The organism is Desulfobacter curvatus DSM 3379, from assembly GCF_000373985.1.
Taxonomy (GTDB): Bacteria; Desulfobacterota; Desulfobacteria; order Desulfobacterales; family Desulfobacteraceae; genus Desulfobacter; species Desulfobacter curvatus.
The window spans coordinates 57,672-108,795 of the sequence record NZ_KB893101.1 but is presented as its reverse complement, the minus strand read 5'-3'; the positions used below and the strand labels follow the sequence as shown (position 1 = coordinate 108,795).

62 protein-coding genes and 6 tRNA genes (1 of these 68 running past the window's edge) are annotated in these 51,124 nt (G+C 45.7%); 48 read left to right on the top strand and 20 right to left on the bottom strand.

The annotated features are described in order from the left end of the window. Positions 1-267: 267 nt before the first annotated feature. From B147_RS0122845 to B147_RS0122810, 8 genes are all read right to left on the bottom strand, one after another. Positions 268-1,944, bottom strand: a complete 1,677-nt coding sequence (locus B147_RS0122845; RefSeq protein ID WP_020589528.1) for a HEAT repeat domain-containing protein — start codon at positions 1,942-1,944, stop codon at positions 268-270. A 12-nt stretch (positions 1,945-1,956) separates the two neighbouring features. Next, the gene (locus B147_RS0122840; protein WP_020589527.1) at positions 1,957-2,799 is read right to left on the bottom strand and encodes a CheR family methyltransferase; all 843 of its coding nucleotides are present in this window, start codon (positions 2,797-2,799) and stop codon (positions 1,957-1,959) included. A gap of 32 nt (positions 2,800-2,831) precedes the next feature. Further along, the gene (locus B147_RS0122835; protein WP_020589526.1) at positions 2,832-3,929 is read right to left on the bottom strand and encodes a protein-glutamate methylesterase/protein-glutamine glutaminase; all 1,098 of its coding nucleotides are present in this window, start codon (positions 3,927-3,929) and stop codon (positions 2,832-2,834) included. Continuing rightward, positions 3,929-4,378: a chemotaxis protein CheW gene (locus tag B147_RS0122830; RefSeq protein ID WP_020589525.1), complete on the bottom strand. Its 450-nt coding sequence runs from the start codon at positions 4,376-4,378 to the stop codon at positions 3,929-3,931. The genes B147_RS0122835 and B147_RS0122830 overlap by 1 nt, the downstream gene beginning before the upstream one ends. Positions 4,379-4,415: 37 nt before the next feature. Continuing rightward, positions 4,416-7,628, bottom strand: coding sequence for a hybrid sensor histidine kinase/response regulator (locus tag B147_RS0122825; RefSeq protein ID WP_020589524.1), 3,213 nt, complete (start codon positions 7,626-7,628; stop codon positions 4,416-4,418). A 207-nt stretch (positions 7,629-7,835) separates the two neighbouring features. Further along, on the bottom strand, positions 7,836-9,065 hold the full coding sequence (locus B147_RS0122820) for a peptidase U32 family protein (RefSeq protein ID WP_020589523.1): 1,230 nt from the start codon (positions 9,063-9,065) through the stop codon (positions 7,836-7,838). Positions 9,066-9,133: 68 nt separating this feature from the next. Further along, positions 9,134-9,208 (bottom strand) — tRNA-Arg (locus B147_RS0122815). Between the two features lie 251 nt (positions 9,209-9,459). Beyond that, positions 9,460-11,178 carry a lytic transglycosylase gene (locus B147_RS0122810; RefSeq protein WP_020589522.1) on the bottom strand — a complete coding sequence of 573 codons (1,719 nt, stop codon included), beginning with the start codon at positions 11,176-11,178 and terminating at the stop codon, positions 9,460-9,462. Between the two features lie 500 nt (positions 11,179-11,678). Here B147_RS0122810 and B147_RS0122805 point away from each other — a divergent pair. The 46 genes from B147_RS0122805 (at position 11,679) to rplQ (ending at position 40,526) form a co-directional block, all read left to right on the top strand. Then, positions 11,679-11,754: transfer RNA gene (locus B147_RS0122805), tRNA-Thr, on the top strand. 10 nt (positions 11,755-11,764) lie between these two features. Beyond that, positions 11,765-11,849: transfer RNA gene (locus B147_RS0122800), tRNA-Tyr, on the top strand. An 84-nt stretch (positions 11,850-11,933) separates the two neighbouring features. Beyond that, positions 11,934-12,009, top strand: a tRNA-Gly gene (locus B147_RS0122795). 44 nt (positions 12,010-12,053) lie between these two features. Next, positions 12,054-12,130 (top strand) — tRNA-Thr (locus B147_RS0122790). Between the two features lie 104 nt (positions 12,131-12,234). Continuing rightward, on the top strand, positions 12,235-12,393 hold the full coding sequence (rpmG, locus tag B147_RS0122785; RefSeq protein ID WP_020589521.1) for a 50S ribosomal protein L33: 159 nt from the start codon (positions 12,235-12,237) through the stop codon (positions 12,391-12,393). Between the two features lie 10 nt (positions 12,394-12,403). Continuing rightward, a tRNA-Trp gene (locus B147_RS0122780) sits at positions 12,404-12,480 on the top strand. Positions 12,481-12,541: 61 nt separating this feature from the next. Next, the gene (gene secE / locus B147_RS0122775; RefSeq protein WP_020589520.1) at positions 12,542-12,898 is read left to right on the top strand and encodes a preprotein translocase subunit SecE; all 357 of its coding nucleotides are present in this window, start codon (positions 12,542-12,544) and stop codon (positions 12,896-12,898) included. Between the two features lie 16 nt (positions 12,899-12,914). Beyond that, complete coding sequence (gene nusG / locus B147_RS0122770) at positions 12,915-13,445, top strand: transcription termination/antitermination protein NusG (RefSeq protein WP_020589519.1); 531 nt, start codon at positions 12,915-12,917, stop codon at positions 13,443-13,445. A gap of 35 nt (positions 13,446-13,480) precedes the next feature. Next, the gene (rplK, locus tag B147_RS0122765; protein ID WP_020589518.1) at positions 13,481-13,903 is read left to right on the top strand and encodes a 50S ribosomal protein L11; all 423 of its coding nucleotides are present in this window, start codon (positions 13,481-13,483) and stop codon (positions 13,901-13,903) included. A 24-nt stretch (positions 13,904-13,927) separates the two neighbouring features. Further along, positions 13,928-14,620, top strand: a complete 693-nt coding sequence (rplA, locus tag B147_RS0122760) for a 50S ribosomal protein L1 (RefSeq protein WP_020589517.1) — start codon at positions 13,928-13,930, stop codon at positions 14,618-14,620. Between the two features lie 179 nt (positions 14,621-14,799). Continuing rightward, entirely contained in the window at positions 14,800-15,324 is a 525-nt protein-coding gene (rplJ, locus tag B147_RS0122755) for a 50S ribosomal protein L10 (RefSeq protein WP_020589516.1), read from the top strand. 66 nt (positions 15,325-15,390) lie between these two features. Next, complete coding sequence (gene rplL / locus B147_RS0122750; RefSeq protein WP_020589515.1) at positions 15,391-15,783, top strand: 50S ribosomal protein L7/L12; 393 nt, start codon at positions 15,391-15,393, stop codon at positions 15,781-15,783. Positions 15,784-15,895: 112 nt separating this feature from the next. Beyond that, entirely contained in the window at positions 15,896-20,026 is a 4,131-nt protein-coding gene (gene rpoB, locus B147_RS0122745; RefSeq protein ID WP_020589514.1) for a DNA-directed RNA polymerase subunit beta, read from the top strand. A gap of 10 nt (positions 20,027-20,036) precedes the next feature. Further along, complete coding sequence (gene rpoC, locus B147_RS0122740) at positions 20,037-24,419, top strand: DNA-directed RNA polymerase subunit beta' (RefSeq protein WP_020589513.1); 4,383 nt, start codon at positions 20,037-20,039, stop codon at positions 24,417-24,419. A 102-nt stretch (positions 24,420-24,521) separates the two neighbouring features. Continuing rightward, on the top strand, positions 24,522-24,893 hold the full coding sequence (rpsL, locus tag B147_RS0122735; RefSeq protein ID WP_020589512.1) for a 30S ribosomal protein S12: 372 nt from the start codon (positions 24,522-24,524) through the stop codon (positions 24,891-24,893). 59 nt (positions 24,894-24,952) lie between these two features. Next, positions 24,953-25,420 (top strand): 30S ribosomal protein S7, encoded by a 468-nt coding sequence (gene rpsG / locus B147_RS0122730; protein WP_020589511.1) that lies wholly within the window; start codon positions 24,953-24,955, stop codon positions 25,418-25,420. 47 nt (positions 25,421-25,467) lie between these two features. After that, positions 25,468-26,661, top strand: coding sequence for an elongation factor Tu (gene tuf, locus B147_RS0122725; protein ID WP_020589510.1), 1,194 nt, complete (start codon positions 25,468-25,470; stop codon positions 26,659-26,661). 23 nt (positions 26,662-26,684) lie between these two features. Further along, entirely contained in the window at positions 26,685-26,993 is a 309-nt protein-coding gene (gene rpsJ, locus B147_RS0122720) for a 30S ribosomal protein S10 (protein ID WP_004073804.1), read from the top strand. A gap of 24 nt (positions 26,994-27,017) precedes the next feature. Beyond that, positions 27,018-27,650, top strand: a complete 633-nt coding sequence (rplC, locus tag B147_RS0122715; protein WP_020589509.1) for a 50S ribosomal protein L3 — start codon at positions 27,018-27,020, stop codon at positions 27,648-27,650. A gap of 144 nt (positions 27,651-27,794) precedes the next feature. Then, on the top strand, positions 27,795-28,415 hold the full coding sequence (rplD, locus tag B147_RS0122710) for a 50S ribosomal protein L4 (protein WP_020589508.1): 621 nt from the start codon (positions 27,795-27,797) through the stop codon (positions 28,413-28,415). Position 28,416: 1 nt separating this feature from the next. Then, complete coding sequence (gene rplW, locus B147_RS0122705) at positions 28,417-28,704, top strand: 50S ribosomal protein L23 (protein WP_020589507.1); 288 nt, start codon at positions 28,417-28,419, stop codon at positions 28,702-28,704. 12 nt (positions 28,705-28,716) lie between these two features. After that, on the top strand, positions 28,717-29,550 hold the full coding sequence (gene rplB / locus B147_RS0122700) for a 50S ribosomal protein L2 (RefSeq protein WP_020589506.1): 834 nt from the start codon (positions 28,717-28,719) through the stop codon (positions 29,548-29,550). A gap of 10 nt (positions 29,551-29,560) precedes the next feature. After that, positions 29,561-29,836, top strand: a complete 276-nt coding sequence (gene rpsS / locus B147_RS0122695) for a 30S ribosomal protein S19 (RefSeq protein ID WP_020589505.1) — start codon at positions 29,561-29,563, stop codon at positions 29,834-29,836. 29 nt (positions 29,837-29,865) lie between these two features. Then, positions 29,866-30,201 (top strand): 50S ribosomal protein L22, encoded by a 336-nt coding sequence (rplV, locus tag B147_RS0122690; protein WP_020589504.1) that lies wholly within the window; start codon positions 29,866-29,868, stop codon positions 30,199-30,201. A gap of 16 nt (positions 30,202-30,217) precedes the next feature. Beyond that, complete coding sequence (rpsC, locus tag B147_RS0122685; protein WP_020589503.1) at positions 30,218-30,871, top strand: 30S ribosomal protein S3; 654 nt, start codon at positions 30,218-30,220, stop codon at positions 30,869-30,871. Positions 30,872-30,894: 23 nt separating this feature from the next. After that, the gene (gene rplP / locus B147_RS0122680) at positions 30,895-31,305 is read left to right on the top strand and encodes a 50S ribosomal protein L16 (RefSeq protein ID WP_020589502.1); all 411 of its coding nucleotides are present in this window, start codon (positions 30,895-30,897) and stop codon (positions 31,303-31,305) included. Continuing rightward, positions 31,305-31,505 (top strand): 50S ribosomal protein L29, encoded by a 201-nt coding sequence (gene rpmC / locus B147_RS0122675; protein WP_020589501.1) that lies wholly within the window; start codon positions 31,305-31,307, stop codon positions 31,503-31,505. Before rplP ends, rpmC begins: the two co-directional genes overlap by 1 nt. Positions 31,506-31,520: 15 nt before the next feature. Continuing rightward, entirely contained in the window at positions 31,521-31,781 is a 261-nt protein-coding gene (gene rpsQ, locus B147_RS0122670) for a 30S ribosomal protein S17 (protein WP_020589500.1), read from the top strand. A gap of 18 nt (positions 31,782-31,799) precedes the next feature. Next, positions 31,800-32,168, top strand: coding sequence for a 50S ribosomal protein L14 (gene rplN / locus B147_RS0122665; protein ID WP_020589499.1), 369 nt, complete (start codon positions 31,800-31,802; stop codon positions 32,166-32,168). A 27-nt stretch (positions 32,169-32,195) separates the two neighbouring features. After that, complete coding sequence (gene rplX / locus B147_RS0122660; RefSeq protein WP_020589498.1) at positions 32,196-32,516, top strand: 50S ribosomal protein L24; 321 nt, start codon at positions 32,196-32,198, stop codon at positions 32,514-32,516. Between the two features lie 21 nt (positions 32,517-32,537). Next, complete coding sequence (gene rplE, locus B147_RS0122655; RefSeq protein WP_020589497.1) at positions 32,538-33,077, top strand: 50S ribosomal protein L5; 540 nt, start codon at positions 32,538-32,540, stop codon at positions 33,075-33,077. A gap of 21 nt (positions 33,078-33,098) precedes the next feature. After that, a complete protein-coding gene (locus B147_RS31390) occupies positions 33,099-33,284 on the top strand; it encodes a type Z 30S ribosomal protein S14 (protein WP_083927967.1) in 186 nt (61 codons plus the stop codon). Positions 33,285-33,339: 55 nt separating this feature from the next. After that, positions 33,340-33,738, top strand: coding sequence for a 30S ribosomal protein S8 (rpsH, locus tag B147_RS0122650; protein ID WP_020589496.1), 399 nt, complete (start codon positions 33,340-33,342; stop codon positions 33,736-33,738). A gap of 15 nt (positions 33,739-33,753) precedes the next feature. After that, positions 33,754-34,296, top strand: a complete 543-nt coding sequence (gene rplF / locus B147_RS0122645; protein WP_020589495.1) for a 50S ribosomal protein L6 — start codon at positions 33,754-33,756, stop codon at positions 34,294-34,296. Between the two features lie 19 nt (positions 34,297-34,315). Further along, complete coding sequence (gene rplR, locus B147_RS0122640) at positions 34,316-34,684, top strand: 50S ribosomal protein L18 (RefSeq protein ID WP_020589494.1); 369 nt, start codon at positions 34,316-34,318, stop codon at positions 34,682-34,684. Between the two features lie 16 nt (positions 34,685-34,700). Continuing rightward, on the top strand, positions 34,701-35,201 hold the full coding sequence (gene rpsE, locus B147_RS0122635; RefSeq protein ID WP_020589493.1) for a 30S ribosomal protein S5: 501 nt from the start codon (positions 34,701-34,703) through the stop codon (positions 35,199-35,201). Positions 35,202-35,212: 11 nt separating this feature from the next. Continuing rightward, positions 35,213-35,395: a 50S ribosomal protein L30 gene (gene rpmD / locus B147_RS0122630; protein WP_020589492.1), complete on the top strand. Its 183-nt coding sequence runs from the start codon at positions 35,213-35,215 to the stop codon at positions 35,393-35,395. Between the two features lies 1 nt (position 35,396). Further along, positions 35,397-35,834, top strand: a complete 438-nt coding sequence (rplO, locus tag B147_RS0122625; RefSeq protein WP_020589491.1) for a 50S ribosomal protein L15 — start codon at positions 35,397-35,399, stop codon at positions 35,832-35,834. 26 nt (positions 35,835-35,860) lie between these two features. Continuing rightward, complete coding sequence (gene secY, locus B147_RS0122620) at positions 35,861-37,180, top strand: preprotein translocase subunit SecY (RefSeq protein WP_020589490.1); 1,320 nt, start codon at positions 35,861-35,863, stop codon at positions 37,178-37,180. 30 nt (positions 37,181-37,210) lie between these two features. Beyond that, positions 37,211-37,429: a translation initiation factor IF-1 gene (gene infA, locus B147_RS0122615; RefSeq protein WP_020589489.1), complete on the top strand. Its 219-nt coding sequence runs from the start codon at positions 37,211-37,213 to the stop codon at positions 37,427-37,429. A gap of 62 nt (positions 37,430-37,491) precedes the next feature. Continuing rightward, on the top strand, positions 37,492-37,605 hold the full coding sequence (rpmJ, locus tag B147_RS31385) for a 50S ribosomal protein L36 (protein WP_004073839.1): 114 nt from the start codon (positions 37,492-37,494) through the stop codon (positions 37,603-37,605). A gap of 14 nt (positions 37,606-37,619) precedes the next feature. Further along, complete coding sequence (gene rpsM, locus B147_RS0122610) at positions 37,620-37,988, top strand: 30S ribosomal protein S13 (RefSeq protein ID WP_020589488.1); 369 nt, start codon at positions 37,620-37,622, stop codon at positions 37,986-37,988. Positions 37,989-38,013: 25 nt separating this feature from the next. Beyond that, positions 38,014-38,409, top strand: a complete 396-nt coding sequence (rpsK, locus tag B147_RS0122605; RefSeq protein WP_020589487.1) for a 30S ribosomal protein S11 — start codon at positions 38,014-38,016, stop codon at positions 38,407-38,409. Positions 38,410-38,467: 58 nt separating this feature from the next. Next, positions 38,468-39,094: a 30S ribosomal protein S4 gene (gene rpsD / locus B147_RS0122600; protein WP_020589486.1), complete on the top strand. Its 627-nt coding sequence runs from the start codon at positions 38,468-38,470 to the stop codon at positions 39,092-39,094. Between the two features lie 47 nt (positions 39,095-39,141). Beyond that, on the top strand, positions 39,142-40,164 hold the full coding sequence (locus B147_RS0122595; RefSeq protein ID WP_020589485.1) for a DNA-directed RNA polymerase subunit alpha: 1,023 nt from the start codon (positions 39,142-39,144) through the stop codon (positions 40,162-40,164). A gap of 5 nt (positions 40,165-40,169) precedes the next feature. After that, positions 40,170-40,526, top strand: coding sequence for a 50S ribosomal protein L17 (gene rplQ, locus B147_RS0122590; RefSeq protein WP_020589484.1), 357 nt, complete (start codon positions 40,170-40,172; stop codon positions 40,524-40,526). 203 nt (positions 40,527-40,729) lie between these two features. On the opposite strand, the gene B147_RS29300 is transcribed toward rplQ, so the two are convergent. Then, positions 40,730-42,148 carry a response regulator gene (locus B147_RS29300; protein ID WP_169400728.1) on the bottom strand — a complete coding sequence of 473 codons (1,419 nt, stop codon included), beginning with the start codon at positions 42,146-42,148 and terminating at the stop codon, positions 40,730-40,732. Between the two features lie 496 nt (positions 42,149-42,644). On the opposite strand from B147_RS29300, the gene B147_RS0122580 reads away from it, so the two are divergent. Continuing rightward, the gene (locus B147_RS0122580; RefSeq protein WP_157238001.1) at positions 42,645-42,881 is read left to right on the top strand and encodes a hypothetical protein; all 237 of its coding nucleotides are present in this window, start codon (positions 42,645-42,647) and stop codon (positions 42,879-42,881) included. Positions 42,882-42,976: 95 nt separating this feature from the next. On the opposite strand, the gene B147_RS0122575 is transcribed toward B147_RS0122580, so the two are convergent. The 8 genes from B147_RS0122575 to B147_RS0122545 all read right to left on the bottom strand — a co-directional run bounded on the left by B147_RS0122575 (position 42,977) and on the right by B147_RS0122545 (position 48,653). Next, complete coding sequence (locus B147_RS0122575) at positions 42,977-43,165, bottom strand: hypothetical protein (protein WP_020589481.1); 189 nt, start codon at positions 43,163-43,165, stop codon at positions 42,977-42,979. Positions 43,166-43,209: 44 nt separating this feature from the next. Next, positions 43,210-43,296, bottom strand: a complete 87-nt coding sequence (locus B147_RS33590) for a hypothetical protein (protein WP_425387039.1) — start codon at positions 43,294-43,296, stop codon at positions 43,210-43,212. After that, the gene (locus tag B147_RS31955) at positions 43,292-43,480 is read right to left on the bottom strand and encodes a hypothetical protein (RefSeq protein ID WP_157238000.1); all 189 of its coding nucleotides are present in this window, start codon (positions 43,478-43,480) and stop codon (positions 43,292-43,294) included. The genes B147_RS33590 and B147_RS31955 overlap by 5 nt, the downstream gene beginning before the upstream one ends. 118 nt (positions 43,481-43,598) lie before the next feature. Beyond that, the gene (gene moaA, locus B147_RS0122565; RefSeq protein WP_020589479.1) at positions 43,599-44,582 is read right to left on the bottom strand and encodes a GTP 3',8-cyclase MoaA; all 984 of its coding nucleotides are present in this window, start codon (positions 44,580-44,582) and stop codon (positions 43,599-43,601) included. Between the two features lie 6 nt (positions 44,583-44,588). After that, positions 44,589-46,139, bottom strand: a complete 1,551-nt coding sequence (gene cobA / locus B147_RS0122560; RefSeq protein WP_020589478.1) for a uroporphyrinogen-III C-methyltransferase — start codon at positions 46,137-46,139, stop codon at positions 44,589-44,591. Then, on the bottom strand, positions 46,136-47,062 hold the full coding sequence (gene hemC, locus B147_RS0122555) for a hydroxymethylbilane synthase (RefSeq protein WP_020589477.1): 927 nt from the start codon (positions 47,060-47,062) through the stop codon (positions 46,136-46,138). Before hemC ends, cobA begins: the two co-directional genes overlap by 4 nt. Before the next feature lie 2 nt (positions 47,063-47,064). Then, entirely contained in the window at positions 47,065-47,328 is a 264-nt protein-coding gene (locus tag B147_RS0122550; RefSeq protein WP_020589476.1) for an FmdB family zinc ribbon protein, read from the bottom strand. Between the two features lie 128 nt (positions 47,329-47,456). Next, positions 47,457-48,653, bottom strand: a complete 1,197-nt coding sequence (locus B147_RS0122545; protein ID WP_020589475.1) for a M20 family metallopeptidase — start codon at positions 48,651-48,653, stop codon at positions 47,457-47,459. Between the two features lie 189 nt (positions 48,654-48,842). On the opposite strand from B147_RS0122545, the gene B147_RS0122540 reads away from it, so the two are divergent. Then, a complete protein-coding gene (locus B147_RS0122540) occupies positions 48,843-49,289 on the top strand; it encodes a DMT family transporter (protein ID WP_026259785.1) in 447 nt (148 codons plus the stop codon). Here the strand turns inward: B147_RS0122540 and B147_RS0122535 are convergent. The 3 genes from B147_RS0122535 to B147_RS0122525 form a co-directional block, all read right to left on the bottom strand. Next, the gene (locus B147_RS0122535) at positions 49,286-50,263 is read right to left on the bottom strand and encodes a GSU2086 family protein (RefSeq protein ID WP_020589473.1); all 978 of its coding nucleotides are present in this window, start codon (positions 50,261-50,263) and stop codon (positions 49,286-49,288) included. The genes B147_RS0122540 and B147_RS0122535 overlap by 4 nt on opposite strands. Next, entirely contained in the window at positions 50,253-50,825 is a 573-nt protein-coding gene (locus tag B147_RS0122530; protein ID WP_020589472.1) for a D-sedoheptulose-7-phosphate isomerase, read from the bottom strand. Before B147_RS0122530 ends, B147_RS0122535 begins: the two co-directional genes overlap by 11 nt. 149 nt (positions 50,826-50,974) lie before the next feature. Next, positions 50,975-51,124: the final stretch of a tetratricopeptide repeat protein gene (locus tag B147_RS0122525; protein ID WP_020589471.1), read on the bottom strand. It continues 1,080 nt past the right edge of the window; only the last 150 of its 1,230 coding nucleotides appear in the window; its start codon lies beyond the right edge, outside the window; it ends in the stop codon at positions 50,975-50,977.

Genomic DNA, 51,124 nt, shown 5'->3' with positions numbered 1-51,124 from the left:
CGAAAATGTCTTTACCGTCTCGCGAATCTGTTCAAGTTCTGCGTTTTTAATCTGCCGACCACACTGGCTTATCACAGCGTTTTCTCCTCAAATGTAACGTTTCGATTGGTGGGTGAACTCACACACATCCACGTTACATTATCAAAAGACCTGCAGAGTGTCTATTATAATTTTGCGACAAAATAATTTTAGATGTCGCTCCGCCCCCCTGATATCATTGATAATAAATTTTGATGCGTCAGCGCTGTTCCATACTGGTGCATTACGTCAGGTGGGCAGCAGTTTAAAGACGGACTCTTTGAAATCATCGTCACTAAACGGTTTGTGAAGGATTCTATTGATGCCGGTTTTTTTCAAAAGGGACGCGTTGACATTCACCTCTCCTTCTTGTTCTCCTATAAAATCGCTTTGGGTGGTGATCATCAGAATCGGCAGATCTGTCCGGGTGAATTTGCGCCTTATTTCCATAGTAAGTTCCAAACCACTGATGTTGGGCATGTTCAAATCCGTAATGACGAGGTTTGTTTTCCCGGACAGTATCCGTTTCACCGCTTCTTCCGGGCGGTGATAGATTTCACAGGTAAGTCCTAGAACAGACAACTTGTTCTGGTAGAGTTTGAGCATCATTTTTGAATCATCCACCACAACAATTTTCATTGAAGACGACGTTTCTGCCTTATTCTTTCCGGTGATTTTGGCTGCAATTTCTTTGGCAAACTTAATTTGGCCAATAGCAGCCATATTTTTTAAGAAGGCTTTGCGGGTAGCAGGAGATGCCTTTTCGGCAATATGTGTACCTGCAAGTTCCCTGAAGGATTCTTCACCCATTAGAAAATTGAAAATATTGGTTGCATCCGTATCTATGAGTGCACTTACTGTTGACACTGCTTCGGGGGATTTGTCCCGAACAATATTTTTCAGTCCGGCCACTAATGGTTTTGACAGGTTTTTATCAATGGCCCGGGCAGCACTCATGCGCACGGATTCTTCCGGATCCTGGAGACCCTGGACCAGACAGATGGCTGTGCGGGGCGAAGGGATACGTTCCATGGCTTCGTAGGCGGCCTGGCGGATGTTGGCATCCTTGGGTTGGGTATTGATAATGTCAATGATGGCGGGAATGGCAGCCTGATCCTCTATGTACCCAAGGGTGGTGATCAGGTGCACCATATAGTCGGCTTCTGCATTCTGGAATGCCTTGGTCAGAAGCGGTGTGGCCTTTTTGCCCATGTTGATAAGTTCATCAATGGCCGTGTCCCTGATAATGGTCACAGGAGACGATAAAAGAAGGGTTATTTTTTCCAGATCGTAAAGATCCTGCTTCTCTGTCAGGGCCTGGACAACCAGTTTGTTTATGATTTCATTTTCGCATAAAAAGCTTATCAGGGTATCTGCTGCCTGGGGATTGGACAATGCACCAATAGCGAAAATAGCCGCTTTGATGATGTCGGGGTCTGGATGCGTAGTAAACGAAGAAAAAATTTCAATATGTTCGGGTTTGCGGAATACTGCCAGGGAATTCATGGCCGGGATAACTAGTTCCGGGTCTGTTTCGCTCTGCACAACCTGGATCAGAACCGGGATGGTGTCTTCGAGAAACAGATCGCCGGCTGCCCGAATAAACTGAATCCGGGTTTTTTTTTCGTTGTTGGCAATATATTCTGTTACCAGATTGGTATTACCGTATGCTTTGTCCAGAATTAATTCATACAGGCTCTCCTGGACCTCAGTGTTGGAAATTTCTATTTTGGTGAGGTATTCAAGCAGCGGAAAAACCACGTTTTCAGGGCCTTTTGCCAATTCTGCAAGAGCCATTTTCTGCACCTTGACATCAACGTTGGCGTCCGATGCAAATTGAAGCAGGGCTTTGGCTTTAACCGTATCTTTTTCGTTGAGACAGAAGATTAGTTCATTGATAAAATCTTGTGCGTTAATACCACCCATAACTTTACTCCGCTAACTTTTAAACTGGTAAAATACCGAGTTTAAATACCTGAAAGATGCAAAAAGGTCCGTATCATTTACCAGGGATTCTGTGGAACCGATCAAAAGGTACCCGTCAGGTTCCATGACCTTTGAAATATTTGAATAAATTTTTCGGCGGTCCTCTGTGGTAAAATAGATCATTACATTCCGGCAGAGGACAATATCATATTTTCCAATACCGATGAACGGTTTCATCAGGTTCATTTTTTTAAATTGAACCATGGCGCGAAGCTCGTCTTTAACCTTATATTTATCTTCCCTGGGCTCAAAGAATCTGTTGAGCCGGGCAGGCTCAAGTCCGCGGGCTACTTCAAATTTGTTGTAAACGCCGTAACTGGCCTTGGCAATGGCTGCATCAGAGATATCCGTACCAAACAGTTTGATGTTGTATTTGTTAAGTGTTACGCCCATTTCGATCATGGTCATGGCAAGACTGTATATTTCCTGTCCCGTAGAATTGGCCGCGCTCCATATTTTTATGCTGGGTTTGCCGAAACTTTTTTTCGAACGTTTATCAATCAGGTCCGGCAGTATTTTATGCTGGAGAAGTTTAAACGGCGATTTGTCCCTGAAAAAATAGGTTTCATTGGTGGAAATGGCATCAATAATTTCGCCTTCCAGCTTTTTGTCAAAACCGAGTTTAGATTTTTTCATCAACTCCGAAAATGAATTGCACTGGTGTTTGGAAAGCAGCGGATTGAGTCTGGTTTCCAGAAGGTATTCTTTCCCCACATCCAGAGCAATCCCTGATATATCCAGGATATACTTGGCAAATGCTTTAAATTCTTCGGGCGTTACTTTAATTTTGCTCATGAGTATCGTGTCGGTACCGGCTAAGTTTCTAGTTAAATGGTCTTTACGATTTCATCTGCGATTTTTTCCAATGGTGCGATGACATCGACTATCCCGGATTCAGTAGGTTCTTTGGGCATGCCGTAAACGGTGCATGTTTTTTCATCCTGGGCAATAATGAAACTACCGTTGTTTTTCATCTGAACGAGCCCTTTTGATCCGTCAGAGCCCATACCGGTCATGATGACGCCCGTGGCTCTTCCAACATAGTGCTGAGCAATGGAGCGAAACAGATAATCTACCGAGGGTTTGCACGAATTTTCCGGTGGATCATCCGTAATTTTTATTTTTCGGGTCAAACCGTCTGCACCTGCAACAATTTTCATCTGTTTCCCCCCGGGCGCAATGAATACTTTTCCTGGTTCAATAGTCTCTCCATCCCTGGCCTCTTTAACTTCAACGGCTGATTTTTTATTCAGACTATTGGCAAGGGATGCCGTAAATACAGGCGGCATATGCTGTACAATGAGAACCGGTACCTTGAGATCCTTGGGGAGCATGGGTATCATTTTGGTCAACGCATTTGGACCTCCGGTAGATATACCGATACCTATAATTTCGGATTTGGACCTAATACCGGCTGGCCTGGACTGTGCCGGTCTTACGGCCGCTTTTGATTCCGCAGCTCTTGCCGTAACCTGCACTGCAGATTTGGGCCTGACCGGCGGATCAATTATTCCGAATTTATGGCGTTTAACATGCTTTACAATCGGCTCAAGGGTTGTTTTGACTTTGAGCATGTTTTCTGCCATCTTGCCCTCTTCAGGCTTTGGCAGAACGTCAAAAGCCCCAAGTTCCATCGCCCGCAGGGTCAACTCCCCTCCCTGGCGGGTCAAAGTAGAGACCATGATCACCAAAGGCGGGTTGTCCATATGCTGAAGTTCCTGAAGGAGTTCAATGCCGTTCATTTCCGGCATTTCAATATCCAGGGTCATCAGGTCCGGTTTAAGGGTTTTAATTTTAGAAAGGGCAATTTTTCCGTTGTTGGCAGTACCTACCACCTCAATGCCCGGCATCTGCTTGAGTGCGTCTCCAACAATTTTTCGATAAACAATTGTATCATCAACAACAAGGGCTTTGATGGTGTTCATTATTCTTTGAGCACCTCATCAATATCAAGAATGCCGATCAACTGATTTTTTGTCTTTAAAACACCCTGGAAATATTTACCTTTGACGCCGCCAATATTTGAAGGTGCAGACTCTATATTTTCTTTCTGGGTGATGACTACATCGGAAATGGCATCCACCAGAAGACCGATATGCTCATCTTCAGAATTGACAATGATGTTGCGGTTGTCTTTGCTTGGGGCCACCGGGGACAGACCTAATTTTTTGCCCAGGTCAATGATGGTCACAATTCTGCCCCGAAGATTCAATATGCCTTTGACATATTCAGCTGACTGGGGCACCTGTGTAATTTCAAAATGCTTATTGATTTCTTGAATATTTAATATGTCAATTCCACAAACTGCGCCACCAACATAGAATGTGGAAAATTCTATGTCATTGGATGTGGTTTCTTTAGACTCTTTTTTCATGTATCTCTCCTTAACGGGTATCTGCTTTGTGGATGTTTTACAAATTCACATATTGTCTGATAACAGCCATAAGTCTTTCCCTGTCAAGTTTTATCTCATATTCGTCAATACCCACGGATCTTCCTTTTTCAATATGCGCTTCACTGGCAAGCGATGTCAGAGCAATAACCCCAAGATGTGAATATTTGGGGTCACTTTTAATCCGTTTGGTGAATTCAAATCCGTCCATATTGGGCATTTCCAGGTCCGTTACTACCAAGTCAATCTCTTCAGCACGATCTTTTAGCAGTTCCCAAGCGATCAGTCCGTCTTCCGCTTCAATGACCTTGAAGCCGTCCTCTATCATGAACTGTTTGACCTGGTTTCTGAAAAAGGCTGAATCTTCGGCAAACAGGATGATTTTTTCACCGTCCTCAGCCATGGTTGCTGCGGCCTTGGCCTCGGCTTCAAACCAGTCCGGGTTCAACGTTTTAACCAGCTCAAAAATATCCACCAGTAACGTGGTGTGGTTGTTTATAATCATGGAGCCGCTGACGGCAGGTTGCTTCAGGGTCGAGTCGTCAATGTTGAGCACAACTTCCTGGGCATCCACCGGCGGAGTAACCATAAGCCCTAATTCCCGGTCTTTAACTTTGAAAACAATAACTTCCTGCTGCTCCCTTTCCGGCAGCTGTTCGACGTTTGCCACCTGGGACAGTTCATACAGGGGCAGGGAACCGCCTCTGTACTGAACAACCTTGCGATCGCCAACCTGTTCAATGTCAGATGTTTTGATACGTTCAATTCGTTCCACAATGTTTAACGGCGCAGCAAAATATTCTTTTTCATTATTTTTGAAGGTCAGTAATGCAACCTTATCCGCTCTGGCCGCCTCTTCTTCCTCTGCGGCCTTGGCCGCATTCTGGCTGGCTTCGGCAACGGCGGAAAGTTCGGCCATTTGGGCAAGATTTGAAATATCGAGGATTAAAGCAACTTTACCGTCACCCATAATCGTGGCCCCGGCATAAGCAGTGCATTTTTTTAAATGTCTGCCCACTGGTTTCACAACAATTTCCTCGGAATCATGTAGCTGGTCTACAACAAGGCCATATTTGAATGCCCCGGCAGATACAACCGCGATATTGATCGCAGATGCGGCATGATAACGGCGGTCGCTTTCCGCTCTTTTAATTTCCTTTTCAGTTTTATTTTCAGAATCAGAACCCTCTTCGGGCAGGAGAACCTTTGACCTGCGGTCAGAAAGGCTGGTTCTGCGGTCTTCGTGTTCTTCTCCGGTTTCAGGATCAACGAAAGTGCGGTGTATGCCGAGCATGTCCGCCAGGTTCAAAAGGGGAAGAAGCTCTCCTCTGAGCCGGACGACATCAGCATCTCCGACTTTCTCAATTTTTTCTTTGATCTGGCTTGCCGGAATCCTAAGCAGTTCGTTGAGGTTGACTTGGGGAACTGCATATCGCTCGTTGCCGACGGAGGTGATCTGGCTGGGAATAATCGCCAGAGTTAAAGGCAGCTTGATCTGAATATCCGTTCCCTGTCCGGGTGTTGAATCAAGTTCTATGATTCCGCCTAAAGCTTCAATGTTTGTGACCACCACATCCATGCCCACGCCCCGGCCGGATACATCCGTAACTTCCTTAGCAGTTGAAAATCCCGGTAGAAAAATCAGTTCTGTTTTTTGTTTGTCCGACATTTCCTCAACCCTTGATTCGGAGATCAGGCCCTTTTCAATGGCAGATGAGGCTATTTTGGCAGGATCTAATCCCCGGCCGTCATCGGAAATTACAATGTTCACCTGACCTGCATCGTGGAATGCCTTTAAGATAATTTTCCCCGTCCCATCTTTGCCCATCTGCTCCCTTTCCATGGGCGTTTCAATACCGTGGTCAACGGAGTTTCTTACAAGGTGGGTCAACGGGTCGTTGATGGATTCCAGGATGGTTTTATCCAGCTCAACATCTTTGCCTTCGATTTCCAGATCTATGGATTTTCCCAATTGGTGGGACAGATCTCGAACCACCCGGGTATATTTGTTCAGGATATTGGCAATGGGCTGCATCCGTGTGCGCATGATCGCCTCCTGTAGTTCTGATGTGATCATGTCAATTCGTTGGCTGGACAGCTCTGTCGCCTTTACGTTAGACGAATTGACCCCTTGGAGAAGTTGGTTTCTGCTAAGTACAAGTTCTCCGGCAAGGTTCATCAATGTGTCAAGGAGCCCGACATTTACACGCAAAGAATTCTGGGGTTTTCCTCCAATGCCCAACTCTTTTTCCTGGGATTTGGCCACAGGTGCCTCCTGGACCGCCGGGTTGTTCTGCTGTTTTGCAACTGCCGGTGCCGGTGTGGCGACAGCAGCGGGCTGGGCCACCACCTCAGGCTGGGGCGCTGCCTTTACTGTTTCAATTGCTTGGGGCAGAGGCGGCGGGATTTCTCCGGTGCTGTCTTTTGCGAAGTTGATCATATCGTCTGTAATGATATGGATGCGCCGATTTGAGATGCCAAATAGTGTCTCGGCCATATCATGCTCAATAATAGAGGCGAATAGTATCTGGAAGGGAATTGTTTCGGGCATGCCGGCGTCACTGAGTGTGCCGACGCCGGCGATATCAATCCTGGCCTCGATGATCGTACCGGTTTTAGACAGATTGTTTAAAAGCTCCATGGGGTTTTTAGATTGCTGTTGAATATCGCTGATCAGATCATATTCAACGAGGAACAGATTTTTGCCTTCCGTTTTGCAGGTTTCAATCCCCTTGAGCGACACCTGCTGGAAGTTTCTGCCGTCCTGGAGTACAATATCTGCAAACGTTTCAGGAAGGCCCACTTCCAGGACTTCTTGTTGTTCTGCGTTTTGGGCGGGCTCCGGTGTCGATGCGCTGGTTATATTTTCCAAGGCCTGGATATGGGCGGAAACATCGACATCATTGCTGGTTTGAATGTTGTTCAACAGATTTTCAAGTTCGTCAAACCCTTTGAGCAATATGCTGATTTTTTCAGAGTCAGGGATCAGTTCTCTGTTTCTGATCATTCCTAGTACATTCTCAAGATTATGTGCAAGATTTTTAATGGTTGTCAATCCCATAAATCCCGCACCGCCTTTGACGGAATGGGCCGCTCTGAAAACGTTGTTTACCAGATCAAGATCAATGTTTGCGCCACCCTCTTCAATCGTCAATAAATCACTTTCAATATCTGCCAAGTGATCCAGCGATTCTTCGATATACATTTGTAGGGTTTCGTCGTCTTCAAACATATTAAAAACTCCTGAAAGAATGTCATAGAAATGATTTAAAGTCGTGATACAAAGATAATCTACAGAAGATATAATGTAAAGTCAAATTAAAGATGTCGCCGGGTTTTTATATAAAAGCTTGAATAACTTATTGAATTACTTTCATGTTTTGTTGTGGGGTGAGCCTGGGTGTTGATAGGCCAGGTCGGCCATGTCCGTTATTTATTATTATATTTTGCGAACAATATCGTTCTGACAGATGTCCAGGGGTATGCCGATCATCAGGCTTGTATTGGGTTTCGCATTCTCCACGGGTTCGCCTTTCTCATTGGTCAGCGACAATACCTTGGTTTGCCGTGCAGGGCCCTGGGGGCTGAGGATTTCTATTTCATCACCAGGTATCAGCTTGTTTCTGATATCAATTAAATATAAATGGTTTCCACGGTTTTCAATGATTTTGCCTATAAAACTATGAATTTTGCCTTTGTGCATGTTGCCGGGATTCAAGGTGTTTTTTGATTCGCCATCCGGATGGCCAAAATAGAACCCGGTGCAGTAGGCCCGGTGATATATCCGGTATAGTTCTGAATGCCATTCAGGGAGGACGGAATAAGAATCCGGTTCTGCGATATATGCGTCAATGGCATTACGATATGTTTTAACCACAGAACTCAGATAATTTATTCCTTTCATCCTGCCTTCTATTTTAAGAGAGGAAATTCCGGCATGGATTAATTCGGGGATGTGGTCTATGAGGCACATATCCTTGGAGTTAAAGATATATGTGCCGCGGCTGTCTTCCTGGACAGGATAATATTCATTGGGCCGAAGCTCTTCCATAACGGCGTAATTCCAGCGGCAGGGATGGCTGCACAGTCCTCTGTTGCTGTCCCGGCCACTTAAAAAACTGCTCAAAAGGCACCTGCCGGAGTAGGACATGCACATGGCGCCGTGAACAAAGGTCTCTGTCTGGATTTTGGCGCGCGATGTAATGGTTTTTATCTCTTCAATGGATAATTCCCTTGCCAGATTTATCCGTTTAACGCCCTGCTGTTCCCAGAAACGAACGGCATTGAAATTCGTGGTGTTAGCCTGGGTGCTTAAGTGGATATCAATATGGGGGATAATTTCTTTGGCTTTTAGAATAATGCCTGGGTCTGAAATGATAATGGCATGGGGGGAGATATTCCCTATCCTTTCCAGAAAGGTTTGGATGCTGTCCTGCTCATGGTTGCGGGAGTAAATGTTGCAGGTAAGATATACTTTGACCTGGTGCTTTTCGGCAAATTTTATCGCATCTTCAAGTTCGCCGTCCGTAAAATTGCCTGAAAAATTTCTCAGACTGAAATCCTTGCCGCCCAGATACACCGCATCGGCCCCGTAATGGACTGCAATTTCAAGTTTTTCAAAGTTGCCGGCCGGTGCAAGCAATTCAGGTTTTTTTAAAACGTTTGGCATTATATCCCAGTTGCGGCAAAGATGCCAACACAGCCAAGGTCCGTTAAGATTAAGGTCCGTTAAAATAATGGTGCCCCCGGCAGGAATCGAACCTGCGCTCAAGGATTAGGAATCCTATGCTCTATCCACTGAGCTACGGGGGCACGTGTCTATCAATTCGGGCTATAAGTATCATAAATTGGCCTTTTAGACAATACTCAAGCTTCCAAATCAATGGGACATCTGGATATATTCCAAAATTATTATGAAAGCAAGTGATAAATTGATCCGGAGACGACAATAACAATGCCTCCCTGAATTGACTGTAGCCGCAGGCATGGATGCGCTTTACCATTCCTTTGAAGGGTATGTATCAAGCGCGGCGTCTCACTTGGCGGAAATGGCGGCTCTCTCCTTACTCCACAAGCAGGTTTTGGCCGGGATAAATTTTGCTTCTTTTACTCAAGTGATTTAACGACAGTAGACGGTCAAGACTCATATTGTGTCTTCTTGCAATGCCCACAGGACTGTCTCCGGATTTTACTTTGTATTTTGAGAATTTTTCACTGTTCCCTTTATCGCCGGAGACAATTGTCAAGCGCTGACCAATGCTTAGCCTGGTTCCTGATAATTTGTTGAGCGCTTTAATTCGCTTAGTGGTCGTAGAAAATTTTTTGGCAATCAGCCATAGGTTGTCGCCTCTGCGCACAGTATAAGTTATTTCTTTCGATTTGTTGTAGGCGCTTGAGGCTGTGGCTGTCTTTGCGCTGGCCTTGCCTGATCCTGGAATTTTCAATACCTTGCCAATAGCAATGCAGCTTTTTTTTGAAATTTTATTGCACCTGGCAATGGCATTTACGGAGGTTCTAAATTTACCGGCTATGCCTGATAAGGTATCTCCCTTTCGCACGCGGTAATAAGTATACTGGGGGGGCTGGCGGTAAGTTGTTTTAATGGCATCTATTCTGGCCATAAACTGCGCTGCATGATCCACCGGGACCTTAATTGTATAGGCTTCAGGAGGCAGAACTTCATGACGCAGCTCCGGATTAAGCGAAACGAGCGTGTCTGTATCTACATTGATTGCTTTTGCAATTTCACTTAAACGGACCTGTTTTTTTACGTCAAAGGGTTTATATTCAAGCGGCTCCAGGGGCTTGTCTATAACAATATTATATTTTTCCAGGTTTTTGACAATATGAACCGTGGCCAGAAATCTTGGTACATACCTCGCTGTTTCCCTGGGGAGGTTCTGATATAGATCCCAGAAATTATCCAGGTAATTGAGTTTTTGTCTGCGAATTGTTTTGAGTACACGGTATTCACCACAATTGTAAGCTGCTATGGCAGTGGTCCAGTCCCCGAACAGATTGTGCAGTTCCTTGAGATAATCAATGGCGGCCCGGGTGGCTTTTTCAGGATCCATGCGTTCATCTATATAATGATTGCGGCTTAACCCAAATTTATTGCCGGTTGACGGTATGAACTGCCACAGGCCAAGCGCCCTTGCAGGAGATAACGCCCTAGCATTAAATCCGCTTTCAATTAGAGGAAGCCAGGAAATCTCTTCGGGTAATCCGGATTTTTTAAGCTCCTGAACAATAAACGGACGGTAACGGCAGGAGCGGTTAAGTGACCGGGTAAAAAATTTACGTTCGGGGCCGGTCAAGCGTTTAATTTCAGCATTAACATGATCGTTCAAAGTGATTGGGATGGCGTCATGATGACCGGTTACAACAATCTGGCGGGAGGCATAAATTTCGAGAATACGTTTGGAAATAAGATAACGAATATCCTCTTTTTGTTGATCCACCTCGGAATTGTCAGCCGTATCAATTTCGAGCATCAGGGCATAGGCTTCATCAAGGCTTGATAACGCGTCTTCAAGGTTACCTTCTTCCCAGTAGCTTTGTGCCACACCGCAAAGTTCAAGGGCTTGGTCTATTTTTCCTTGATCAGAACCCGGGTTTTTGTCCCGGTTTTTTGTTTCGGGCTGAAGAATACATTGGCCCTGGGGATCAGGCGCCTTAATCGTCTGATCTGTTAATGGTCTATTGGCCGACAAATGGGATTGCCGGCAGCCGGTAATCAGAAATAAGGCAAAAATAAATGCGGCCAGTTTGCGAGTATCCACGTTGTCTCCTTACCACTAACTGTTCTCTAATTAAGAAAGAAAGTCTATATAACTAAACACAGATCTTTCAGCTTTAGTTGTTGAGCCACGGTGAAAAACCAGGTCAGTCCGCGGCTGCTACTATATGAAAATTTTAAAAAATTAATTTGCTAAATTACTAAATAATTATCATGGTTAGTTGTGAATAGAACCTTATGTATCGATAGACCAAGTCAGCGTATAGCTGTTATTGGAACATTTAGTCTGTGTAATGAAGATCGCGTGGAATGTCAATGAAAAAATATCGTGGAACGGTTGTTTTTATTGAGGTTCAATAATGTTTTTATAAATTTTAGAGACAGTTGTATCGCGCAAAAGTTATAATTTTCCATTTTTTAAGTGCTTGTTTTTTTATGTCGGAAAAAAAATATGTTTTTTATGAAAAAGTGCTTGCCATATCAAAAATGTTCTGCTATCTTTACCCGGTCTTTTTGCTACGGAAGTTGTGTAGCTTAAAGTAAGCCGATATAGCTCAGTTGGTAGAGCATCTCACTTGTAATGAGAATGTCCTCCGTTCGATTCGGGGTATCGGCTCCAGAATAGCTTAGGTGGGGTTCCCGAGTGGTCAAAGGGATCAGACTGTAAATCTGACGGCTCAGCCTTCGGAGGTTCAAATCCTCCCCCCACCACCAAAGCAAGTGTAGGAGATCTGCATATTGGATTGTTGGGACTACATGGTCGGTTTGGTTGATTGACTTAATTTGGTCTTATCATAAGCGGGAGTAGCTCAGTTGGTAGAGCTTCAGCCTTCCAAGCTGAATGTCGCGAGTTCGAGCCTCGTCTCCCGCTCCATTCGTAGTCTCCTGTATGCTGGCTTAGATTGTATAGTGCTTCAAGCCCATGTAGCTCAGTCGGTAGAGCGCTTCCTTGGTAAGGAAGAGGTTCACCAGTTCGATTCTGGTCATGGGCTCCAAGTTGTGCTATAAAGATTTAAGCCGGTATTAATGAGAAGTCATTTGTCGGTATAAATAGCTGGCGATGTAAGCAATATTAAAAATAAACGTCAAGGGGTTAAAAGTGGACAGAGTGCTCATTGCTCTTGCCTGTACTGAATGCAAGAGAAAAAATTATACAACGACCAAAAATAAACGCAAAACTCCGGACAAGATTGAATTTAAAAAATATTGCAAATTCTGTAATAAACATCTCGTCCACAAAGAAACAAAAATAAAATAGTTTACCATGCAGGTCAGTAGCTCCAATTGGCAGAGCTCCGGACTCCAAATCCGGCTGTTGGGGGTTCGACTCCCTCCTGACCTGCCACTTTTTTATAGCCTCCTGGCCGATATTTAATGTCGGCCAGGGGGTAAATTATCGGTGGGATATGTCGAGATTACAGAAAAAAAAGCCTCAAAGCGAAAAACGAAAACGGGTTGCCGAAACTGATAGTGGGTCTGGTGCCGCTGTGAAATCGACTGTTGCGGGTAAGCCGCTGCAATCATCACCTGTTTCTAAATCTGAAAAATCGGTAGCGCAGCCTGGGGTTGGTAATAATTTTTTTACAAGGACAACAGAGTTCTTTCGGGAAGTAAAAGTCGAGTTGAAAAAAGTTGTCTGGCCGACCCGGAAACAAACGACCGGAACTACAGTCGTGGTCATTGTTTTTGTATTCATTGTTGCTGTTTTTCTGGGGATTTTTGATTACAGTCTGTCCAAGCTAGTTCAGGTTGTCCTTACTTGAGGCTAAGGGAAATAAAATGTCTTTAAAATGGTATGTCGTCCACGTTTATTCCGGTCATGAGCAAAAGGTGAAGCTTGCCCTGGAAGAAAAAATCCAGGGATCGAAACATCCGGAAAAATTCGGAGACATTCTGATTCCGTCCGAAAATGTTGTTGAGCTGGTGGATGGGAAAAAAAGGCAGTCTTCTCGAAAGTTTTATCCTGGATACATTCTTGTGCGCATGCATTTGGATAATGAGACGTGGCATATTGTAAGTTCCACTGCTAAGGTTACCGGTTTTCTTGGTGGGAAAAATAAACCTGCTCCCATAACCGACAGGGAAGCCCAAAGCATTATTGAAAAGATGGAGCAGGGTAAGGAGAAGCCCCAGCCCAAATATTATTTTGAACCGGGCGATGATGTGCGGGTCGTTGATGGGCCTTTTTCCAATTTCAACGGAACCATTGAAGAGGTGTCTCCAGATAAGGAAAAGGTGAAAGTGCTGGTCAGCATTTTCGGGCGAGCTACTCCAGTCGAATTGAATTTTATACAGGTAACCAAGATTTAGTCGGGTTGTAAATAAAGAGTTTCAGGAGTAATAAAATGGCAAAAAAAGTAATGACACAAATTAAGCTTCAAGTTGAAGCCGGTAAGGCAAATCCGTCCCCACCCATTGGTCCGGCTCTGGGGCAACACGGTGTCAACATCATGGACTTCTGTAAAGCGTTTAACGCTAAAACAGCTAATGATGCAGGGCAGATTATTCCAGTTGTTATCACTGTGTATCAGGATAGGTCTTTCAGTTTCATAACCAAGACCCCGCCTGCTTCAAGACTGCTTTTGGCTGCCGCCAAGCTTTCTAAGGGGTCTGGAGAACCGAATCGTGATAAGGTCGGCAAGGTGACAAGAGATCAGGTCGTTGCGATCGCAGAAACCAAAAAACCGGATTTGAACGCCTCGGATATTGATGCTGCCGTGAGAATTATTGAAGGCACAGCCAGAAGTATGGGAATAGAAGTCGTTTAACTTTCAAGTATAAGAGTGATTAAAATGCCTAAGCGGAGTAAAAAACATAACGAAGCACTGAGCAAAGTGGACAGAATGGTTCAGTATGGACCCAAAGATGCCCTGGAAATTGCTGTATCTTCCAGTTATGCAAAATTTGACGAAACGGTTGATGTCGCCGTAAGGCTGGGGGTAGACCCGCGGCATGCAGACCAGATGGTTCGTGGAACCGTTGTTCTGCCCAATGGACTGGGTAAAGAAGTGAAAGTCCTGGTATTTGCCAAAGGGGAAAAAGAACAAGAAGCCCTTGATGCAGGTGCAGACTTCATTGCCACAGACGAGATCGTTGAAAAAATCAAAGACGGTTGGTTCGGTTTTGATAAAGCGATTGCTACGCCGGATATGATGGGTACGGTCGGTAAGCTTGGACGCGTTCTTGGCCCCAGAGGGCTTATGCCCAATGCAAAAACCGGTACCGTAACCTTCGAACTTGCTAAAGCCATCAACGAAGTAAAAGCTGGTAAAATCGACTTTAGGGTTGAAAAAGCCGGTATTGTTCATGTTCCTGTTGGTAAAATATCCTTTGGCGCTGAAAAATTGTTGGAAAATATAACTGTCTTTCTCGATAAAATTGTTTCTCTCAAACCTGCAGCGAGCAAAGGAACCTATCTGAAATCCATCAGCGTATCCTCAACGATGGGGCCTGGTATTAAAGTGGACCCTTTGTTGATCAAATAAGAAATAATGAGCGTGTTTCGTTATAATTAAACGAAACACGTTTTAAACCTGTCCTAGACAGTAGGTGCATAGTATATGCATAATCGGATTTGCCGGCCTGCCGAGACAGAAAATGAATTTTGTTTTGGTTTCGTTGGCACCTTCGACACTAATTTATTTATGGAAGGAGGTGTAAAAAAATGCTGAATATTTCCCAGAAAAAAGAACTGGTAGAAAAACTTGCAAAGGATCTCGGCGATGCAGAGATTTCTTTTCTGGTTGACTACAAGGGACTGACTGTGTCCCAGGTGACTGAACTTCGTGCAAAACTACGGGAAGCTGGCGCTCAAATGGCAGTCGTAAAAAATACCTTGATGAGATTGGCCGCTAAAGGAACCGGCTCGGAGGTATTGATTGATCTTTTTAAAGGACCGAATGCGATTATCCTTTCCAAGGATGATCCTGTGGCACCTGCCAAGGTCTTATCAGAATTTCTGAAAACCAATGAGAAAATGCAGCTCAAGGGAGCGTCCCTTGACGGAAAATTTTTAAGCGAAGAAGATGTCAAGCAGCTTGCCAAGATGCCATCTAAAGAAGAGTTGTTGGCTAAGCTGGTATGTACACTTAATGCCGTTCCCACGAATCTTGTCAACGTGCTGGCCGGTGTTCCAAGATCTTTTCTCAATGTGCTTAATGCTGTTAAAGATCAAAAAGACGCAGCGTAACTTAAAATAAACCAAAACTTTAAATTTATAAGTACGATTCAGGTATTCGTATTTCAGGAGATTAAAATGGCTGATATTACAAAAGATGATGTAATTGAATTTATTTCAAATATGAGTGTTCTGGAGCTTTCCGAACTGATTAAGGAACTTGAAGACAAATTTGGTGTATCCGCAGCTGCACCTGTTGCCTTTGCTGCAGGCGCCATGCCTGCAGGTGGTGATGCCGGGGGTGCTGCAGCAGAAGAAAAGACAGAATTTGACGTTATCCTTGAAGCTGCCGGTGACAAGAAAATTAATGTAATCAAGGAAGTTCGTGCGATCACCGGTCTTGGGCTGAAAGAAGCCAAGGCACTTGTTGAAGAAGCTCCCAAAGCTGTAAAAGAAGGTATTGCCAAAGACGAGGCAGACAAAATCAAAGAACAGCTCGAGGGTGCCGGTGCTCAGGTGTCTGTAAAGTAGTTTAGCATAGCTGATAAGCACAAGTAGTTTGTGCATAAACTATACGCGGGGGCAAGGCCAGTGGGTCGTGTCTCCGCTTTTACAGTTGGAAAAACTCACATCGGGAGATATCATGGCCGGAAGTCTTTTGACGAACAAGCGTGTTAGAAAAGAGTTTGGCGGTAAACGTAAAATAATAGACATCCCGGATCTCATCGGGATGCAAAGAGAATCCTTTGAAGGTTTTCTTCAAAGGGATGTTTCACCCCAGGATAGAGAAGAAAAGGGGTTGCATTCGGTTTTTAAATCCGTATTTCCCATCAAGGATTTTACCGATACGTCTTCCCTTGAATATGTTTCTTATTCCTTTGGGGAGACCAAGCACTCTATGCAGGAGTGTATCAGTCGCGGGATGACCTATGACATCCCGGTCAATATCAGGGTTCGGCTTGTCGTCTATGACCATGACAAAGATACCGGTGTGTCAACTATCCGTGATATAAAAGAACAGGAAATCTATTTTGGTACCATTCCTTTGATGACACCAAGGGGAACCTTTATCATCAACGGTACTGAACGTGCAGTTGTCTCCCAGCTTCACCGGTCGTCAGGTGTATTCTTTGATCATGACAAAGGAAAAAATTATTCTTCGGGTAAGATTATCTATAATGCCCGGATCATTCCGGTGCGTGGTTCCTGGATTGATATGGAAATTGACGCCAAGGATATTGTCTATATCCGTATTGACCGCCGACGTAAATTTCCTGTTTCCATTCTTTTTAAAGCATTTGGTTACACCGGGGAGGATATTCTTGATTTTTTTTACACCAAAGAAAAAATTGTACGTAAAAACGGTTCTTATTTCAGAGAATTCATTCCTGAAAATTTGGTCCGCCAACGGGCTGGTTATGATATAAAATCTCCTGAAACCGGCGATGTCGTGGTCAAGGCCGGGCGGATTTTTACCAAACGCGCCTTAAAACAACTTGCCGATGAAAAGTTAGACTTTATCCCCATTTCTGAAGATGAACTCATTGGTAAAGCGTTTGCTGGCAATTTTTTTCTGGCAAGCGATGATCCGGCTCCTTTGTTTAAAGCCGGAGATGCCATTGCAGAGGATACGTTTGAATTGCTTGAGGAAAAGGATATTGATACCTTTGAAATTCTTTATGTAGATCCCCGCAGTTCAGATTGCATGCGTAAGACCCTGATTTCAGACAAGATTGAAACCAAGGAAGAAGCCTTAATGGATATTTATCGCAGGCTTCGCCCCGGCAATCCCGCCACCATTGAGGTGGCCCAGGATTTTATTGACCATCTGTTTTTTCGCCAGGCATATTACGACTTGTCCAAGGTGGGCCGTCTTAAAATGAACCATCGCCTTGGGGTAAATACTAAAATTGATGTGAAAACCCTGAGAAAAGAGGATGTTCTGCTTACCGCAGCCACCTTGATTGAACTCAAAGACACCCAGGGTCAGGTGGACGATATCGACCACCTGGGAAACCGGCGGGTCAGAGCGGTGGGGGAACTGTTGGAAAACCACTACCGCATCGGTCTTGTCCGCATGGAGCGGGCGATCAAGGAAAAGATGAGCATGCAGGAAGTGGATGCCATGATGCCCCACGATCTTATCAATCCCAAGCCCGTGTCTGCGGTTGTACGTGAATTTTTCGGTACGTCACAGTTGTCCCAGTTCATGGACCAGACCAATCCTTTATCGGAAACCACCCATAAGCGGCGTCTTTCTGCTTTGGGACCTGGCGGGTTGACCCGGGAGCGTGCAGGTTTTGAAGTGCGTGACGTTCATCCCTCTCATTATGGCCGTATCTGCCCTATTGAGACCCCTGAAGGGCCTAACATCGGTTTGATTGTTTCTCTATGCACCTATGCACGGGTAAATGATTTTGGGTTTATTGAAACCCCCTTCAGAATAGTAAACGAAGGAAATGCCAGCAAAACAATTCAGCATTTAAGTGCATTTGAAGAAAAGGAACACCCCATTGCCCAGGCCAATGCCGTTCTAGATGCTGACGGAAATTTTGTCAATTCTACCGTATCTGCACGGGTTGCAGGGGAATTTGAGATGGTGGCCCCTGAAGAAATAAAGTTTATGGACGTGTCGCCAAATCAGTTGGTATCCGTATCCGCATCACTGATCCCTTTTCTCGAAAACGATGACGCCAACAGGGCACTCATGGGCTCCAACATGCAGCGCCAGGCCGTGCCGTTGATTCGCAGTGAGGCGCCTTTGGTGGGTACTGGGATGGAAGCCGTTGTCGCTAGGGATTCCGGGGTTACCATTGTTGCTGAGTGCGACGGGGTTGTGGTTGATGTGGATTCAAAACGTATTGTTGTCAAAAATGACGACAGTGATGATCCAAAGTTTAATAAGGCCGTATCCATTTATAATTGTACTAAGTTTGTCCGATCCAACCAGAATACCTGCTTTAACCATAGACCCATTATGAAAAAAGGCGAGCGGGTTAAAAAAGGGCAGGTCATTGCGGATGGTCCGTCCACGGAACTGGGGGAACTTGCCCTTGGTAAAAACGTGACTGTAGCCTTCATGCCTTGGGATGGGTACAACTATGAGGATTCCATACTGGTCTCCGAGCGCCTGGTTAAGGATGGAGTGTATACCTCTGTTCATGTTGAGGAGTTTGAGGTCCTGGCCAGGGACACCAAGCTTGGAAAGGAAGAGATCACCAGGGACATTCCCAATGTGGGTGAAGATGCCTTGAAGAATCTGGATGACAGCGGCATTATCCGGCTGGGTGCTGAGGTCAAACCCGGTGATATTCTGGTGGGTAAAATTACACCTAAGGGCGAAACCCAGCTCTCTCCTGAAGAAAAGCTGCTGCGTGCCATCTTCGGTGAAAAAGCCGGTGATGTCAAAGATACGTCTCTTTGTGTGCCTCCGGGTGTTCATGGGAAGGTGATTGACGCTAAGGTCTTTTCACGTCGCGGTCTGCCTAAGGATGATAGAACAAGGCAGATCGAAGATGAAGAGATTGAGCGTTTTGAAAAAGACCGTGATGATGAGATAAAAATTATTTCCGATGTCGGCAGGGAAAAAGTTGAATCCGTACTTGACGGCCACGCACTGTTCAATGATCTGGAACGGAACGGAAAGGTTCTGGTCAAGGCCGGAACCAAAGTGGTTCCCGGTATTTTTGAAAAAATACCGGTGTCCGTACTGGTAAATGTTACAGTTGAGGATGCCGTATTGACCGAAAAGGTTCAGGTTATCCTTGAACAGGCCCAGGGGCAGATAAAAAAGGCCCGGGAGCATTTCAACCGCCAGGTCTCCAGGTTTGAAAAGGGGGATGACCTTCCTCCGGGGGTTCTCAAGCTTATTAAAATTTCTGTTGCTATGTTGCGGGTGCTTTCCGTGGGCGATAAAATGGCTGGCCGCCATGGGAACAAGGGTGTTGTTTCAAGGATTCTTCGGGTTGAGGATCTGCCTTATTTTGCAGACGGTCGGCCTGTTGACATGGTGCTTAACCCCTTGGGTGTACCTTCACGTATGAATGTTGGGCAGATTCTTGAAATTCATTTAGGCCGGGCTGCCTATGCCCTGGGCCAGCAGATTGAAGATATGCTTGAGGAAAAACGGCTGGGCGAACTTCGGGACAAGGCCAAACAGATATTCTCCTTGACCCGTAAACAAAAGGAAGGGCTGGTGGACGATGCCATTGTCCGGGACATTGATGCCATGGATGATGAGCAATTCATGGAGTTCGTCTCCCTTTACAAAAACGGGGTGCATACCGCAACACCGGTATTTGACGGTGCTACAGAGGAAGAGATCAAGGAATTGATCAGCATGTCCGGAAGTGACCCCTCGGGCCAGTCCATCCTCTATGACGGGCGTACCGGCAGGCCCTTTGATAAACCGGTTACTGTGGGCACCATGTATATGCTTAAGCTTCACCATCTGGTGGATGACAAGTTGCATGCGCGGTCCATCGGGCCGTACTCCCTTGTTACCCAGCAGCCCCTTGGCGGTAAGGCCCAGTTCGGCGGTCAGCGTCTTGGGGAGATGGAGGTCTGGGCCATGGAGGCCTACGGTGCTGCCCATGCACTACAGGAATTTCTTACGGTGAAATCCGATGACATGACCGGCCGGACCCGTATGTATGAAAAAATTGTTAAAGGCCAGAATGTCCTGGAACCTGGAATGCCTGAATCTTTCAGGGTTCTGATAAAAGAGCTCAATGCTCTGGGGCTGGATATGAATCTTATAGAAGGCAGCAAATAAGGAGAAGACATTGGACAATATATATGATTTCTTCGCAAAACCCAAGGATCCCCAAAGTTACCAGGGCGTTCAGATCAGCCTTGCATCATCGGACCAGATTCGGGAATGGTCCTACGGTGAAATAAAAAAACCCGAGACCATTAACTATAGAACCTTTAAGCCCGAACGTGACGGACTTTTCTGTGCCAAGGTATTTGGACCGACCAAAGATTACGAGTGTAATTGCGGTAAATATAAACGCATGAAGCACCGCGGGGTGGTTTGTGAAAAATGCGGGGTTGAGGTTATTCAGTCCAAAGTCAGACGCGAGCGTATGGCGCATATTGAACTTGCTGCCCCTGTCTCCCACATCTGGTTTTTGAAAAGCCTGCCTTCCAAGATCGGTAATGTCCTGGATATGACGTTGAAGAATCTGGAAAAGGTTCTTTACTTTGACTCATATATTGTTATCGACCCTAAAGACACGGGGTTGAAAAAAATGCAGTTGCTCTCCGATGACCAGTATTACGAGGCCATAGAGACATTCGGTGAGGAAGGCTTTGTCGCAGGACTCGGTGCAGAGGCCATTTTAACCCTGCTCAATGAGATTGATCTTCAAGCAGTTCATGATGAGCTTACCGAAGAGATCGGCCTGACCAAATCCATGGCCAAGCAACAGAAAATGTCCAAGCGCATGAAGGTCATTGACGCCTTTTTGACCTCGGGTATAGAGCCTTCTCGGATGATCTTGACGGCCTGCCCCATTTTGCCTCCGGATCTGCGTCCCCTTGTTCCCCTTGAAGGCGGCCGGTTTGCGACCTCGGATCTCAATGATCTGTATCGCAGGGTGCTTAACCGCAATAACCGTCTTAAACGCTTGGTTGATCTCAATGCACCTGATATTATTGTCCGAAACGAGAAGCGGATGCTTCAGGAAGCTGTGGATGTGCTTTTTGACAATGGTCGCCATGGCCGGGTGGTCACAGGTACCAACAAACGTCCGTTGAAATCCTTGTCTGATACGCTTAAAGGCAAACAAGGTCGTTTCCGCCAAAACCTTTTAGGTAAACGTGTGGATTATTCCGGCCGTACCGTTATTACCGTGGGGTCTGAGCTTCGGCTGCACCAGTGCGGCATTCCCAAGAAAATGGCTCTGGAGCTGTTCAAACCGTTTATTTACAATTACCTTGAGCAAAAAAGCCTGGTCTCTACGGTTAAAAGTGCGAAGAAAATGGTTGAGCGTGAGGAGACCGAAGTTTGGGATGCCCTTGAAGCCGTGGTCAAGGAATATCCCGTTATGCTGAACCGTGCGCCCACCTTGCATCGTCTCGGATTTCAGGCATTTGAGCCGGTATTGATTGAAGGCAAGGCCATTCAACTTCATCCCTTGGTGTGCCCGGCGTTTAACGCGGATTTTGATGGTGACCAGATGGCAGTTCATGTACCGCTGTCCCTGGAATCCCAGCTCGAAGCCAGGGTTATGATGCTGTCCACCAATAATATTTTGTCCCCGGCAAACGGCCAACCCATTATTGTTCCCACCCAGGATATTGTATTGGGTATCTATTATATGACCCGTGCAATGTCTGGTCAGCAGGGAGAGGGTGCCACCTTTTCGAGTATAGATGAGGTTCGCTTCGCCTTTGATGCCGGGGAGTTGGATATTCACGCCAAAATCAAGGTCCGCATTGACGATGTGATTTATGAAACCACGACCGGCCGGATTCTCCTGTGGGAAACCATTCCCGGCGATGTGCTGCTAAACATGAGCCGTATTCGGACCGAAAGTCTGGAGGATGCCGAAGCTGCACTTGATGAACTAAAGGCCGGTGAGGATTTTGATGTTGTCCTTGATAAATACGCAGATGAGGAAATTAAAAAGACCCGGGGCACAACTGGGGTTTTAACCCGTAAGGAATTTAAAAATATTTTTCAGGTCTCCGACGTGGTGGTGGAGCAGCTTTATGGACTGAAACAAGGTCAGTTCACAGATGTCCGGATGGTGGGCGATAAGTATACCATTTTCAAAGTGGATGAAAGAACCTCTACGCTGCCGTTTAGTCTGGTGAATAAGCTGATGGATAAAAAATCCATTGTAAAGCTCATTGACTATGCCTACAGAAATATCGGTTTAAAGGAAACCGTTATTCTTTCCGATCGCCTTAAGGACATCGGATATAAGAACTCAACACTTGGCGGCCTATCCATCTGCATTGATGACATGATTATTCCGGCAAATAAATGGGATCTCATCGGTAAGGCAGAAAAAAATATCGAAGATATCAAAAACCAGTATTCCGAAGGCCTGATTACCCAGGGTGAGAAATACAATAAGGTGGTTGATATCTGGGCCCAGGCCACAGATGATATTGCCAACGCCATGATGGAGGTTATGAAGAATCCGCCCCAAAAAGAGGGCGCAGATAATTCAGAGGAACTTAATGCCGTTTATGTTATGGCGGATTCCGGTGCCCGTGGTTCCAAGGATCAGATGCGCCAGTTGGCTGGCATGCGTGGTTTGATGGCTAAACCTTCCGGTGAGATTATTGAAAATCCCATCACTGCATGTTTCCGTGAGGGGCTGTCAGTACTTCAGTACTTTATCTCCACCCATGGTGCCCGTAAGGGGCTGGCCGATACTGCGCTGAAAACAGCCAATTCCGGATACCTTACCCGTCGTCTGGCTGATGTCGGTCAGGACTGTACCATCGTGGAGCCTGATTGTGGTACGATCAACGGCATTGAGGTTGAGGCATTGTATGAGGGCGGTGAAATTATTCAGACCCTTGGGGAGAGAATTCTTGGGCGTGTTACCCAGGAAGATATCCGTGATCCCTATTCCGATGAATTCATTGTGGCATCTGATACCGAACTTAATGAAGCACATGTGGCTAAAATCGAAGCTGCGGGCGTTCAACGGGTAAAAATCAGATCCGTATTGACATGCAACTCAAAACACGGTGTCTGCTCAAGGTGCTACGGCCGAGACCTAGCCCATGGTGTTACCGTAGAAATCGGCCAGGCCATTGGTATTGTGGCGGCCCAGTCCATTGGTGAGCCGGGTACCCAGTTAACAATGCGTACTTTTCACATTGGAGGCACAGCATCCAGAAAGGTAGAGGTCGCAGAAGTCAAAGCCCGTGTCGGTGGGATTTTAAAGTTTAACGACGATATTCAGACCGTAACTTCAGCCCAGGGTGACGTCATTGTCATGAACCGTAAAGGTGGCGGTGTGACCATTGTCGGGGAGGAGGGGCGTGAGCGTGCCAAGGATAGCGTCATTTATGGTGCTACCCTCCATGCCAAGAATGGTCAGCAGATCGAGCCGGGTGATATTATAGCCTCCTGGGACCCCTTTACCACACCGATCATCACCGAAGTATCCGGTCGGATAAGATTTGCCGATATTATTGTGGGTAATACGGTTCAAGAACAGATTGACCCGGTTACCGGCAAGGTATCAAGGACGATAATTGAAAGCAAGGATGTTGAGGTTCGGCCCAGGATTACGGTTAAGGATAAAGAAGGTAAGGCTGTTAAGCTGCCCAACTCTAAAACCCCTGCCAGATATTACCTGCCGGTAAATGCAATTCTCACTGTTGAAGAGGATGACAACATCATGGCAGGTGATGTTATTGCCAAGTTGCCGCGTGCCACTACAAAGACCAAAGATATTACAGGTGGTTTGCCTAGGGTTGCTGAGCTTTTTGAGGTCAGGAAACCGAAGGATCCGGCTGTGCTGACTGAAATTGACGGCTATGTCACAGTGTCAAAGGGGACTAAAGGCCGCCAGAAAGTCACGATTAAGCCGGGCGATGTCGGAGAGGCAAAAGAGTACGCCATTCCCAAGGGTCAACATGTGTCCGTATATGACGGTGACTATGTAAAATCGGGTGATCCGCTGATCGCAGGTTCTGCCAATCCTCAGGATATAATGAATATCAAGGGTGAAGTCGCACTGGCCAAATACCTGGTTGACGAGGTGCAGGAAGTATACAGGCTTCAGGGTGTACGAATCAATGACAAGCATATTGAAGTTGTTATCCGTCAGATGATGCGCCGGGTTAAAGTGATTTCTACCGGAGATACCAATTTTATCCCCGATGAACAGGTTGATCGTATCCTTTTTGAAGAAACCAACCGCAAGGTTGCCATGGAGGGCGGTGAACCGGCCAAGGGCGAGCCCCTTATTCTTGGTATTACCAAGGCCTCTTTGTCCACAGACAGCTTTTTGTCTGCGGCGTCATTTCAGGAGACCACCAAGGTGCTGACCCTTGCAGCCATTGAGGGTAAATATGATAGCCTTAAGGGATTGAAAGAGAACGTCGTCATGGGCAGACTTATCCCTGCAGGCACAGGTTTCCCGGGATATCGTAATATAGAAGTCGGGTACGGTGAATTCGCTGAGGTATAGAAAAAATAAAATATTGTTGACATTTTGGAAAAGTATAAGTAGAATTAAATATTTTGTCGTGTATGGCGACTTATTAAGTTTGATGAAGGAGCGTGTGGAGTTATGCCGACCATAAATCAATTGGTACGAAAAGGTAGGAAGAGAGCTGAAAAAAAGGTTAGTACGCCGGCATTGAAAGGCGGGCCTCAGAAACGCGGGGTTTGCACCAGGGTGTATACTTCTACTCCTAAAAAACCGAACTCGGCCTTAAGGAAGGTTGCAAGGGTTCGTTTGACAACCGGTATGGAGGTTGCGGCTTATATCCCGGGCATGGGGCATAATCTCCAGGAGCACTCTGTCGTCCTGGTCAGGGGCGGAAGGGTAAAAGACCTTCCTGGTGTGCGCTATCATATTGTCAGGGGTGCCCTTGATACACTCGGTGTGGACGATCGACGCCAAGGGCGTTCAAAATATGGTGCCAAACGTCCCAAGTAGTCACAATGGGTTTTTAAGCATTCATATTAATAAAATATAAATTTGGTGGACTTTTTAAGATGGCAGAAAAATTAGTATTTAAAGAAGGCTTCATGCAGGATGCCACGCAAGAGGAGAAGCTTGCAGCCAAGTTTGTCAATTGTGTCATGAAAGACGGCAAAAAGAATGCTGCCCGAAAAGTTGTGGCTAATGCGTTGATGATTGCTGAAGATAAGATTGGCGAACCTGCTCTGGCTGTGTTTAAAAAAGCGATTGATAATATCAGGCCTTCTGTTGAAGTGAAGTCAAGAAGGATCGGCGGGTCTACCTATCAGGTGCCCACTGATATAAAACCCGGTCGCCAGACGGCCCTGGCTTTCAGGTGGCTTATTAATTTCAGCAGAAGCCGTTCTGAAAAAGGCTTTGCGAATAAGCTTGCTGCTGAGTTGATGGACGCTTATAACGAGCGTGGCGGGGCAATTAAGAAAAGAGAAGATACACATAGAATGGCAGAAGCCAACAAGGCATTCGCGCATTTTAGGTGGTAGAGATTTAAAAATATCTTTGTAAACATTCCACAGGAGGAATACAGAAGATGGCTAAGGAGAAATTTGAGCGGAACAAACCGCATGTAAACATCGGGACAATCGGGCATATCGATCACGGGAAAACCACTCTGACTGCGGCGATTACTAAGCTTGCCGGCCTGAAGGGGCATGGAGAATATGTTCCCTTTGATGAAATTGATAAGGCTCCGGAAGAAAGAGAGCGTGGTATTACCATCGCTACCGCCCATGTTGAATACGAGACCGACAAGCGCCATTACGCGCATGTTGATTGCCCGGGCCATGCTGACTATATCAAAAATATGATCACTGGCGCTGCTCAGATGGACGGTGCGATTCTTGTTGTATCTGCCGACGACGGTCCCATGCCCCAGACCCGTGAGCATATTCTGCTTGCGCGTCAGGTTGGTGTGCCTAAGATCGTTGTTTTTCTGAATAAATGTGATATGGTTGATGATGAAGAGTTGATTGAGCTGGTTGAAATGGAGCTCCAGGAGCTTCTTGATACCTACGAATTCCCGGGTGATGAAACCCCGATTATTCGCGGCTCTGCGCTTAAGGCCTTGGAATGTGATGACGTAGACGCAGAAGAAGCTAAACCTATTTTTGAACTTCTTGATACCCTTGACTCCTATGTTCCCGAGCCTGAAAGGGACACTGCTAAGCCATTCCTGATGCCCATTGAAGACGTATTCTCAATTTCCGGTCGTGGTACGGTTGTTACCGGTCGTATCGAGCGTGGTGTGATCAAGACAGGCGAAGAAATTGAAATCGTAGGTATTAGAGATACTGCAAAGACGGTATGTACTGGTGTTGAAATGTTCAGAAAGCTTCTGGACGAAGGTCAGGCCGGTGACAATGTTGGATTGTTGCTGCGCGGCACAAAACGTGATCAGGTTGAGCGTGGTCAGGTAGTTTGTAAGCCTGGCACCATTACCCCGCATACCAAGTTCAAAGCAGAAATGTACGCACTGAGTAAGGAAGAAGGTGGCCGTCATACACCTTTCTTTACCGGCTACAGACCCCAGTTCTTTTTCAGAACTACCGATATCACAGGCGTTCTGACGCTGGACGAAGGCGTTGAGATGATTATGCCTGGTGATAATGCTACCATTAACGTCGAATTGATCAACCCCATCGCCATGGAAAAAGAACTTCGTTTCGCTATTCGTGAGGGCGGCCGTACAGTTGGTGCAGGTGTTGTTGGCGAAATTATAGAATAGTAGATTAAGAAAGAACAAAAACAATGTTGAAGACTAAAATTAGAATTAGGCTCAAAGCTTATGACCATAAGCTGCTTGATCAGTCTTCAGTAGATATTGTTGATACGGCAAGGAAAACCGGTGCCAGGATTGTGGGACCGGTTCCCTTACCCACCCGTATCAACAAGTTTACTGTGTTGCGTTCCCCTCACGTGAATAAAAAGTCCCGTGAGCAGTTTGAAATCAGAACGCATAAAAGAATGATGGATATTTTAGAGCCGACACAGCAGACAGTGGACGCGTTAATGAAGCTTGACCTGTCCCCCGGCGTCGATGTTGAAATTAAATTATAGTGCATTAACAGGAACATATTTGTTATGATGAGTGGATTGTTAGGAAAAAAAATCGGGATGACCAATGTGTTTGCCTCCGATGGACAGCTCGTTCCTGTTACAGTGCTGCAGGTTGGGCCCTGTGTTGTAACCCAGATAAAAACGGAAGAGACTGACGGGTATACAGCTTTGCAGCTCGGGTTTGATGAAAAGTCGGTTGAACGCCTGAACAAACCCATTGCAGGACATTTAAAAAAAGCATCGGATAAAGGCTTTCGCGTTTTAAGAGAATTTAGAGAAAATTCCGTTGAAGAAATTGAACCCGGTGCTACCATCGGCGTTGATATGTTTTCAATTGGTGATAAAGTAACTGTGACCGGCACGTCAAAGGGTCGTGGTTTCCAGGGAACCATCAAACGTCATGGTTTTTCCAGGGGGCCGGAAACCCACGGTAACCGAAACCATCGGAAACCTGGTTCAATCGGTAACTCAGCCTGGCCGGCAAAGGTAATCAAGGGAAAAAGGTTGCCGGGTCATAAAGGTGTAGATAAAGTTACGGTTAAAAATTTAACGATTGTAGATATTAAGCATGAAGACAATCTTATTCTTGTAAAAGGCGCGGTGCCTGGTTGCAAGACTGGCGTTGTCGAAGTGCGCAAAGCTGATGTAAAAAAATAAAACAGTTTTAGATGCCGTGTTTAAAAATAGATTTTAAAAAACGCGGCAAAGCATCAGTCTAAATTAAATAGACGAATAGCGGCTATGGGTATTGCAATTATTTCGCAGTGATGCATAGTCGATCAAAATTGAAGAGGAAGAATAATGGCTGCTGTAGAGGTATTAAACAGTACAGGTGCTAAAGTGTCTGAAGTCGAGCTACCTGACGAAATTTTCAGCATACCGGTTAAAACAAGTGTTCTTCACGAAGTCGTTCGGTCCCAACTCGTATCAAAACGGGTAGGGACTGCTGCGTCTAAGACCCGGGGTATGGTTTCAGGTTCTACGAAGAAATTATTCAGGCAGAAAGGAACCGGTAATGCCCGGGCCGGTAGCATAAAATCCCCTTTGCGTAAAGGTGGTGGCGTGATATTTGGTCCCAGCCCCAGGTCCTATGAGATAAAAGTACCTAAAAAGGTAAGAAAACTTGCCTTGAAAATGGCTTTAAGTGCAAAGGTTTCTGACAGTCAGCTTTTTGTTGTAGACGCTATTGAACTCGAAGAAATTAAAACAAAGGCATTGGTAAATGTCCTTTCAGCACTGAATCTTGATGATCTTCTCATTGTTTCAGATGCCGACGATGCGAAACTCGCTCTGTCTTCTCGAAACATTCCGGATGTTAAGGTAATTAAGACTGAAGGTCTCAATGTTTACGACATTTTAAAGTTTAAAAACCTTCTGCTGGTTAAATCCAGTATCGAGAACATCAAGGGGAGGCTGAGTTAAGATGATTGAATATGACATCCTCCGTGGACCTGTAGTTACCGAAAAATCCACCCTTCAAAGAGAACTGTTCAACCAAGTGACTTTAAAAGTTGCCAAGGATGCCAACAGAGTTGAAATTAAAAACGCTGTTGAAAAAGCATTCAATACCCAGGTCAAACAGGTTCGAACCATACAGGTCAAAGGTAAAATAAAACAGCGTGGCAGAATCATCGGCAAAAAAATGGACTGGAAAAAAGCCGTTGTCACTCTGATGCCCGGACAACGAATTGATTTTTTTGAAGGTGTGTAAAGAGGTATTAATATGTCAACAATAGTTAAGACCAAGCCGACATCTCCGGGAAGACGCGCTCAGGAGTATCTTTCTTTTGAAGAAATTACAAAAGATAGTCCTGAACGCAGGCTGACTAAAAAACTCAATAAACGGTCCGGCCGAAATTCCTACGGAAGAATCACCGCAAAACACAGAGGCGGCGGGGCTAAAAAGAAATATCGTATTATTGATTTTAAACGGGACAAAGACGGAATTCCAGCTAAGGTGTCTGCAATTGAATACGATCCGAATAGATCGGCTCGAATTGCGCTGTTGACCTACGCTGACGGTGAAAAAAGATATATTTTGGCGCCACTGGATATCAAAGTTGGTGATGTACTTGAAACCGGTCCTGATGCCGATATTAAACCCGGTAATTGTTTACCCTTGGAGAATATTCCAACAGGTACCAGAATTCACAACATCGAATTAAAACAAAACAAGGGCGGCCAGATTGTCAGAAGTGCCGGCGGATACGCACGGTTAATGGCTAAAGAAGGTTCTTATGCCCAGATTCTGCTACCTTCCGGTGAAGTTCGTATGATTCATGTTAAATGCAAAGCCACTGTAGGTCGTGTTGGAAATGAAAAACATAGTGACGTCAGCATCGGTAAAGCCGGGCGTACCCGTTGGATGGGGAAACGGCCTTCTGTGCGTGGTGTTGCAATGAACCCTGTGGATCATCCCATGGGTGGTGGCGAAGGCCGTTCTTCCGGTGGTCGTCAGCCATGTTCTCCTTGGGGCCTTCCTGCTAAAGGTAAAAGAACCCGTAAGAATGCCAGAACGGATCAGTATATTGTTAAAAGAAGGGCTAAAAGGAAATAGGTGATAAATTATGCCAAGATCATTAAAAAAAGGACCCTATATCGCGTCTGAGCTTCTCAAAAAAGTTCTTGAAGCCCAGAAGTCCAGCAGCAATAAAGTAATTAAAACCTGGTCGCGTCGTTCTACTATTTTACCTGAAATGGTCGGCAATACCTTTGCTGTCCATAACGGAAAAAAATTTATTCCTGTGTTTGTCACGGAGAATATGGTGGGGCATAAACTTGGTGAATTTTCACCCACAAGAACTTATTGGGGTCATGCCGCAGATAAAAAATCCAAACGGTAATCTGCTATGATTTAGAGGAAATTTAAGATATGGAAGTTAAAGCGACTACAAGATATGCAAGAATCTCACCGTTTAAGCTTCGGCTGCCCATCAGCGAGATCAAAGGCAAAAATGCCGAACAGGCGCTGACCTTATTAAAGTTCATGCCTTTAAAGGCAGCAGGGATTATGTATAAAACCCTGCAGGCTGCCATCGCCAATGCCGAGCATAACAATGAGATGGATGTTGACAAGCTGGTAGTGAAAAATGTGATTGTTGATCATGGACCATCCATGAAGCGGTTCAGGCCGCGGGCAAGGGGAAGAGCTGCCCGTATTCTAAAAAGAACCAGTCATTTAACAGTGGTTGTAGAAGAAACCGTCTAAACAAGGAGGGAAAGGCTTGGGCCAGAAAGTAAATCCTACCGGATTAAGATTAGGCATCATCAGGACTTGGGATTCCCGGTGGTACGCTGACAAAGAGTATGCAAGCTTTGTCGAAGAAGATTTCAAAGTAAGAAAATATTTGAAAAAGAAACTATACCACGCCGGTATTTCCAAAATTGAGATTGAGCGGTTTTCAAAACAGATTCGGCTCAGAGTTTTTGCGGCCAGACCCGGCATCATTATCGGCAAGAAAGGTGCGGAGATCGCATTGCTGAAAAATGAGCTTGAAAAAATGCTTAATCCCGAAGTGTTGATTGACATCAAAGAGGTCAGAAGACCTGAAACCGATGCGCAGTTGGTGGCGGAAAATATTGCAAGCCAACTTGAAAAACGCATCGCTTTCAGAAGGGCAATGAAAAGAAGCGTTTCCTCTGCCATGAGATTCGGGGCAAAAGGTATTAAAATTATTTGCTCTGGTCGTTTGGGTGGTGCTGAAATGGCCAGAACCGAATGGTATAAGGAAGGCCGAATCCCTTTGCATACGCTTAGAGCGGATGTTGATTACGGATTCATCGAAGCCAACACCACCTATGGTACCATTGGCATTAAGGTGTTCATATTCAAAGGGGAAGTTATAAACCCCGGTGAACAGACTCTGGCAACTAATTAAAGGCAATAAGGAGAAATTAGCATATGCTGAGTCCCAGAAATATCAAATATCGCAAACAATTCCGCGGTAGAACCAAAGGAACGCCTACTCGGGGTAATACACTGAGTTTTGGAGACTTTGGACTCCAGGCTGTTGAATGCGGCTATATAAATGCAAGACAGATTGAGGCCGCCAGGGTCGCGATGACCAGAAAGGCAAAACGGCAGGGCAAAAGCTGGATTCGTTTTTTTCCTGATCACCCGATTACCAAAAAACCTGCTGAAGTCAGGATGGGTAAAGGTAAAGGTGCAACGGATGCTTGGGTGGCACGGGTGAAACCGGGTAAAATTCTCTATGAAATGGAAGGCGTTGACAGAGAATTGGCCAAAGAGGCTCTAAAGCTGGCCGCCAGAAAACTTTCCGTAAAAACCCGTTTTGTGGAAAGGAGTAAGTAATGTTAAAGGCCAGTGAAATCAGGGACATGGATGCAGGTCAGATTAAAGATAAAATCGTTGAGCTTAAAAAAGAATTATTTAACCTTCGTTTCCAGAATAATGTTGGTCAGCTCGCGAATACAGCCAATCTGTCCAGTGTAAGAAAAGACATCGCCAGGCTTTACACGATTTCCAAAGAAATGAATGTCAAAATTAGCTAACTAACGAGTATTGATATGGAAACTACAAAAAAAAATAAAAAAGAGCTGATTGGTCTGATCGTGTCCGATAAAATGGATAAGTCCGTGGTGGTCAGGGTTGAAAGATTTGTACAGCATAAGGTGTATAAAAAATACATCAAACGCTACAAAAAATATCACGCCCATGATGAGCAGAATGAATGCAGAATTGGTGACGAAGTCAAAATTATCGAAACCAGACCGCTGAGTAAATTAAAACGGTTTCGGGTGACTGAAATTGTTAAAAAAGCGGTATAGTGTCTAAGGAGTTGAATAATGATTCAAAGTGAAACCAGACTGACAGTCGCTGACAATTCAGGCGCCAAGGAACTGTACTGCATTAAGGTTCTTGGCGGTTCTAAAAGAAGATACGCCACCATCGGAGATGTGATCGTTGTTTCCGTAAAAGAGGCTATTCCCAATTCAAAGGTCAGCAAGGGAGATGTAGTGCGGGCTGTTATTGTTAGAACCAAAAAAGAGATCTCCCGGCCCGACGGATCATCCATCCGTTTTGATGATAATTCCGCTGTTGTGATCAACAAGAATAATGAGCCGGTGGGAACCCGTATTTTCGGACCGGTTGCAAGAGAACTTCGTGCAAGGCGTTTTATGAAGATTATTTCTCTTGCACCTGACGTACTTTGATCCAATGCCAGGGAGAACAAATAAGTCATGAAAATAAGAATAAAAAAAGACGATAAAGTTAAAGTGTTGACCGGCAAGGACAAAGGTAAGATTGGCAAGGTTCTCAAAGTTGTCAAAAAGACGAACCGGATTGTTGTTGAAAATATCAACATGGTCAAAGTTCATCAGCGTCCTTCCCAGGAAAACCCCCAGGGGGGCATCGTCGAAAAGGCTATGCCCATGGACGTATCCAATCTTATGCTGATGTGCAATTCCTGTGTAAAGCCGACTCGTATCGGAATCAAACAGCTTGAAGATGGAAAACGGGTAAGAGTCTGTAAAAAATGCAATCAGCAGATAGACTCATAACACCTAAGCCGGAGAAAATAAATGACTACGCTTAAGGAAAAGTATACCAATGAAGTGGTGCCTGCACTGACGGATGAGTTCAAATACACCAATCAGTGCCAAGTGCCAAAGTTGGACAAAATTGTACTGAATATGGGGCTTGGCGAGGCGGTCAGAAACCCGAAAATTGTTGAAACAGCAGCTCAGGAGCTGGGATTGATTGCAGGGCAGAAAGCCGTAATTACCCGCGCAAAGAAACCCATTGCAAATTTTAAATTGCGTGCGGATCTTCCCATTGGCTGCAAAGTGACGCTTAGACGGGAAAAAATGTATGACTTTCTTGACAGACTGATCAACATCGCACTTCCTCGTGTAAGGGATTTTAGAGGGATTTCAGGGAAAGCATTTGATGGTCGAGGCAATTATAGCTTAGGTATCACTGAGCACATCATTTTCCCTGAAATTGATTATGATAAGACTGACGCTATTAAGGGCCTCAATGTAACGGTTGTCACCACAGCCCAAACCGATGAAGAAGGGAAATCATTTCTTAAATTAATGGGAATGCCCTTTAAAAACTAAGGACCTAAGGAGGAAGATCGTTTGGCTAAAAAAGCTTTAATCGCAAAGGCACAAAGAAAACCCAAATTTGGTGTACGGGCTTACAATAGGTGCCCTTTATGCGGTAGACCTCGTGCATTTATTAGAAAAGCTGGTATTTGCAGAATTTGTTTTAGAACGCTTGCCTCACAGGGTAAACTGCCTGGGGTAACCAAGTCTTCTTGGTAGCGTATTCAGATTCTAACGATTATTTAAATATCAGCTTATTTAAGGAGATTTTCAAATGGCAACTAGTGATCCCATTGCAGACATGCTGACCATAATCAGAAATGGTGGCAAGGCAGGTCTGTCCAAGGTGGATATCCCCGGATCAAAGATTAAACTTGAAATGGTGCGGGTGCTGAAGGAACAAGGGTATATCAAAGATTACAAATTTCTTGAAAACGAGACCCAGGGGGTTATCCGGGTAGCCCTGAAATATGTTTCAGAAGGCGAACCAACTATTTTTGGTATACAGCGTGTCAGCAAGCCCTCTTGCAGGGTGTACGCCAAATCAAAAAGTATCAAGCCGGTATTAAATGGCTTAGGTATTTCCATCATTTCCACTTCTAAGGGGTTGATGACCGACAAGCAGGCAAAAGAAGCAAAGGTCGGCGGTGAAATTCTTTGTAACGTTTGGTAAGACAGGAGCTATAAAATGTCCAGAATAGGAAAAAAGCCGGTTCAGCTTCCAGATAAGGTTCAGATCACCCTTGATGGCGATACGATCAATGTCAAAGGGCCTAAAGGCAGTCTTGACCGCAAGCTGCATCCGGCAGTAAATATTGAGATTGATAATCAGGTGTTGAGTGTTTCTACCGACACCTCTGATAAAAAGAAGGTGGCACTACAGGGGCTGTTCAGGTCTCTTATCTTTAATATGGTACATGGTGTCACCCAAGGTTATGAGAAAAAACTAATACTTTCCGGCATTGGTTACCGTGCTGAGACTAAAGGAAAGAATCTGGTCCTGTCTGTTGGGTATTCAAATCCTGTGGATTTTGCCCTTCCTGATGGTGTAACTGCAGCGGTGGACAAAAACGTTGAAGTGACCCTTACCTGCATTGATAAAGAGCTTTTGGGGCAGGCTGCAGCAAACATCAGGGCTATTAGACCTCCCGAGCCTTATAAAGGCAAAGGCATTATGTATGCTGACGAAAGAATTATCAGAAAAGCAGGTAAGACTGCTGGTAAAGATTAAAAGGTGGGGAATATAGATTATGGCAAATACATCACCTAGGCTGGTTGCACGGCTTAAAAGAAAAAAACGGATTAGAAAAAATATATTTGGTAATCAGGAACGTCCCCGACTCAGCGTTTTCAGAACTGCCAAGCATATTTACGCCCAGATTATAGACGACACCAAAGGTATAACGCTGGTTGCAGCATCTACCCTTGACAAAGAATACAAAGATACGCCCGTTGAGGGGAAAAAGCAGGATGTCGCAAAGGCAGTGGGCAACCTTATCGGCAAAAGGGCAATGGATAAAGGAATTAGAAAGGTAGTTTTTGACCGGAATGGGTTCCTTTTTCACGGACGCGTAAAAGCACTTTCAGACGGGGCCCGGGAAGCCGGTCTTGAATTCTAATTAAGGAGGAACACCCTTGGCAAGACAACAACAGCAGATGGAAGATACAGGGCTGATAGATAAAGTCGTCAGAATTAACCGTGTTGCGAAGGTCGTTAAAGGTGGCCGGAATTTTACCTTCACTGCCCTGGTTGTGGTAGGTGACGGTGAAGGCAGCGTGGGATATGGACTGGGAAAGGCCAAAGAAGTTCCTGAAGCCATCAGAAAGGGAATGGACAAAGCCAAACGAAATATGAAAAAAGTTGCCATCCTGAATGGCACGGTTCCCTTTGAAGTTCTGGGCCACGCCGGATCAGGACGGGTTCTGCTCAAGCCGGCGTCTCCCGGTACCGGGCTGATCGCAGGCGGCGGCATTCGTGCGGTCCTTGAAGCAGCCGGTGTAACCGATATTTTGACCAAGTGTATTGGTTCCCACAACACCCAGAACATTGTAAGAGCCACCATGGCAGGCTTACAGTCCTTGTGCACCAAGGAAGAAGTTGCCAAAAGACGCGGCCTTAACCCCGAAGAAATATAAAGAGGCGAACAATGGCTGATAAAATTAAGATTACGCAAATAAGAAGCGCCATCGGTCGTCCTGCAAAGCATGGACGGATTATACGCTCCCTGGGCATTAAACGGATGCATCACACTGTGGAGCACGATAATACCCCTGTGATTATGGGGCAGGTGAAAAAGGTTTCACACCTGGTGAAAGTAGAGGAGGTTTAGGATGCAGTTACATGATCTGGCTCCTGCTCCAGGCAGCAGAAAAAACAGGAAAAGAGTAGGCCGGGGTCCCGGTTCCGGTATGGGTAAAACCTCTACTAGAGGGCATAAGGGACTGAAGGCACGTTCCGGTGGATCGGTTCGCCCCGGCTTTGAGGGTGGACAGATGCCAATTTACAGGCGGCTTCCCAAACGTGGGTTTAAGAACTATATGTTTAGAACCCATAATGCCGTTCTCAATGTCAAAGACCTTGACCGGTTTGATGATGGTGCTGAAATTACAGAGGTAGTTCTCAGGGAAGCCGGTCTTGTCAAAGGGGTTGTCGACGGTGTTAAACTTCTTGGAAATGGTGAGGTTACCAAGAAGTTTGTCCTGAAGAATATTTTGGTTTCCCAGAGTGCAAAAGAGAAAATTGAAACTGCCGGTGGCAGCGTAGACTAAGCGTAAAGGTATAAGGAAAAGTTCCAATGATCCAGAACAGCTACCAGAATATGCTCAAACTGCCTGAGCTTAAACGCAAGATACTGATAACGCTTGCCTTGCTTTTTGTCTACAGGGTTGGGGTGCATGTCCCGACGCCTGGTATTGACGGGGCAGCACTGGAATCATTTTTTGCATCGGCTTCAGGTACTTTATTTTCCATGTTCAATATGTTCTCTGGTGGAGCGCTGCAGCGGCTTTCTATTTTTGCCCTGGGCATTATGCCTTATATTAGTGCTTCTATTATTCTGGAACTAATGACCGTGGTTGTTCCTTATCTTGAACAGCTTAAAAAAGAAGGAGATGCAGGTCGAAAAAAGAAAACCCAGTTAACTCGGTATGGTACGGTTGTTTTAAGTGCCATACAAGGTTTTGGGATTGCTGTCGGCCTTGAATCCATGACATCGCCTGCCGGTATTCCCATTGTACCATATCCTGGGTGGGGATTCAGACTGATTACCATTATCACCCTGACAGCGGGAACTGCATTTATTATGTGGCTTGGTGAACAGATTACCGAAAGAGGAATTGGTAATGGGATTTCTTTGATTATTTTTGCGGGTATTGTCGCCAATATGCCGTCCGCAGGTATTAAAATGGGACGGTTATTGAGCAGTGGTGAGATGGGGTTGTTTTCCATCATCATTTTGATTGTGTTGATGATTGCCGTGATAGCTGCCATTATATTTATGGAACTGGCTCAACGCAGAATTCCGGTTCATTACGCCAAACGTGTGGTCGGCAGAAAAATGTATGGTGGACAGACCTCACATCTTCCGCTTAAAATTAATACATCGGGCGTTATTCCGCCTATTTTTGCATCTTCCATTATCATGTTTCCCACCACGCTGGCCCAGTTTATCAATCTGCCTGTCATGCAGACCGTGGCCGGTATGTTCAGTCCGGGAACGATTTGGTATTACCTGTTATATGTTGGTTTTATCGTTTTCTTCTGCTTTTTTTATACCGCAGTTCAGTTTAACCCTGAAGATGTGGCCGAAAATATGAAAAAGAACGGTGGATACATTCCGGGCATTCGACCGGGAAAAAGGACCGCTGAATACATTGATAAAGTGCTTACAAGGATTACTGTGGGCGGTGCAGCTTATGTCTCAGTGGTCTGTGTACTACCCACCGTATTGATGAATAAGTTTAACGTACCTTTTTATTTCGGCGGGACAGCGCTGTTGATTGTTGTTGGTGTTGCTATTGATACCATTTCCCAGATAGAGTCTCATTTGATCACCAGCAATTATGATGGTTTTCTGGGACGCTCAGGAAATAAACGGATCAAAAGCCGGTCCTGATATGGCACCACAAAGGAGAAGAATTTAGTTATGGCTAAAGAAGAGCCCATTAAAGTAGACGGTAAAGTTCTTGAAACACTTCCCAATGCCATGTTCAAGGTAGAATTGGAAAATAAGCACGTTCTGCTGGCACATATTTCCGGGAAAATGAGAATGCATTTTATAAAAATACTTCCCGGTGATAAGGTGACTGTGGAAATTTCTCCCTATGACTTAAGTCGTGGCAGAATTACCTACCGGTATAAATAATACCGGACCGTGGATAAGAAAAATTAAGTATACATTGGAATAATGAGATGAGGAGCAGTTAGATGAAAGTCAGAGCATCCGTAAAAAAAATCTGTAGAGACTGCAAAGTTATTAAAAGGCGCGGTGTCATCAGAGTCATTTGTGTCAACAAACGCCATAAACAGCGTCAGGGATAGGAGGATAAAAAAATTTGGCACGTATAGCTGGAGTTGACTTACCAAGAGATAAGCATGCGTGGATCGCTTTAACCTATATCTATGGTATTGGGAGCAGCAGATCTAAGCATATACTTGAAAAAACGGGCATTGAGCCCACAATTAAGGCAAACGATCTGACCGAAGAGCAGGTCAATGAAATCAGAAAAGTCATTGACGCCGAATTCAAAGTTGAAGGTGAACTGCGTTCTGAGGTGTCCATGAACATTAAACGGTTGATGGATCTAGGCTGTTACAGGGGACTGCGTCATCGTAAAGGCCTGCCCTGCCACGGGCAGCGGACCAGTACCAACGCCAGAACCAGAAAAGGTCCCAAACGCGCGGCAGTGAAGAAGAAAAAGTAGGACTTAATTAAAAGGGATAACAATTATGGCGAAAAAGTCTAAAAAGGTCGTTGCCAAAAAGCGGGTTAAAAAAAATATATCAACCGGCATAGTGCATATTCAGTCTACCTTTAATAACACCATTGTCACCATTGCAGATGAAAATGGAAATACCATTTCCTGGTCATCCGCCGGAATGCAGGGGTTCAAAGGCTCCAGAAAATCCACACCCTTTGCAGCTAAACTGGTTGCAGAAGATGCAGGAGCTAAAGCAATGGAACATGGAATGAAAAATATCGGGGTATATGTTAAAGGTCCTGGTCCCGGCAGAGAGTCCGCACTTCGGGCACTGCATGCACTTGGGTTCAACATTTCCATGATTAAGGATGTTACCCCGGTACCGCATAATGGGTGCCGCCCACCCAAAAGAAGACGTGTGTAATTGTTGGAACGAAAAATTTAAACGTGTAAACTTTATCTAAAGTGATAAAGGAGGAAACTTGGCAAGATATAGAGGTTCTGTCTGCAGGCAGTGCAGGCGTGAAAATATGAAACTTTTTTTAAAAGGTGATCGTTGTTTTTCTGATAAATGCAGTTTTGACCGCAGAGGCTTCCCTCCCGGGGAACACGGTCAGAAAAGAGTTAAACAATCAGATTACGGTATGCAGCTTCGGGAAAAACAAAAAGTTAAACGCATTTATGGTGTATCTGAGAAACAGTTTAGAAATACATTCAAACGAGCAGATCGTCAAAAAGGCATTACCGGCATTAATCTGTTGACATTACTGGAGACTCGGTTAGATAATGCTGTATTTAGGCTTGGATTCGTAAATTCCAGAAATCAGGGTCGCCATTTTGTTCGTCACAATCATTTTACCGTAAACGGAAAAAAGGTTAACATCCCATCCTATCAGGTAAAAAAAGGGGATGTTATCGAACTATGTGAAAAAAGCAGAACCATCCAAGCCATTATCGATTCCTTGGACGCCATTGTAAGGCGTGGTATTCCCCAGTGGCTTGAAATTAATAAAGACAGTTTTAAAGGTGAAATTAAAGGTCTTCCTGAAAGGGAAGATATTTCACTGCCGATCCAGGAACAGTTGATCGTCGAGCTCTATTCAAAATAGGTTTATCATATACATGATTTACCAAATTATCTATTCAGGAGATTTAAATGTCATCTGAAAATCTTGCATATGTTAACTGGCGAGAGATGATCAAGCCGGAAAAGCTTGATGTTACCACAACTTCCACCTATGGTAAGTTTGTGTGTGAACCCCTTGAAAGGGGATACGGCATCACCATTGGTAACTCGCTTCGGCGAATTATTTTATCATCCATTTATGGCGCCGCCATAGTCTCCGTGAAATTCGATGATGCACTTCACGAATACAGCGTTATCTCAGATATTAGAGAGGATGTTTCCGAGATCATCCTTAATCTGAAAGAATTAAAGCTCAAAGTGGACGATCCAGAAGAAAAAATATTGACCCTTAATATAACCGGCGAGGCGGAGGTTACAGGTGCGGACATTGTCAGTCCGGACGGTCGGGTTAAAATTCTAAACCCGGAGCAGCATATTGCCACGGTAAATAAAAATGGAAAACTCAATATTGTCATGGTTGTGAAAACAGGTAAGGGGTATGCGCTGTCATCTGCAAATAAGGACGACGATGCCCCTATCGGTACCATCCCCATTGATTCGGCGTTTTCCCCCATCAAACGAGTAAAATATGTGGTGGGCACATCGCGTATCGGTCAGAAAACCGACTATGACAAACTGACCTTTGAAGTTTGGACAGACGGTAGTGTTACGCCTGATGATGCGGTTGCCTACGGCGCAAAAATACTCAAAGAACAGATGAATCCATTTATCAATTTTGATGAAGAACTTGAACCGGATGAATCGGAATATAAAACCGATGAAGGTGAAAAGGGATTCAATGAGAATATTTACCGTTCCGTGGATGAGCTTGAGCTCTCTGTTCGCAGTTCAAACTGTCTGAAAAATGCGAGAATCCATACCATTTACCAGTTGGTCCAGAAAACCGACAGCGAAATGCTCAAGACAAAGAATTTCGGCCGAAAATCACTCAATGAAATCAAAGAAGTGCTCAATTCAATGGAATTATCTTTGGGGATGGACCTTGAAGGGATCGAACCGCCGGAAGATGTGAATACTCAGGAAGGAGAATAAATACCATGAAGCATAGAAAATCCGTATTAAAACTGAACAGAACCTCTGCCCATAGAAAGGCGATGTTTAGGAACATGGTAACTTCTCTGTTCAAACACAGCAGCATCAAAACCACTGAGGCCAAAGCCAAAGGTCTTCGCAAAATTGCCGATAAAATGATTACCCTGGCCAAACGTGGAGATCTTCATGCCAGACGTCAGGCGTTGTCGGTAATCCGTGAAAAAGATGTTGTGCATGCCCTTTTTGAAGAGGTAGCAGAGAAGTTTAACTCAAGGCAGGGTGGATATACGAGAATTACCAAGCTAGGACCAAGGAAAGGGGATGTTGCTCCGATGGTTCAAATTGAGTTAATCACCGATTAATTGTTGCTTGGACGAAAAGTCACCCCTGCGGTGCTGTACACAAAGCTGAAATTTTCACGTACTTGATAGTACGCTCCGGTTTCAGCTTTGTTTCTGCCTCGCACCCAGGCAAATTTTATTCAAACACAAAATTTTTTCGGGCACTATAAGAAGAACAAACGGGTATGGTGTAAAACCATCCCCGTTTTTTTGTCAACGGTTTTTTATTTATCAAGCAGCACTCTCATAGTGTTAAGCAACTGGGATGTATCCAAAGGCTTTGGAAGAAAGGCCTGAATACCTATTGCTTTGACCTCGGACCGGGTTAGGGTTTCATTATAGCCGGAGCATAAAATTATGGGCATATTCTTATTTTCAAACAATATGGCTTCAGCCAGGGCAATACCGGTCATCCGTGGCATGGTCATATCGGTAATTATCATATCAAAGTTGATGCTGCCTTTCCGGTAGGCGTTCAGCGCGCTTTCACCGTCATTAAACGGGTGGACCGAATAACCGAATTTGTTAAGCAGTTCTTCAATTAAAGCCAGGAGATCAGGCTCATCATCTACGATCATGATGGTTTCTTTGCATGGTTTTAGGGATGCATCTAAGCCGGTTGGGCTTTCTGCCAATGGATCGCTTTTCGTTACGATCGGCAGATAAACGAAAAATGAGGTTCCCTGTTCTGCAATGCTTTCAATGTAAGAAAGGCCTTTATGGTCTTCGATAATTGCTTTGACCAGGGTGAGCCCTAACCCTGTACTCCGACCGACTGATTTCGTTGTAAAATGGGCATCGAAAGCCTTTTCAATAGTTTCCCGACTCATACCGTACCCTGTATCTTGAACCACCAGTTTTAAAAAAGGTCCGGATCGGAAATAGTCTTTGCTCTGGTGTCCAGGCTCAATTTGATCGACTGTGGTCAAGCTTACCGTTAAAGTCCCACCGGATGTCATCATTGCATGATAGGCATTTGTGCACAGGTTTATGATCATTTGATGCATTTGAGTGGGGTCTGCATTAACCATGTCAATGGTATCTACCCGGGTGATCATTTCAATGGTGGAGGGAATGGACGCCCGGAGAAGCTTAAGTGCTTCTTTAACCACAAGATGCAGCTTTAAGGGCCTTTTTTCGTTTTCCGTCTGGCGGCTGAAGGTCAGAATTTGTTCAACAAGATCCGCTGCGCGTTGGGCTCCTTTAAGGATTTGGTTCATGTGAATGTTTAGTTTTTCTTGGTTGCCTCCGCTCATCTGGGCCAGTTGGGCATAACCGAAAATGCTGGACAAAATATTATTAAAATCATGGGCAATCCCTCCGGCCAATGTGCCGATGGCTTCCATTTTCTGTGTTTTTTGTAATTGGGTCAGAAGTTTGCGACGTTCTTTTTCTGATGCTTGAACGGCATCCTGGGCTTTAATTAACTTTTTATTTTTATCAGTTAATTGCTCTTGATATTTTTCGATGCGGGTCATGAATGCATTGAAATGTCGAGCAAAGCTGCCAAGCTCATCTTCAACGTTATGGTTTAAGCGAACACTGCAGTCGCCGTCTTCATTGTTGTCCAAAGTCTGGGTAAATTTATAAAGTGGTTTGGTGACGGATCGTGACAATAGATAGGCTAAGCTCACAAAAGTCATAAGAAAAATTAAAATATCCAGAGTGATTAATGTGTATAATGTGCTGAAGGGGAGGGCGATTTCGTCCAGTTTCCGGCTTAGAATAAAGATTATTGTTTCGGATATAATAATTAATGGGACAAAAATGATAAGTAAATAGAGCAGCAATTTGTTCCTGAGCTTAAGATTCCGAATTTTGGATAATATGATCAATGGCCGTGAAAACCCCTTAGACTGCATCATCGAATTTTGGAAAAGTCTAATATAAACTTAGGAAAAAAGCCATAAAAAATGGAAAAGAGACCTTTTCCAAATCAGGGGATTAATAGGTAGCGGTGATATATTATTTTTTTAGAAGAGATGCGCAACGAGGCTAACGGATGTGCCCCTGTTGTTTATTAACATCACACCGTTTTTGACTCTCGGTCCGCCAATGGTGACGCTGGTATTGTTATTAATCCCTACATTTGTTTCGAATACAGGCGATTTCGCAGTATCCACCCGCAGGTGATATTGAATGCGAGTATTCTGCATGCCCAGGGGGGTGATGGACAGGCGCCTGGCTATTACTTTTTTTTGGCCCTGGGATAATTTTATGGTTTTATCACTGAGCAGTCTGAAACGAGTATACTTGAAAACAGGGCCAATCTCTTTGATTATTGATTATATCCTGGATGCCGGGATCCGTCCGAGTTGGTCCGTTATCCGCACTGACGACCCTCACCCGGGTCTGATAAACCGGGCCTGCCAATGATAGGCCATAAAGCATCGTTATTAGAAAAAAACCGGCAAACGTATCTTTGAACCAAGTTGATAATGAGGGCGTTGTAACCATCTCTTTCCTTTTTCTCAGGTTTCAGAAAACCAGATAATCGTATGGTGGGTTTCTGCCGTTTCCAGGATCATAACTGAGGATCCGTATGCATCAATAGAATTTACCACTGCTGAAGGGCCGGGTACTGATACCCCGCTGGACGGTTGTCCCATGTACCGGGTGGCCAGAAACATAATTACAACCACCACAGCAAGATTTAACATGCCGAAAACAGCCTGTGCCCTATGGAATTTGAATTTTGTCGTCGTTATATCGGCCTGGTTGTCTTTTCCACAAACCGGATGATCATCTGCCTTGCCCTGAATACCCGTGAACTGACGGTTCCTTTTTTAATCCCCAGTATCTGCGCAATCTCCTGGTAAGACTACGCCTTTAAGAACATTGTCATTGTTGTGCTGGGGGTGGCGATGGTGATGGCCCCGACCGGAGCCATGTCTTCCTGGTCCTGCCTGGACGAATCCGGTAAATAGACTTGTGGTGAATACGGCTGCTGCTGCAAAAGCTATGTGTTGTTTCATGGTGTCCTCTTTAGGTTGGTTTGTTCCAGGCCAAAGGTGCGCCCGTGTAACAGTATAGACACCGAAAATTAAAAAAAACTCACGAAAAAATAAAAAAGTTTAACGGACCGTCAGCGCATCATCCGCCGATGGATGTCATATGATTCAAAGGCAGATCCCGGGCAGTTCTCTTTTCTAAGTTATGGTATAAGGGCTTGTCTTTCAAAGCTGATACCATAATTTGCTTCAACGCCTCATCGTCGGCGCCGTTGCGCAGTGGTGTGAGAATATCGGTTTCATTGTTGCTGAGCAGGCAGGGGCGAAGGGTTCCCCGAGAAGTAAGACGCAACCTATTGCATTCGTTGCAAAAATGAGAGCTTACCGGTGTAATGAATCCTAAAATTCCTGATGCCCCGGCCAGTTTGTACAGCTTTGCCGGTCCGTCATTTACCCTTTTAGGGACGACCGTGAGCGGCCCATGGGCATCGGTAATAAGATTTTTAATATCCTGGGTGAGAATCTGTTGCTCTGCACCCACATTGGTGTTTCCCATGGGCATGTATTCAATGAATCGGACATGGAAGGGGTATTCCCGGGTCAGGCCGGCAATGGCATGGATTTCATCATCATTGAATCCTTTCAATGCCACGGTATTGATTTTTATGGGTGACATGCCCAGATCGTGGGCTGCCATTATACTGTCCCAAACCCTTTGGAACCGGTCCCGCTGGGTAATCCGGACAAATTTTTCCGGCACCAGGGTATCCAGGCTGAAGTTGAGCCTTTGGATACCCATATCCATCAATTCTTTTATTTTATCCCGGTTCAGGCGGGAACCGTTGGTGGTAATGGAGATGTCTTTTAATTGGGGAAGGCGGCATAACCGGTGGAGAAAAGAGAAAATACCCTTTCTGACAAAGGGCTCTCCGCCGGTGATCCTGACTTTGGTAATGCCCATGTCACATCCGATGCGGACAATTCTTAATATCTCTTCATACCGGGCAATACGTTCATGTTCAATGACCTTGAACGGTGCTGCAGGAATACAATATCTGCACCTGAAATTACACCGGTCCGTGACTGAGATTCTCAAATAATTAATGTTTCTGGTTCCTGCAATCATTGTACTTTAACTTTCTAAAACACCGGACAAGGCGTTTTCATAATGTTCGAGCAAGGCTTTAATAAGACCGTCAATTGTAAAAGAGTCCGCCTCAATATCCGGTTTAAGCCCTTGGGCCCGGATGGTATCCGAGGTGATGGGACCGATGCTGGCAAGGAGAACTCCATCAAGCAAAGCAGGGGCGTTTTGTCCCTCAAGCAGGGTCAAAAAATTAGTTACCGTGGAAGATGAAGTAAAGGTCACTGCATCGACATCCCCAGCCTTGAGCATATCAATAAGAAGATCTTTTCCCTCATCTGCCAGTTGGGTTTCATATGCGGGGACTTCATCCACCACGGCGCCCATGTGGGTCAGCTGTTCAGGCAGGATGGTACGTGCTTTTTTCGCCCGGGGCAGCAATACCTTTTTGCCGGTCATATCAAGGCCTGAAAACGCATCCACAACAGATTCCGCCTGATATGTTTCGGGCAGAATATCGGAAATAATCCCATAGTCTGCCAGGCGTTCTTTGGTCACAGGGCCGATGCAGGCACATTTAAGATGTCCCAAGGCGCGGGCATCCTTTCCCTGTTCAAAAAGGGTGTCAAAGAAAAATTTTACGCCGTTCACCGAGGTGAGCACCAGCCAGTCATACCGGTCCAGGTTATCAATGGCCTCTTTCAACGGCTTTTTATCTTCAGGCGGCACGATTTTAATGGTCGGGATCTCTATGCACTGGGCACCAAGGCGGTTAAGCTCGGCCACAAGGCCGGATGCCTGGGCCCGGGCCCGGGTAATCACAATTTTTTTCCCGAACAAAGGTTTTTTGTCAAACCAGGCCAGCTCCTCCCGCAAAGAGACCACATGCCCCACCACAATGATGGCCGGGGATTTCAGCCCTGCTTTTTCAACCACATCAACAATGGTGGCAAGGGTGCCGGTTACGGTCTGCTGGCGGGTGGTGGTGCCCCAGCGCACCAGGGCCACAGGTGTGTCCGACGGTTTGCCGTGCTCCATCAGTTTGGTGACGATATTAGGTAGATTTTTGACCCCCATAAAAAAGACAAGGGTGGCGTCGGACTTTGCAAATATGTCCCACTGCATCCGGGACTCTGTTTTATCGGGCCGTTCGTGACCGGTTATAAAGGAGACAAAAGAGGTATGATCCCTGTGGGTCACCGGGATCCCGGCATAGGCTGGGGCAGCCACGGCTGATGTGACACCGGGAATCACCTCATAGCTGATGCCGTAGGACAACAACTCCTGGGCCTCTTCCCCGCCCCGGCCGAAAACAAAGGGATCGCCGCCTTTGAGACGGGCCACATTTTTGCCTGCCTTGGCCTTGTCCACCAGCAGCAGGTTGATTTTGTCCTGGGTCAGGGTGTGGTCCCCACCTTTTTTGCCCACATAGATAATTTCAGCGTCTTTTTTTGCATAATCGAGTAAAAAGGGGGATGCCAGGTAATCATAAACCACCACATCCGCAGCTTGAATGCACTCCTTTGCCTTTACGGTGATAAGCCCTGGGTCTCCCGGTCCTGCACCAATCAGATAAACCTTGCCCCTGGTTTGTGTCATGGGATATTAATCGCCTCCAATATGCGTTTTCCGCCTTTATCAAGAACAAGTTTTGCCAGTTCCCGACCCTTTTCAGTTACCTGTTCAGGGGATGATTCAATGGTTTCTTTGATTAAAGACCGGCCGTCCTCCGATGCCACCACTGCCGTCAAAATCACCCTGCTGTCCCGGATTTTACCAAAACAAGCCACTGGAATATGGCAGCTGCCTTCGATTTCTTTGAGGAATGCCCGTTCACCGGTTACACAGACCCGGGTGGGGTCATGGTCCAGGACGGATAAAATGTCTGCCATGTCCGGATCATTTTCCCGGGTTTCAATGCAAAGCGCGCCTTGGCCCACAGCCGGAACCATATCGGTTTCACTAAGGTACTCGGTGATCTCACTGCCCTGTCCCAAACGTTCAAGACCGGCAGCTGCCAGTACAATTGCCGCATATTCACCGGATTTAAGCTTTTTAAGCCGGGTATCCAGATTGCCGCGGATGGATTTGATTTCAAGATCCGGGCGAAGGTATTTAAGCTGGGAGCCCCGGCGAAGGCTGGATGTGCCGATGACCGCACCCTGGGGATAATCTTTGAAAAGCTCCCCTTGGCCGGATATGAGCACATCAAAGGGGTTTGCCCGCTCCGGTATGGCCCCGATCACCAGTCCTTCGGGAAGTTCGCCGGGCATATCTTTCATGGAATGCACAGCCAAATCAACAGTGCCGTCTAAAAGTGCCGATTCAATCTCTTTGACAAAAAGGCCTTTGCCTCCCACCATGGCAAGGGGCCGGTCCGTTACCCGGTCCCCCGTGGTTTTGATAATGTTTATATCAACCCGAATATCCGGAAAGGATTTTTCAATAGTGTCTTTTACATGGTTGGCCTGCCACAGGGCCAGCATGCTTCCCCGGGTGCCAATGCAGATATTTGTTTTCATGTTTACCCGATCGTTCGGCTGCTGCTGTTACTGCTGCAGGAACTGCAATTTGTTGAGGTGCAGCCGGAACAGGCAGAACTGCCGGCTGATTTGGTTGTCTGAATCTGGCCGCCGGGGCCTGTGGATTTGGATACAAATCCGCATTTTGACATCATTCGTGCCAGGTCTTCGCTGCTGCATGCCGGGCATGTGGGGATATCACTGCCCATTACCAGGGTTTCAAAATTTTTTCCGCAGGCCTTGCAGGTATATTCATAAATCGGCATTCTTCCGCCCCTTTTGTTAGTTTAAAATTAAAAATAACATACCAATATAAAGACATAAGGCTTGTTTTTCAAGGCCATGATTCAATAATTTGCATTGCGGTTGACCCGTTTATGGTGGTTCGTAACAGTCAGGTGTGGGGATCTATGGTTTGTCTGTCAAAGGGGAATGCCGATTGAACTTTATTTCTGAAATCCGGTTCAGTCAGGAACTGCCAGGCTATTTGGGTAAGAATCCGGGCGGTTTTTTTCATCTGGGAAAATGCAAAGTCTGTAGCTGCTGCCTGGGCAAATTCTTTGGAGTGAATGATGATGTCGGGATTGTTTTGGGTGATGTTAAAATAGGCGTGCATGGCCGGTACTTCATACGTCACATCTCCGAAGTCAGAGGAGCCCCTGGACGGTTCTGGCCATTTGGGTTGCATACCGGCATCCCGGGCAAGGGAGAAAAAGAGCTGGTTGAGCGGATCATTGGGGATACCCGGTTTGTAAGGGTTGGGTATTTCCGAAAATTTCAGCGCAGTGTCGGTCATTAGTGCAGCGCCTTTGGCAATATTCTCAAACCGGATTTGCATTTGATCAAGAAAGTTAAGATCAAAATCGCGTAAATAGAATTCGGCCCGGGCAAAATCCGGGATAATATTGGGGGCCTGTCCTCCGTCCCGAATCACGCCATGAACCCTGCTGGTTTCAGTGAGTTGCTGGCGCCAGGCATCCACTCCGTTGAACAGAAGCCGCAGGGCATCCAGGGCGTTGACGCCTTTTTCCGGACAATCCGCTGCATGTGCGGTTTTCCCCGTAAAGGAGACCATGAACTGTCTGATACCGGACTCTCCGGCATAAGGTGCTGTGGCGTTATCTGACGGGTGGGCCATAAGGACCAGATCTACATCTTTCAGGGCACCGGCTTTGATCAAATCAATCTTGGCACCCCGTTGCTCTTCGGCAGGCGTACCCATTACCGTAACCCTTCCGGGTAAATGGTGGTGGGCCAAAAGATTTTTCAGCACCACCCCCGCCCCCAGTGCCACGCCGACAATCAGGTTATGGCCGCACCCGTGACCGATGCCGGGCAGGGCATCATATTCAGCCATGAAACATATGTGGGGTTTATTTTGGCCTGCTGTCGCATTAAAGGCCGTGGCAAGACCCTTATAGCCTGTTTCTACAGAAAACCCCCAGGCGCTGAGTAGCTCTGCCTGCCAGGCACATGCCTGAATCTCTTTACCGGAAAGTTCCGGTGTGGCATGAATTTTACTTATCACAGACAATAAATCTTGTTCGTGGGCTTTCAATATGGATCGGGTCTGTTCTTCCAGAGTGGTCATTTAACGGCAATTCTGATGGGTGCTAATTCATATTTAACATATAATTTTATCTTTCAGCTTGATAAATCAAAATTTTTCAGGCTTTGGGTAAAATGTCAAGCAGGAATCGTCTTTGTATTTAAAATGCTGTGGTATCCCGGAAAACAAAACGCTATACTGCCATTTTTAAAAATCGAGGAATTTATTTTAATGAAATATATATTGCTGCTGGTGCTTGCCTTTGCTGCGGGCATGCTGGGACCGGTGCAGGCCGGAATGAATGCAAAGATCGGGAAAGCGTTGAACGATCCCTTTTATGCGGCCCTTATTTCATTTGCCGTGGGTACGGCAGGTCTTTTAGCTTATGCGTTGATCGGAAGAATGGATTTTGCCGCCATCCGCACCGTTTCCGGCGTTCATTGGAGTCTTTGGCTTGCCGGGCTTATAGGTGCCTTTTATGTGACCGCGACCATCGTGCTTGCACCAAGGCTGGGAACGGCCCTGACCTTTGGTTTGGTGGTGGCGGGGCAACTGGTCATGGCTGTGATCATGGACCATTTTGGCTTGTTCGGCATGCCGGTTCAGCCGGTTAACTGGCCCCGCCTTGCCGGCATTGTATTGATCGCCGGGGGGGCCATGTTGATACGGTGGTTTTAGAGGGCTTCAATCACGCCTGCAGCAATCAGGGGAATCAATATTTCGTGATGTCCGACAATGGCATACCCTTTGCCCCGGCCCTGGGTGGGGCGGTTGACCACATTGGTCATGGGGCGGTAATGCCGGATAAAATCCAGATTTACCGTGGTGAAATCATCCACCTTATGGCCCAGGTTTCTAACCAGAGTTAAGGCTTTTAAAAATACTTCGGGGAGAATGACAGCTGAGCCTGCATTGATGAATACGCCGTGTTCAAGGTCTGCCAGGGTTGATGCAAGGGTCTTGAAATCATGAAGGGTTGCGGCACCGCAGGCAGCGCCGTCAAAGCCCGGGTGCATATGGATGATGTCCGTACCAATGGCCACATGGACAGTTACGGGCAAATCCAGGCGTGCACCTGCAGCGATCAGGCTTGAATCCTTAAAGGGCAGGTTCATATCTTCAATAAGCCGGCCCACGGCGCGTCCCAGTCCTATATTCTGCTCGTGGGCCATGGCAATGGCCTGGTTGAGCAGTTCCGATGTCTCCTGGGCCATGCCGAAGCTGCCCGATCCCAGACTTTCGGCCACATCTTCACTGGTGCGGCCGGTGAATGCCACCTCAAAATCATGGATGATGCAGGATCCGTTCATGGCCAGATGGGTGATTATACCTTTTTCCATGAGATCAATCAGGATGGGGGCCATGCCGGTTTTGACCACATGTCCGCCCATGCCAAAGCAGACATGGCGTTTTTTTTGGGCGGCAACTGCAATGGCGTCAACTACATTCCGGAGATCTTTTCCCGCAAGGATGGCGGGCAGACGGTCAAAAAAGGTCCCAATGCCTTCGCCCTTTGTCCAGGGCCCGGCAAAATCATCTCGGGATACCAAGCTTTTCCTGTTTTTAATGGAATAGGTGGTGAGTTTTGAGTAGTCCAGTTTTGAGTGATTCTGTTCAGCCCCTTTCTTATCGGCCATGTTTTTATTGGGCATGGAACAGCATCCTTTCTGCAAGATCGCAAAGAATATGGCCTAGGGTGATATGAACCTCCTGGATACGGGCCGTTACGGGGCTGTCCACACAAAAAGCCATATCACTTATCTTCTTTAGCTTGCCCCCGGCCCCGGAAAATCCCACCAGGGTCATCCCTTGATCCTTTGCCACGGCTGCAGCCCGGATTACATTGGCGGAATTGCCAGAAGTTGAGATCCCGATGGCCATATCCTTTTGGTGTCCCAGGGCCTGGATCTGTTTTGAAAAAATTTCGTCAAAGGAGTAATCATTGCCGATACTGGTGATAATCGAGGTATCGCAGGTCAGGGCAATGGCGGGTAATGGTTTACGTTCCATCTGAAACCGGTTGACAAATTCTGCGGCGATGTGCTGGCAGTCTGCCGCCGACCCGCCATTGCCGAAAAGCAGCAGTTTTCCACCGTCTTCAAGGGTATCTGCTATCTTGCGGGCACAGGTTTCAATGAGCTCCTCATGGGTTGCAAAAAATTTTTGCTTGGTTTCAATGGCATCCTGAACAGTCTGCCGGATCAGTTCTTTCATCTGTTTCCTTTTATTTAAAATCCCTTGACCTTGAATATAACGGCCATGGGCCGTTCTTGGTCTTTGACCGTGGTTCGGCCTACAACGAATAGTGAAACATCTCTGTGGGTTACAGAGAGTTTCTTATAAAGTATAGGTGCCTGACTGTGTCAGGCTGATTTGATGGTGCTGTCCTGATTTTTTTCCTCAATTTGGGCTTGGATATTTTGAATTTCTTCAAGGAATTGTTTGTATCGTTTGTTTTCAGGGTCCAGATCCAAACTTTTTTTTGCAAAGCTCAGTGCAATAGCCAGATTTTT

Excerpts from the sequence above, each read along its gene's own strand:
- nusG (WP_020589519.1), top strand. The coding sequence starts at position 12,915 with ATGTCTTTAAAATGGTATGTCGTCCACGTTTATTCCGGTCATGAGCAA.
- rplO (WP_020589491.1), top strand. The coding sequence starts at position 35,397 with ATGCAGTTACATGATCTGGCTCCTGCTCCAGGCAGCAGAAAAAACAGG.
- rplX (WP_020589498.1), top strand. The coding sequence starts at position 32,196 with ATGAAAATAAGAATAAAAAAAGACGATAAAGTTAAAGTGTTGACCGGC.
- rplB (WP_020589506.1), top strand. The coding sequence starts at position 28,717 with ATGTCAACAATAGTTAAGACCAAGCCGACATCTCCGGGAAGACGCGCT.
- rplN (WP_020589499.1), top strand. The coding sequence starts at position 31,800 with ATGATTCAAAGTGAAACCAGACTGACAGTCGCTGACAATTCAGGCGCC.
- B147_RS29300 (WP_169400728.1), bottom strand. The coding sequence starts at position 42,148 with ATGACTTTTGTGAGCTTAGCCTATCTATTGTCACGATCCGTCACCAAA.
- B147_RS0122545 (WP_020589475.1), bottom strand. The coding sequence starts at position 48,653 with ATGACCACTCTGGAAGAACAGACCCGATCCATATTGAAAGCCCACGAA.
- B147_RS0122595 (WP_020589485.1), top strand. The coding sequence starts at position 39,142 with ATGTCATCTGAAAATCTTGCATATGTTAACTGGCGAGAGATGATCAAG.
- secY (WP_020589490.1), top strand. The coding sequence starts at position 35,861 with ATGATCCAGAACAGCTACCAGAATATGCTCAAACTGCCTGAGCTTAAA.
- tuf (WP_020589510.1), top strand. The coding sequence starts at position 25,468 with ATGGCTAAGGAGAAATTTGAGCGGAACAAACCGCATGTAAACATCGGG.
- B147_RS0122530 (WP_020589472.1), bottom strand. The coding sequence starts at position 50,825 with ATGAAAGAACTGATCCGGCAGACTGTTCAGGATGCCATTGAAACCAAG.
- B147_RS0122845 (WP_020589528.1), bottom strand. The coding sequence starts at position 1,944 with ATGGGTGGTATTAACGCACAAGATTTTATCAATGAACTAATCTTCTGT.
- B147_RS0122840 (WP_020589527.1), bottom strand. The coding sequence starts at position 2,799 with ATGAGCAAAATTAAAGTAACGCCCGAAGAATTTAAAGCATTTGCCAAG.
- rplR (WP_020589494.1), top strand. The coding sequence starts at position 34,316 with ATGGCAAATACATCACCTAGGCTGGTTGCACGGCTTAAAAGAAAAAAA.
- rplW (WP_020589507.1), top strand. The coding sequence starts at position 28,417 with ATGATTGAATATGACATCCTCCGTGGACCTGTAGTTACCGAAAAATCC.
- B147_RS31955 (WP_157238000.1), bottom strand. The coding sequence starts at position 43,480 with ATGAAACAACACATAGCTTTTGCAGCAGCAGCCGTATTCACCACAAGT.
- B147_RS0122575 (WP_020589481.1), bottom strand. The coding sequence starts at position 43,165 with ATGTTAAATCTTGCTGTGGTGGTTGTAATTATGTTTCTGGCCACCCGG.
- rpmC (WP_020589501.1), top strand. The coding sequence starts at position 31,305 with ATGTTAAAGGCCAGTGAAATCAGGGACATGGATGCAGGTCAGATTAAA.
- rplA (WP_020589517.1), top strand. The coding sequence starts at position 13,928 with ATGCCTAAGCGGAGTAAAAAACATAACGAAGCACTGAGCAAAGTGGAC.
- rplC (WP_020589509.1), top strand. The coding sequence starts at position 27,018 with ATGATGAGTGGATTGTTAGGAAAAAAAATCGGGATGACCAATGTGTTT.
- rplD (WP_020589508.1), top strand. The coding sequence starts at position 27,795 with ATGGCTGCTGTAGAGGTATTAAACAGTACAGGTGCTAAAGTGTCTGAA.
- B147_RS0122535 (WP_020589473.1), bottom strand. The coding sequence starts at position 50,263 with ATGCCCAATAAAAACATGGCCGATAAGAAAGGGGCTGAACAGAATCAC.
- rpsH (WP_020589496.1), top strand. The coding sequence starts at position 33,340 with ATGGCAACTAGTGATCCCATTGCAGACATGCTGACCATAATCAGAAAT.
- rplE (WP_020589497.1), top strand. The coding sequence starts at position 32,538 with ATGACTACGCTTAAGGAAAAGTATACCAATGAAGTGGTGCCTGCACTG.
- moaA (WP_020589479.1), bottom strand. The coding sequence starts at position 44,582 with ATGATTGCAGGAACCAGAAACATTAATTATTTGAGAATCTCAGTCACG.
- rplJ (WP_020589516.1), top strand. The coding sequence starts at position 14,800 with ATGCTGAATATTTCCCAGAAAAAAGAACTGGTAGAAAAACTTGCAAAG.
- rplP (WP_020589502.1), top strand. The coding sequence starts at position 30,895 with ATGCTGAGTCCCAGAAATATCAAATATCGCAAACAATTCCGCGGTAGA.
- B147_RS0122540 (WP_026259785.1), top strand. The coding sequence starts at position 48,843 with ATGAAATATATATTGCTGCTGGTGCTTGCCTTTGCTGCGGGCATGCTG.
- rpsL (WP_020589512.1), top strand. The coding sequence starts at position 24,522 with ATGCCGACCATAAATCAATTGGTACGAAAAGGTAGGAAGAGAGCTGAA.
- rplL (WP_020589515.1), top strand. The coding sequence starts at position 15,391 with ATGGCTGATATTACAAAAGATGATGTAATTGAATTTATTTCAAATATG.
- B147_RS0122550 (WP_020589476.1), bottom strand. The coding sequence starts at position 47,328 with ATGCCGATTTATGAATATACCTGCAAGGCCTGCGGAAAAAATTTTGAA.
- rpmJ (WP_004073839.1), top strand. The coding sequence starts at position 37,492 with ATGAAAGTCAGAGCATCCGTAAAAAAAATCTGTAGAGACTGCAAAGTT.
- rplQ (WP_020589484.1), top strand. The coding sequence starts at position 40,170 with ATGAAGCATAGAAAATCCGTATTAAAACTGAACAGAACCTCTGCCCAT.
- cobA (WP_020589478.1), bottom strand. The coding sequence starts at position 46,139 with ATGACACAAACCAGGGGCAAGGTTTATCTGATTGGTGCAGGACCGGGA.
- rpsK (WP_020589487.1), top strand. The coding sequence starts at position 38,014 with ATGGCGAAAAAGTCTAAAAAGGTCGTTGCCAAAAAGCGGGTTAAAAAA.
- rpsS (WP_020589505.1), top strand. The coding sequence starts at position 29,561 with ATGCCAAGATCATTAAAAAAAGGACCCTATATCGCGTCTGAGCTTCTC.
- rpsQ (WP_020589500.1), top strand. The coding sequence starts at position 31,521 with ATGGAAACTACAAAAAAAAATAAAAAAGAGCTGATTGGTCTGATCGTG.
- rpoB (WP_020589514.1), top strand. The coding sequence starts at position 15,896 with ATGGCCGGAAGTCTTTTGACGAACAAGCGTGTTAGAAAAGAGTTTGGC.
- rplK (WP_020589518.1), top strand. The coding sequence starts at position 13,481 with ATGGCAAAAAAAGTAATGACACAAATTAAGCTTCAAGTTGAAGCCGGT.
- B147_RS0122835 (WP_020589526.1), bottom strand. The coding sequence starts at position 3,929 with ATGAACACCATCAAAGCCCTTGTTGTTGATGATACAATTGTTTATCGA.
- B147_RS0122830 (WP_020589525.1), bottom strand. The coding sequence starts at position 4,378 with ATGAAAAAAGAGTCTAAAGAAACCACATCCAATGACATAGAATTTTCC.
- secE (WP_020589520.1), top strand. The coding sequence starts at position 12,542 with ATGTCGAGATTACAGAAAAAAAAGCCTCAAAGCGAAAAACGAAAACGG.
- rplV (WP_020589504.1), top strand. The coding sequence starts at position 29,866 with ATGGAAGTTAAAGCGACTACAAGATATGCAAGAATCTCACCGTTTAAG.
- B147_RS0122825 (WP_020589524.1), bottom strand. The coding sequence starts at position 7,628 with ATGTTTGAAGACGACGAAACCCTACAAATGTATATCGAAGAATCGCTG.
- rpsG (WP_020589511.1), top strand. The coding sequence starts at position 24,953 with ATGGCAGAAAAATTAGTATTTAAAGAAGGCTTCATGCAGGATGCCACG.
- rpmD (WP_020589492.1), top strand. The coding sequence starts at position 35,213 with ATGGCTGATAAAATTAAGATTACGCAAATAAGAAGCGCCATCGGTCGT.
- hemC (WP_020589477.1), bottom strand. The coding sequence starts at position 47,062 with ATGAAAACAAATATCTGCATTGGCACCCGGGGAAGCATGCTGGCCCTG.
- B147_RS0122820 (WP_020589523.1), bottom strand. The coding sequence starts at position 9,065 with ATGCCAAACGTTTTAAAAAAACCTGAATTGCTTGCACCGGCCGGCAAC.
- rpsJ (WP_004073804.1), top strand. The coding sequence starts at position 26,685 with ATGTTGAAGACTAAAATTAGAATTAGGCTCAAAGCTTATGACCATAAG.
- infA (WP_020589489.1), top strand. The coding sequence starts at position 37,211 with ATGGCTAAAGAAGAGCCCATTAAAGTAGACGGTAAAGTTCTTGAAACA.
- B147_RS0122580 (WP_157238001.1), top strand. The coding sequence starts at position 42,645 with ATGCGAGTATTCTGCATGCCCAGGGGGGTGATGGACAGGCGCCTGGCT.
- rplF (WP_020589495.1), top strand. The coding sequence starts at position 33,754 with ATGTCCAGAATAGGAAAAAAGCCGGTTCAGCTTCCAGATAAGGTTCAG.